This window comes from Actinoplanes auranticolor (genome assembly GCF_018332655.1).
GTDB lineage: Bacteria > Actinomycetota > Actinomycetes > Mycobacteriales > Micromonosporaceae > Actinoplanes > Actinoplanes auranticolor.
Map to the genome: position 1 here is coordinate 1 of NZ_BOQL01000009.1, position 55,409 is coordinate 55,409.

Annotated in this window: 47 protein-coding genes; 26 read left to right on the top strand and 21 right to left on the bottom strand. The window is 72.4% G+C overall.

The annotated features are described in order from the left end of the window. Positions 1 to 29: 29 nt before the first annotated feature. Positions 30 to 1,289, bottom strand: coding sequence for an ROK family transcriptional regulator (locus tag Aau02nite_RS04510; protein ID WP_212987037.1), 1,260 nt, complete (start codon positions 1,287 to 1,289; stop codon positions 30 to 32). A gap of 125 nt (positions 1,290 to 1,414) precedes the next feature. Here Aau02nite_RS04510 and Aau02nite_RS04515 point away from each other — a divergent pair, with 125 nt between their 5' ends. Next, complete coding sequence (locus Aau02nite_RS04515; protein ID WP_212987038.1) at positions 1,415 to 2,245, top strand: class I SAM-dependent methyltransferase; 831 nt, start codon at positions 1,415 to 1,417, stop codon at positions 2,243 to 2,245. Positions 2,246 to 2,300: 55 nt separating this feature from the next. After that, entirely contained in the window at positions 2,301 to 2,510 is a 210-nt protein-coding gene (locus tag Aau02nite_RS04520; RefSeq protein ID WP_212987039.1) for a hypothetical protein, read from the top strand. 74 nt (positions 2,511 to 2,584) lie between these two features. Here the strand turns inward: Aau02nite_RS04520 and Aau02nite_RS04525 are convergent, their stop codons facing one another. Further along, entirely contained in the window at positions 2,585 to 2,959 is a 375-nt protein-coding gene (locus tag Aau02nite_RS04525) for a cupin domain-containing protein (RefSeq protein WP_212987040.1), read from the bottom strand. A 72-nt stretch (positions 2,960 to 3,031) separates the two neighbouring features. On the opposite strand from Aau02nite_RS04525, the gene Aau02nite_RS04530 reads away from it, so the two are divergent. Both Aau02nite_RS04530 and Aau02nite_RS04535 read left to right on the top strand, forming a co-directional pair. Further along, the gene (locus Aau02nite_RS04530) at positions 3,032 to 3,475 is read left to right on the top strand and encodes a MarR family winged helix-turn-helix transcriptional regulator (RefSeq protein ID WP_246594896.1); all 444 of its coding nucleotides are present in this window, start codon (positions 3,032 to 3,034) and stop codon (positions 3,473 to 3,475) included. A 69-nt stretch (positions 3,476 to 3,544) separates the two neighbouring features. Beyond that, positions 3,545 to 4,180 carry a maleylpyruvate isomerase family mycothiol-dependent enzyme gene (locus Aau02nite_RS04535; RefSeq protein WP_212987041.1) on the top strand — a complete coding sequence of 212 codons (636 nt, stop codon included), beginning with the start codon at positions 3,545 to 3,547 and terminating at the stop codon, positions 4,178 to 4,180. On the opposite strand, the gene Aau02nite_RS04540 is transcribed toward Aau02nite_RS04535, so the two are convergent. Further along, positions 4,152 to 4,808: a hypothetical protein gene (locus tag Aau02nite_RS04540; protein WP_212987042.1), complete on the bottom strand. Its 657-nt coding sequence runs from the start codon at positions 4,806 to 4,808 to the stop codon at positions 4,152 to 4,154. The two genes, Aau02nite_RS04535 and Aau02nite_RS04540, sit on opposite strands and share 29 nt — an antisense overlap. Positions 4,809 to 4,947: 139 nt before the next feature. Here Aau02nite_RS04540 and Aau02nite_RS04545 point away from each other — a divergent pair, with 139 nt between their 5' ends. Together Aau02nite_RS04545 and Aau02nite_RS04550 are read left to right on the top strand one after the other, a co-directional pair. Further along, entirely contained in the window at positions 4,948 to 5,520 is a 573-nt protein-coding gene (locus Aau02nite_RS04545; protein WP_212987076.1) for an alpha/beta fold hydrolase, read from the top strand. 22 nt (positions 5,521 to 5,542) lie between these two features. After that, positions 5,543 to 6,826 (top strand): serpin family protein, encoded by a 1,284-nt coding sequence (locus Aau02nite_RS04550; protein WP_212987043.1) that lies wholly within the window; start codon positions 5,543 to 5,545, stop codon positions 6,824 to 6,826. Positions 6,827 to 6,828: 2 nt separating this feature from the next. Here Aau02nite_RS04550 and Aau02nite_RS04555 read toward each other — a convergent pair whose 3' ends face one another. Beyond that, a complete protein-coding gene (locus Aau02nite_RS04555) occupies positions 6,829 to 7,392 on the bottom strand; it encodes a hypothetical protein (RefSeq protein WP_212987044.1) in 564 nt (187 codons plus the stop codon). Positions 7,393 to 7,509: 117 nt separating this feature from the next. Then, the gene (locus tag Aau02nite_RS04560) at positions 7,510 to 8,082 is read right to left on the bottom strand and encodes an SRPBCC family protein (protein WP_212987045.1); all 573 of its coding nucleotides are present in this window, start codon (positions 8,080 to 8,082) and stop codon (positions 7,510 to 7,512) included. 124 nt (positions 8,083 to 8,206) lie between these two features. On the opposite strand from Aau02nite_RS04560, the gene Aau02nite_RS04565 reads away from it, so the two are divergent. The 4 genes from Aau02nite_RS04565 to Aau02nite_RS04580 are packed head-to-tail and all read left to right on the top strand — an operon-like array spanning position 8,207 to position 11,066. Beyond that, positions 8,207 to 8,548 carry a PadR family transcriptional regulator gene (locus Aau02nite_RS04565; RefSeq protein ID WP_246594897.1) on the top strand — a complete coding sequence of 114 codons (342 nt, stop codon included), beginning with the start codon at positions 8,207 to 8,209 and terminating at the stop codon, positions 8,546 to 8,548. Between the two features lie 53 nt (positions 8,549 to 8,601). After that, positions 8,602 to 9,654, top strand: a complete 1,053-nt coding sequence (locus Aau02nite_RS04570; RefSeq protein ID WP_212987046.1) for a hypothetical protein — start codon at positions 8,602 to 8,604, stop codon at positions 9,652 to 9,654. A 37-nt stretch (positions 9,655 to 9,691) separates the two neighbouring features. Beyond that, positions 9,692 to 10,528, top strand: coding sequence for a HEAT repeat domain-containing protein (locus Aau02nite_RS04575; RefSeq protein WP_212987047.1), 837 nt, complete (start codon positions 9,692 to 9,694; stop codon positions 10,526 to 10,528). Between the two features lies 1 nt (position 10,529). After that, the gene (locus tag Aau02nite_RS04580; RefSeq protein ID WP_212987048.1) at positions 10,530 to 11,066 is read left to right on the top strand and encodes an ATP-binding protein; all 537 of its coding nucleotides are present in this window, start codon (positions 10,530 to 10,532) and stop codon (positions 11,064 to 11,066) included. A gap of 61 nt (positions 11,067 to 11,127) precedes the next feature. Here the strand turns inward: Aau02nite_RS04580 and Aau02nite_RS04585 are convergent, their stop codons facing one another. The 5 genes from Aau02nite_RS04585 to Aau02nite_RS04605 form a co-directional block, all read right to left on the bottom strand. Next, a complete protein-coding gene (locus Aau02nite_RS04585) occupies positions 11,128 to 11,685 on the bottom strand; it encodes a dihydrofolate reductase family protein (RefSeq protein ID WP_212987049.1) in 558 nt (185 codons plus the stop codon). 414 nt (positions 11,686 to 12,099) lie between these two features. Further along, the gene (locus tag Aau02nite_RS04590) at positions 12,100 to 14,622 is read right to left on the bottom strand and encodes a DNA gyrase/topoisomerase IV subunit A (RefSeq protein ID WP_212987050.1); all 2,523 of its coding nucleotides are present in this window, start codon (positions 14,620 to 14,622) and stop codon (positions 12,100 to 12,102) included. 55 nt (positions 14,623 to 14,677) lie between these two features. Next, positions 14,678 to 16,732: a DNA gyrase/topoisomerase IV subunit B gene (locus Aau02nite_RS04595; RefSeq protein WP_212987051.1), complete on the bottom strand. Its 2,055-nt coding sequence runs from the start codon at positions 16,730 to 16,732 to the stop codon at positions 14,678 to 14,680. 107 nt (positions 16,733 to 16,839) lie between these two features. Beyond that, positions 16,840 to 22,113: a diguanylate cyclase gene (locus tag Aau02nite_RS04600; RefSeq protein WP_212987052.1), complete on the bottom strand. Its 5,274-nt coding sequence runs from the start codon at positions 22,111 to 22,113 to the stop codon at positions 16,840 to 16,842. A 69-nt stretch (positions 22,114 to 22,182) separates the two neighbouring features. Then, positions 22,183 to 22,809 (bottom strand): adenylate/guanylate cyclase domain-containing protein, encoded by a 627-nt coding sequence (locus tag Aau02nite_RS04605; RefSeq protein WP_212987053.1) that lies wholly within the window; start codon positions 22,807 to 22,809, stop codon positions 22,183 to 22,185. A 181-nt stretch (positions 22,810 to 22,990) separates the two neighbouring features. Between Aau02nite_RS04605 and Aau02nite_RS04610 the strand changes: the two genes are divergently transcribed. Together Aau02nite_RS04610 and Aau02nite_RS04615 are read left to right on the top strand one after the other, a co-directional pair. Beyond that, positions 22,991 to 25,843 carry a helix-turn-helix transcriptional regulator gene (locus tag Aau02nite_RS04610; protein ID WP_212987054.1) on the top strand — a complete coding sequence of 951 codons (2,853 nt, stop codon included), beginning with the start codon at positions 22,991 to 22,993 and terminating at the stop codon, positions 25,841 to 25,843. A gap of 174 nt (positions 25,844 to 26,017) precedes the next feature. Continuing rightward, on the top strand, positions 26,018 to 26,788 hold the full coding sequence (locus Aau02nite_RS04615) for a DUF5995 family protein (protein WP_212987078.1): 771 nt from the start codon (positions 26,018 to 26,020) through the stop codon (positions 26,786 to 26,788). A gap of 72 nt (positions 26,789 to 26,860) precedes the next feature. Here the strand turns inward: Aau02nite_RS04615 and Aau02nite_RS04620 are convergent, their stop codons facing one another. The 5 genes from Aau02nite_RS04620 to Aau02nite_RS04640 are packed head-to-tail and all read right to left on the bottom strand — an operon-like array spanning position 26,861 to position 31,085. Further along, a complete protein-coding gene (locus Aau02nite_RS04620; protein WP_212987055.1) occupies positions 26,861 to 27,370 on the bottom strand; it encodes a hypothetical protein in 510 nt (169 codons plus the stop codon). A gap of 41 nt (positions 27,371 to 27,411) precedes the next feature. Beyond that, a complete protein-coding gene (locus Aau02nite_RS04625; protein WP_212987056.1) occupies positions 27,412 to 28,776 on the bottom strand; it encodes a HAMP domain-containing sensor histidine kinase in 1,365 nt (454 codons plus the stop codon). Next, entirely contained in the window at positions 28,769 to 29,458 is a 690-nt protein-coding gene (locus Aau02nite_RS04630) for a response regulator transcription factor (protein WP_212987057.1), read from the bottom strand. Before Aau02nite_RS04630 ends, Aau02nite_RS04625 begins: the two co-directional genes overlap by 8 nt. Before the next feature lie 29 nt (positions 29,459 to 29,487). Beyond that, a complete protein-coding gene (locus Aau02nite_RS04635; RefSeq protein WP_212987058.1) occupies positions 29,488 to 30,729 on the bottom strand; it encodes an RNA polymerase sigma factor in 1,242 nt (413 codons plus the stop codon). After that, on the bottom strand, positions 30,726 to 31,085 hold the full coding sequence (locus Aau02nite_RS04640; protein ID WP_212987059.1) for a YciI family protein: 360 nt from the start codon (positions 31,083 to 31,085) through the stop codon (positions 30,726 to 30,728). The genes Aau02nite_RS04635 and Aau02nite_RS04640 overlap by 4 nt, the downstream gene beginning before the upstream one ends. 128 nt (positions 31,086 to 31,213) lie before the next feature. On the opposite strand from Aau02nite_RS04640, the gene Aau02nite_RS04645 reads away from it, so the two are divergent. From Aau02nite_RS04645 to Aau02nite_RS04660, 4 genes are all read left to right on the top strand, one after another. After that, a complete protein-coding gene (locus Aau02nite_RS04645) occupies positions 31,214 to 31,510 on the top strand; it encodes a hypothetical protein (protein WP_212987060.1) in 297 nt (98 codons plus the stop codon). A 195-nt stretch (positions 31,511 to 31,705) separates the two neighbouring features. Next, positions 31,706 to 35,152: a galactose-binding domain-containing protein gene (locus Aau02nite_RS04650; protein ID WP_438841098.1), complete on the top strand. Its 3,447-nt coding sequence runs from the start codon at positions 31,706 to 31,708 to the stop codon at positions 35,150 to 35,152. A gap of 52 nt (positions 35,153 to 35,204) precedes the next feature. Beyond that, positions 35,205 to 36,047, top strand: coding sequence for an ion transporter (locus tag Aau02nite_RS04655; RefSeq protein WP_212987061.1), 843 nt, complete (start codon positions 35,205 to 35,207; stop codon positions 36,045 to 36,047). A gap of 57 nt (positions 36,048 to 36,104) precedes the next feature. Next, positions 36,105 to 36,479, top strand: coding sequence for a VOC family protein (locus Aau02nite_RS04660; RefSeq protein ID WP_212987062.1), 375 nt, complete (start codon positions 36,105 to 36,107; stop codon positions 36,477 to 36,479). Between the two features lie 6 nt (positions 36,480 to 36,485). On the opposite strand, the gene Aau02nite_RS04665 is transcribed toward Aau02nite_RS04660, so the two are convergent. Then, positions 36,486 to 36,962, bottom strand: coding sequence for a hypothetical protein (locus Aau02nite_RS04665; RefSeq protein ID WP_246594898.1), 477 nt, complete (start codon positions 36,960 to 36,962; stop codon positions 36,486 to 36,488). A 45-nt stretch (positions 36,963 to 37,007) separates the two neighbouring features. On the opposite strand from Aau02nite_RS04665, the gene Aau02nite_RS04670 reads away from it, so the two are divergent. Both Aau02nite_RS04670 and Aau02nite_RS04675 read left to right on the top strand, forming a co-directional pair. Then, entirely contained in the window at positions 37,008 to 37,799 is a 792-nt protein-coding gene (locus Aau02nite_RS04670; protein ID WP_212987063.1) for an endonuclease/exonuclease/phosphatase family protein, read from the top strand. Positions 37,800 to 38,110: 311 nt separating this feature from the next. Next, a complete protein-coding gene (locus tag Aau02nite_RS04675) occupies positions 38,111 to 38,701 on the top strand; it encodes a DUF305 domain-containing protein (RefSeq protein WP_212987064.1) in 591 nt (196 codons plus the stop codon). 69 nt (positions 38,702 to 38,770) lie between these two features. Here Aau02nite_RS04675 and Aau02nite_RS04680 read toward each other — a convergent pair whose 3' ends face one another. Beyond that, positions 38,771 to 40,171: a DUF1996 domain-containing protein gene (locus tag Aau02nite_RS04680; protein ID WP_212987065.1), complete on the bottom strand. Its 1,401-nt coding sequence runs from the start codon at positions 40,169 to 40,171 to the stop codon at positions 38,771 to 38,773. A 229-nt stretch (positions 40,172 to 40,400) separates the two neighbouring features. Between Aau02nite_RS04680 and Aau02nite_RS04685 the strand changes: the two genes are divergently transcribed. Further along, the gene (locus Aau02nite_RS04685) at positions 40,401 to 41,459 is read left to right on the top strand and encodes a LacI family DNA-binding transcriptional regulator (protein ID WP_212987066.1); all 1,059 of its coding nucleotides are present in this window, start codon (positions 40,401 to 40,403) and stop codon (positions 41,457 to 41,459) included. A 128-nt stretch (positions 41,460 to 41,587) separates the two neighbouring features. On the opposite strand, the gene Aau02nite_RS04690 is transcribed toward Aau02nite_RS04685, so the two are convergent. Both Aau02nite_RS04690 and Aau02nite_RS04695 read right to left on the bottom strand, forming a co-directional pair. Continuing rightward, complete coding sequence (locus Aau02nite_RS04690) at positions 41,588 to 41,821, bottom strand: hypothetical protein (protein ID WP_212987067.1); 234 nt, start codon at positions 41,819 to 41,821, stop codon at positions 41,588 to 41,590. Between the two features lie 219 nt (positions 41,822 to 42,040). Then, positions 42,041 to 43,141, bottom strand: coding sequence for a calcium:cation antiporter (locus Aau02nite_RS04695; RefSeq protein ID WP_212987068.1), 1,101 nt, complete (start codon positions 43,139 to 43,141; stop codon positions 42,041 to 42,043). Positions 43,142 to 43,247: 106 nt separating this feature from the next. Here Aau02nite_RS04695 and Aau02nite_RS04700 point away from each other — a divergent pair, with 106 nt between their 5' ends. Then, a complete protein-coding gene (locus Aau02nite_RS04700) occupies positions 43,248 to 44,255 on the top strand; it encodes a glutathione S-transferase family protein (protein WP_212987069.1) in 1,008 nt (335 codons plus the stop codon). A gap of 31 nt (positions 44,256 to 44,286) precedes the next feature. After that, the gene (locus Aau02nite_RS04705) at positions 44,287 to 45,087 is read left to right on the top strand and encodes an SAM-dependent methyltransferase (RefSeq protein ID WP_246594899.1); all 801 of its coding nucleotides are present in this window, start codon (positions 44,287 to 44,289) and stop codon (positions 45,085 to 45,087) included. Here the strand turns inward: Aau02nite_RS04705 and Aau02nite_RS04710 are convergent. Then, positions 45,084 to 45,578: a MarR family winged helix-turn-helix transcriptional regulator gene (locus Aau02nite_RS04710; protein WP_246594900.1), complete on the bottom strand. Its 495-nt coding sequence runs from the start codon at positions 45,576 to 45,578 to the stop codon at positions 45,084 to 45,086. The genes Aau02nite_RS04705 and Aau02nite_RS04710 overlap by 4 nt on opposite strands. Before the next feature lie 92 nt (positions 45,579 to 45,670). Between Aau02nite_RS04710 and Aau02nite_RS04715 the strand changes: the two genes are divergently transcribed. Then, a complete protein-coding gene (locus Aau02nite_RS04715) occupies positions 45,671 to 46,813 on the top strand; it encodes an EamA family transporter (RefSeq protein WP_212987070.1) in 1,143 nt (380 codons plus the stop codon). A gap of 329 nt (positions 46,814 to 47,142) precedes the next feature. Here the strand turns inward: Aau02nite_RS04715 and Aau02nite_RS04720 are convergent, their stop codons facing one another. Next, on the bottom strand, positions 47,143 to 47,712 hold the full coding sequence (locus tag Aau02nite_RS04720; protein WP_212987071.1) for a TetR family transcriptional regulator: 570 nt from the start codon (positions 47,710 to 47,712) through the stop codon (positions 47,143 to 47,145). Positions 47,713 to 47,781: 69 nt separating this feature from the next. Here Aau02nite_RS04720 and Aau02nite_RS04725 point away from each other — a divergent pair, with 69 nt between their 5' ends. The 4 genes from Aau02nite_RS04725 (at position 47,782) to Aau02nite_RS04745 (ending at position 55,350) form a co-directional block, all read left to right on the top strand. Beyond that, a complete protein-coding gene (locus tag Aau02nite_RS04725) occupies positions 47,782 to 50,622 on the top strand; it encodes an SWIM zinc finger family protein (protein ID WP_212987072.1) in 2,841 nt (946 codons plus the stop codon). 81 nt (positions 50,623 to 50,703) lie between these two features. Further along, positions 50,704 to 51,765, top strand: coding sequence for an ATP-binding protein (locus Aau02nite_RS04730; protein WP_212987073.1), 1,062 nt, complete (start codon positions 50,704 to 50,706; stop codon positions 51,763 to 51,765). Beyond that, positions 51,758 to 54,178, top strand: a complete 2,421-nt coding sequence (locus Aau02nite_RS04740) for a DUF5682 family protein (protein ID WP_246594901.1) — start codon at positions 51,758 to 51,760, stop codon at positions 54,176 to 54,178. Before Aau02nite_RS04730 ends, Aau02nite_RS04740 begins: the two co-directional genes overlap by 8 nt. Further along, entirely contained in the window at positions 54,175 to 55,350 is a 1,176-nt protein-coding gene (locus Aau02nite_RS04745; protein ID WP_212987074.1) for a VWA domain-containing protein, read from the top strand. Before Aau02nite_RS04740 ends, Aau02nite_RS04745 begins: the two co-directional genes overlap by 4 nt. Positions 55,351 to 55,409 lie beyond the last annotated feature (59 nt).

Consider the following 55,409-nt stretch of genomic DNA (forward strand, 5'->3'; position numbering starts at 1 on the left):
CGGCGTCGTCAGCTCCGGCCGTGGCGTCGTCAGCTGCGGCCGCGGCTCAGGGCTCGGCGGTGGGCGGCGCGGGACATCGGCGCCGCGAGGCCGGGGGTCGCCGGGAGGCCGCCGTCGGCGAGCAGCCGGCCGATCGGCAGGGTGGCCGCACCCATCGCGACCGCGTCCGGGCCCAGCTGGCACAGGTCGATGCGGGTCCGGGAGTACGGATGCCGCAGAGCGTTTCGGGCGGCTGCGGCGCGAATGTCCGGAAGAAAGCGCTCTCCGAGCGCCAAGCCCGCCGGCCCGCCGAGCACTATGCGCTCCGGCGAGAACAGGTTGACCAGTCCGGCGATGCCGGCGCCCAGATAACCCACGGTCTGCGTGATGACCGCCTGGGCCGGCTCGTCCAGCGTGCCGTCGGCCGCCAGCATCCGGGTGAGCAGCTTGGGATCGGGCTGCTGACCGGTCGCCGCGGCCAGCCGGGCGATCACCGTCTCCGATCCGATGTACGCCTCCAGGCAGCCCCGCGCCCCGCAGCGGCAGACGTCGCCGTCGTACATCAGGGTGGTGTGGCCCCACTCCCCCGCGTTGCTGAACGCGCCGCGGTAGCCCCGCCCGTCCATCACGACGGCCGCGCCGACGCCGGTGCCGACCATGACGATGACCGCGTGCCGGGCGCCCCGGCCCGCACCGAACCACATCTCGGCCTGACCCAGGGTCTTCGCGCCGTTCTCGACGAACACCGGCACGTCGGTACCGGCTCGCAACATCTCGCCCAGCGGTACGGCGTCCCAGCCGGTGGTCTGCGAGTGCACGACCGCCGATCCACCGGCGTGGTCGACCACGCCCGGGACGCCCACGCCGAAGCCGAGCACCTCGGAGCGCTCGATGCCGGCCTCGGCGATGACCGCCGCCAGCCCTTCGAGCAGCTTCGCCGCGGTCACCTGCGGGTCCGGGCCGTCGTCGCCGAGGGAGAACTGGGCCACGCCGAGCCGGGACATCGCGAGGTCGTACAGCTCCACCAGCAGGCGGGTCTCGCCGACGTCGGCGCCGGCGACGTAGCCGTACCCCGGAGCCACCCGCAGCAGCGCGCGGGGCCGCCCGCCGTCCGAACCGACCAGGCCGGCCTCCTCGACCAGGCCCTCGTCGATCATCTCGCCGATCAGGTTGCTCACGCTGGCCTGGCTCAGCGCGGTCGTGTCACCGAGCTCCTGCCGGCTCTGCCGGCCGCCGTGGAACAGGTCCGTGAGCAGGCTGGCCCGGTTCGCGCGGCGGACGTCCCGCACCGTCGTACGCCTGGTCTCCAACCCCTACCGCCTTCGCATTCAGCCCCGTCGACCCGCCATCTAACGCTATGCCACTGACATCATGTGGCACGGGTGGCCGGGAAACCACCTCGTGACCTGCCCGGGGCTGGGATACGGTCGGCCCCGTGAACGAATATCAGGTCCTGAACCGCGCGAACTGGGACGAGCGCGCGGCGGCGCACGCGGCCTCCAAGGACTACCGCGTCGCCGCCTTCGCCGACGACCCGGCACACCTCAGCGACGTGGTCCGCTTCGACCTGCCTTTGCTGGGTGACGTCCGCGGCCTGCGCGGCGTGCATCTGCAATGCCACATCGGTACGGACACCGTGTCGCTCGCCCGCCTCGGCGCGACGATGACCGGGCTGGACTTCTCCCCGGCGTCGCTGACCGAGGCCCGGCGCATCGCGGAGCAGGCCGGGACCCCGGTCGAGTTCGTGGAGTCGGACGTCTACAGCGCCCCGGACAAGCTCGGACGCGGCGGCTTCGACCTCGTGTACACGGGCATCGGGGCGCTCTGCTGGCTCCCCGACATCCGCCGCTGGGCCCAGGTCGTGGCGCAGTTGCTGCGCCCGGGCGGCCGGCTGTTCATCCGCGAGGGCCACCCGGTGCTGTGGGCGCTGGCCGACCCCCGGCCGGACGGCCTGCTGACGCTGGAGCACCCGTACTTCGAGCAGCCGGAGCCGACGGTCTGGACCGAGGGCGGCACGTACGTCGAGACCGACGCCGAGTTCGGGCACAACACCACCCACGAGTGGAACCACGGCCTCGGCGAGGTCGCCACCGCGCTGATCGAGGCGGGGATGGCGGTGACCGGGCTGGCCGAACACCTCTCGGTGCCGTGGGAGGCGATGCCGGGCCAGATGCATCAGCTCGGCAACGGCGAATGGCAGCTCACCGACCGTCCGCAGCGGCTGCCACACAGCTATACCCTGCAGGCGGTCCGCGTCTCCGTTTAAAGATCGCAGCATTCGGGGTATTTCGCGGCCAGTCCCCACGACCTAGGAGCCCCCGATGCGCGCAGGATCAATCGGCGGAGTCATCGTCATCATCTGGCTCGTCCTCGGCGCCGTCGCCGCGTTCGAGCGCGGATACTTCAAGGACACCGGCGACGCCAGCTGTGCCGAAGCCGGCACGGTCATCGTCACGGTGGTCGCCGGACCGCTCAACTGGCTGGGTGTGAACCCGAAGATCACCTGCGACATCCCGGAGCCCTCGAAGTAGACCATTCCACCAGCGCCGAACGCCGCCACCGTCCCGCCCGGGACGCATGGCGGCGTTCTGCTGTCCGGCCGCGGTCAGCGCACCCAGGGCGGGCTGATCGACGAGCCGTCGGCCAGGAGCGCCTCGAGCCCCACGGTGGTCGTCACCCACGCGGTCGCCGCCGCGCCCGAGGTGTTGTCCAGCGCGAAGCTCGCCCCGGCCGGCACGAAGACCACGTCACCGGAGCGCACCACCGTGCCGACGCCGTCGACGGTCGCCGTCAGCTCACCGGTCAGGACCAGGAGCACCTCCTCGCGGTTCACCCGGTGCGGCACGCCGGTCGTGGCGGGCGCGACCTCCAGCCGCCAGGCGCAGAGCTCGCTGCTGCCCGACGAGGGCGCGACGAAGGAACTGAAGGTGGCGCCGTGCAACTGATGCGCGACGGCGTCCTGCTCACGGATGACGGACATGGTGCCTCCCCAAGTAGTCAAGCTGCTTGACTAAATAGTCAAGCAGCTTGACCGGTCTGTCAAACTCCTCCGGTGGACCGTGATCTCCTCGACCTGCCGGTGCTGCTGCTCAATGCGGCCGGCGCCCTGGTGGACGCCATCGACGCCGGCGTCCGGGCCCGGGGCTTCGCCGACCTGCGCCCGGCGCACGGCTTCGCCTTCGCCCGCCTGTCCCACGACGGCGCGACGGTGGGCCAGCTCGCCGAGCATCTGGGCATGACCAAACAGGCGGCCAGTCAGCTGGTCGAGGAGCTCGTGACCAAGGGATACGTGGAACGCCGCCCGCACCCGGCCGACGCCCGCGCCCGCCTGATCGTGCTGACCCGACAGGGCTGGGCTTGCACCCGGGCCGCGGACGAGGCCGCGATCGAAGTGCTGCGCCCGTGGGCCGACGCCCTCGGCCCGCAACGCCTGGCCGCTCTGCGCGCCGACCTGTCCCGCATCGCCACTCCGGGCCGCCTGCGCCGCACTTGGTGAGCCCGCACCCGATTACTTTGCCGCGCCCGATCCGTACTCCTGGAAAGCACTGCGAACAGGAGACACGAGATGCCGAACGTCCAGGCCGCGGTACAAGCAGAACGCACCGAACAGGCCGACCTGCTGGCCACCCTGACCCCGGAGCAATGGAACGCCCCGACCCTGTGCGCCGGCTGGCGGGTCCGCGAGGTCATCGCCCACACGACTCTTCCGTTCCGCATGTCCCTCGTCCGCGCGGCGCTGGAACTGGCCAGAGCCCGCGGCGACATCAACCGGATGGCGGACCGCCGGGCCCGGCGCGACACCGCCCGGCTGTCACCCGGGCAACTGCTCGCCTCGCTGCGTGACAACATCACCCACCCGTGGACCCCGCCCGGCGGCGGCCCCGTGGGCGCGTTGTCGCACGACGTCATCCACGGCCTGGACATCACGGTCGGCCTCGGCCTGGACCGTCGCCCACCGCCCGAGCGCGTCGCGCTCGTGCTGGGCGACCTGCGGACCGAGAACCTGGCGTTCTTCGGTACGGACCTGACCGGGGTACGCCTGGAGGCCACCGACCTGGACTGGACCTACGGCACGGGCACACCGGTACGGGGCCTCGCCCAGGACCTCCTGCTCACGGTCTGCGGCCGCTCCCTGCCCCCGGGACGTCTGGAGGGCGACGCCGCCCACCGCTTCACGGCAGCGGCGCAGCCACGGTCATGACCTCTCCGGCGACGGGCGCGCGCCGGACGTGGGGAACGTTCGTCCTGCGGCCCGCACCGACCGGGTCGACCACGGCCCGCATGACCTCGGCGACGCGCGCCTGTCCCAGATCCGGACCGGGCGCGGCGAGCAGCTCCCGGAACATCGGGAGAATCAACTGCCGCGAGTCCTCGAGGTACATCGTCCCGGACATGCCCAGGCAGGCGACGCCCGGCCGCAGATGCGGTGCCAGCTCGGCGAAGAAGTCGGCATGCCCGCCGTTGCAACAGTCCAGCAGGAGGCCCGTGGTCGCACCGATGCCGTGGTCCCCCACCTGATTCAGGTAGAACCATTCGTCCGGCGTGGAGGGCGCGACCTTCTCCCCGATCCACCAGGCGGAGAACTTCCCCCGGGCGGACGCATCGGGGGCACAGTGGCCGGAGATGACGGTGAGATCCGCCGGCCGGGCGAGGGCGGTCAGCACCTCGGCCCGGCCGGCGAACCCCTCGTCACGCTCATCGGTGGCGGACGGGTAGACGTAGACATCGGCGCCGCCGGGGCTGGCAATGATCGCTTGCCGGACCGCACGGAGGAATCTGCGGCCCGCGATGTATTTCCGGAAGCAGATCAAATTGACGACGACCCGCATGCCTGACCTCCACCGGAGTGCCGCTCTGACGGGCGCGGATCCCGCGGGAACGCGCCGGCTCCGACCGTAACCCGACCGAGCGGCGCGGGTGACCGCGTCCGAGAAACGGGCAGTGGACAACAGGAATTACGGTGGCGTGGTGATAACGGGGGTTCTGGTGCCGGGGGCCGCCTATCCGACGCAGGCGCCGCTTCTCGATCTGGCCGATGCGGTGCTGGCCGACCGGCAGTGCGCCGTGGAGCACATCACGTGGGCTGTTCCCTCCGGACTGCTGCAGATCGGTCCGGAACCGTTCGTCCGGGCCCATGTCACGGCCGGGCTGCATCGCGTCCAAGAGGCCGAGCCGCGGGGGTCCGTTGTGGTGATCGCAAAGTCGCTGGGCTCGTACGCCGCGGCCTTGGTGGCCGAGCGCGGGCTGCCTGCCGTATGGCTGACGCCGGTTCTGACGGACGAATCCATCGTGGAGTCCATCACCGCGAGCCCGGCGCCCGCGCTGCTGATCGGCGGGTCCGCGGACCAGCTGTGGGTTCGGGCGGCCGCCGAAGCCACCGGCAAGCAGACGCTCACGATCCCGGGCGCGGACCACAGCCTGCGAGTGCCCGGACCCGTGCGCCATTACGCCGAGGTGCTGGGAGCTGTGGGTACCGCCATGGAGCAGTTCTTCGACACACTGCTCGGCACATCCGCGCCCAGCCCCCCTAGACATTGGTGAACTTCGATTCTACCGTCGCTGCATGGTGTCGCGTCGATCTGTCCTGCGGACGGTGCCCCTTGCCGCCGCCGCTCTGGCCGCCGTTCCGGAGCTCCCCGGCCGGCTGACCGCAACCTCGGACCCGGAACGCGTACCGCCCGATCCGGCCTCGGCCGAGGCCGCCGCGATCGCCGTGCGCGGCTTCACCACCGACCTGTTCCGGTCACTGAGCTCGGCCGCCGCCGGCGCCAACGTGGTGTGTGCGCCGTACTCGGTCGCCCTCGCCCTGGCCATGACCAGAGCCGGCGCCGGCTCCACCACGGCGGACGAGATGGACGCCGTGCTGCACGCACCGCATCCGCGTCCCGTCGCGCTGGACAGCGGGCTCAACACCGTCGACCAGGCGCTGATGGGTCGCTACCGGGACGGCGACGGCATCAAGCAGCCCAAGATGGTCACGGCGAACGCCTTGTGGACGCGGCTCGGGCTCAACCTGGACCCGGCTTTCCGGGACACGCTGGCCGGCTACTACGGCGCCGCGCCGCACCCGGTCGACTTCCGTGGCGCGACGGACGCGACCCGTCAGGAGATCAACACCTGGGTGTCGGACCGGACCAACGCGAAGATCCCGGAGCTGTTGCAGTCCGGCTCGGTCAGCCCCCACACCACCCTGATCCTGACGAACACCACCTATCTGCGGGCGGCCTGGGCCTACCCGTTCAGTGCCCCGGCAACCGCGGCGGCGCCGTTCACCCGCGATGACGGCCGGGTCGTCGAGGTGCCGATGATGCGCGGGCCGTTCGACCCGATGGGTTACCTCGAGGGGGACGGCTGGCGGGCGGTCGACGTGCCGTTCGCGGGCGGCGGCCTGGCCATGGCCATCGTCCTGCCGGCCCGGGACGATCTCGCCGCGGTCGAGGCGCGCCTCGACGAGGCGTGGCTCGGGGCGCTGCTGCGCGGATTCCGGTTCGAGACAGTGCAGCTGCGACTGCCGAGGTGGACGTTCCGCCTGCCGGCCGGCCTCGGTGCCGTCCTGAGCGGACTCGGCATGCCGACCGCGTTCTCGTCGCGGGCCGACTTCACCGGCATGAGCGACGAGCCGTCCCTGCGCATCGACGACGTGGCGCACGAGACGTTCATCGCGGTGGACGAGAAAGGCACCGAGGCGGCGGCCGCGTCGGCGGTCATCGTCCGGCCGCCCTCGATCCCCCGGGGGCCGGACTTCTTCGCCGACCGCCCGTTCCTCTACATCATCCACGACCGGTCCAGCGGCGTACCGCTGTTCATCGGCCGGGTCCACGACCCGCTGGTCACCGCGCCGGCCTGAGCTCAGCCACCGGCGTTCCGGCGGCCGGCCTTCGCGCCCTGCCGGACGACGATCAGCCGGCTGGGCACCGTCAACGCCGCGTACAGCCCGGCCATCCGCAGGGCCAGGGCCCGGTGCGGGTGCGGGTGCCCGTGCCGGGTGAGCCGCGCCAGCCAGCGCCGCTCCAACTGCCGGCCCGCCAAGGCGACGCCGACCGAGGCAGCCACGGCGGTGGTCAGCACGCCCACACCGACAGCACCGGCCAGGACAGCTCGCCGACGCCGCGACGGGTCATCCTCGGACGGATCGTCGGCCGGCAGCTGGATGCCGACATCGACGTAGGGAAGCCCGGAGCCGGCCCCCGGGACGGCGGGCTCGTCGGCGCCCGCGGCGGAACGAACGGCACGAATCCCCGGAATCGCCACGGTGGCGGTGATCGCCGCCACCGCCCCACGAGCGAGACGGCGACGGGCCGGGGGCAGCTCGGCCGCGGCAATCCAGGCGCCGACAGATGCGACATCGAGTCCGGCGTCGGCGAGCGTGCGCAGATACGGGCGCCAGGCGGCGCCGGTCGGGATCTTGGTCATCCCTCGACGGTAGAAGCCGCGGTCCACCACCGGGCCCGGCGCGGACCGATGTCCGTTCCCGTTCGGGTGATGTCGGCGATGTGGGCCGGAAGACCGACCTCGCGGCGGCCGTCCATCTCATGACGGAGTCCAGGACATCCTGATCGGGGCTGCACGGGAGCTGACGGTACGCCTCCACAGGCCGGTCACACCGTGGTTGCTCGACCACGCCATCTGGAAGGCCGAACGGGGACCCGGCTTTCGTAAGTGAAGCTGTGCGGGATCAGTCAGGGCCACGGTGACGGCGCCGGCCCACTGACGCAGCATGTCGGGGTATCGGGCGGCGAAGTTACGCAGCTCCTCCGCGGCCGACTCGGTCAGCGCCGTCAGCTCGTAGGTGACCTTGACGTCGCTGGTGCCGGCGGTGCCACCGGCCAGCTCCACGGTGACAGTGCCGGCGTTGTCGCCGGACACTACGCGGGCGTAGCGGATCCGGCGGCCGGGCGTTCGGTCGGTCACCACCCAGGTGGTGCGGCGACCGTTCGCGTCGGTCTCGAAGACCGTTCCCGGTGCGGACTCGTCGGCCGGGCCGGCCGGGAAACGGGGCAGCCACCCCGCCACCCATCGCTGCTCGCCGCGCGGAGTGAACAGTTCGAACGCGCGCTCAGGCGGAAGGGGGACAGTCAGATGGCCGCTCACGGCGACGTTCACTTTCCCTCCTCGCTGTGGGCCTCGGCCGCGGTCAGGGTGAGGCCGTAGACCTCCCGGCGCTGCTCGATCTTGACGAGGGTCTCGGGTGATGCCCGATAGCCCGATCATCTGTATATTGGCCGCCATGGCAGGCATGCGGCGTCCGACCTTTCTGATCCTGTCGGCGCTCGCCCTGGGTCCGCTGCACGGGTACGCGGTGATCAAAGAAGTCGCGCGGTTGTCGGACGACAGCGTGCACCTCGCCGCCGGCACGCTGTATGCGGCGCTCGACCGGCTCAGCGACGAGGGCCTGGTCGAGGTGGACCGGGAGCAGACCGTCGACGGCCGGCTCCGTCGCTACTACCGGCTGACCGCTACGGGCACCGCCGCGCTGGCCGCCGAGGCCGAGCAGATGCAACGCGACGCCCGGATGGTGACTCAGCGGCTGCGCGGAGCCGGTCCCGCCGGCGCTCCCAGCCCGGCCTGAGCGACCTGATGGCATCACCCCGGCCCACACCCTGACCAGCGGAAGGAACCACCATGCCCGACGACATCCGGACCACCCGGCTGGCCCGCGGATACCGTCGGTGGCTGATGGCCTACCCCCGCGCCTACCGACGGGAACGCGGCCCGGAGATCATCGCGACGCTGCTCGACGCCGCGGATCCCCACCGGTCCCGTCCGGCCGCCCGCGAGGCTGCGTTCCTGCTCCGACACGGGCTAAGCCGACGGGTCGCCGAGGCCGGACGCCGGGCGTTCGTGGTCGCGGCGTTCGCCGCCGTCCTCGGTGGGCTCAGCGGTATCGCGCTCGGCTCGTGGCTGGCCTGGCGGGACGTGGACCCGATGGCGCCCGACAAGGCCACCGCGATCAGTCTCGCTCCTACGGTGCTGCCCTTTCCCTTCGAGGACAGGGCCGGCCAGTTCGGGCGGAGCACTTTCTGGAACCCGTACAGCAAGAACACCCTGCACGGCGGCACCGGCGTACGCGTCGGGAGGACGTCGGTGACCGGTTTCGTGCCCCCGGGTGCCACGGTGGAGCAGGTCGTCGCCGGTGTCCACCAGCGGATGCGGGCACAGGGCTGGCAGAACGTCCAGACCAAGGTCCACCGCACCGGGTCGAGCACGTCGCCCCTTGTGAAAGCCGAGGTGACCGGCACCCGGGCCGGTTACCTCGCCGCGGTGCAGATCGCCCCGGCCCTGACCTTCGACCTGATGTGGGCCGAGCCGCCCGGCCACCTGCGCGACACCATTCTCGGCGGCCTGGCCGGCATGCTGCTCGGCGCGCTCTTCGGGCTGTGCACCTCGATCCGGATGCGCCGCTACGGCCCGCGGATGCAGCGGGTGTACTCGGGACTCTGCGTCGCCACGCTGCTGATGCTCGCCCCGGCCTGCCTGGGCAACATCCCCACCGCGACCGGATCCCTGCTGGCCAACACCCATCGCAACGGCCCCGGGCCCTCGGTGTACTGGGGCGGCTTCGTGATGTACGGGGCCGAGCCGCTGGCCATCCTGTCCCTGGTGCCGATCCTGGCCATCATCGTGGGCTGCGTCTGGCCGCGCCCGGCACCCGCCCGCACGTCCACCACCGCCTGAGCGCGGACGAACCGGCGGTGGCGCGTATGGTCGGGCGGTGAATCCCGCTGACCTGCAGGGCCTTCGATCGGGAGACCTCGAGACCCGCGAAACACATGTGCACCGTCTGCTCGACCGGGCCAGAACGCAGGGTGACGAGTCAGCCATCGCGGCGCTGCACACGCTCGTCCGCGACTACCGGGATTTCCACCGGTCGTTGTATTCGCGGGCGATGAACCAGGCGGCTGTGTTCGCGGATGCCGGACTGCAGGAGCCGCTGCTCGCCGCGCTCGCCGACACCCGGTACAACTGCCAGGCCTGGGCGGCGATGGGTTGTGCGGCCATGGACGTCCGGGCCGCCGTACCCCAGCTGATCACGCTCCTCGACCACTCGCAGTGGATCGTCCGGGGCGAGACGGTGACCGCGCTCGGCCGCCTCGGCGACGCCTCGGTCGTCCCGGCGCTGCGGCCGTTGCTCGGCGATCAGGCCGACTGGCTGCGCCAGCGGACCGCCGACGCCCTGGCCCGCATCGGCGGCGACGCGGCGCTGGAAGCGCTGTGGCACGAGTTCGAGCACCGGCGCTTCCCCCGGATCGGCTACGTGGCCAGCACGCTGGCCCAGTTCGCGCCGGAGGTGGTGCCCCGCCTGCTGGCCGCGGCCGACAGCCCGGACCCGGACCAGCGGTACTGGGCTGCCGTCGCACTCGGCTCCACCGGCGACGACCGGGCAGTCCCCACCTTGGAACGCCTGATGGCCACCGACCGCGGCAGCACCGTTTTCGACGGCGAAGTCCGCGCAGCCGCCAAGAAGGCCCTGCGCACCCTGCGCCGCATCCAGACCGCCATCGCCGAACGCGAAACAGCCCTCCAGACCGCGCCACCGCAAGGCAGCTGAGATGGGCAGACCAACACTGTTCCTGACCGTGGGACTCCCCTGCACGGGAAAGACCACCGCCGCCCGCCGCATCGAAGTCGAGCAGCAAGCGCTCCGCCTCACCAAGGACGAATGGATCAAAGCCCTCTACGGCCACGAAAACCCACCCCTGGCCGGCGACGTGATCGAGGGACGACTCATCCAGATCGCTTTGCGAGCTCTCGAACTGGGCACCAACGTCGTGATCGACTACGGCCTCTGGAGCCGGAACGAACGCTCCGCGCTCCGCCAGGCAGCGAAAGACCTGGGCGCGAACGCAGAACTGCACTACTTCGAGCTGCCCCTGGCCGAACAGCGCAAACGAGCCGACCGCCGCCAGGCCGAAGCCCCCCACACCACGTGGCCGATGTCCGACGAGGAACTCGCCGAATGGGCCGCCGCCATCGAAATCCCCACCCCGGGCGAACTGAACGGCACGGAACCCATCGACGCCCCGCCCCCAGGCTTCGAAACCTGGGCCACCTGGCGCCACCACCGCTGGCCCCCCTCAGTCTCCTGAGCCGGGGCGAGCACGACGAGAACGTCGCCCTGGTGAGCCGGCGGCGATGGACTCCGGTGATTCAGCGCGCGCGGCGGTAGTGCACGGCGATCACGCCGTTGCGGAGCGGCTCCGCCGACACCAGCTCGAGCTGGCGCGTGGCGGGCAGCCCGCCCTGGTACAGGGTCGGGCCATGGCCGACGATCCTGGGCTGGACGAGCAACTTGTACTCGTCGATCAGGTCCAGCCGATCAAGCTCGGTCGCCAGCTTGCCGCTCGCGAGCAGAACCCCGTCCGGGTTCGCGTCCTTGAGCTCCTGCACGCCCTCGCGCAGATCACCACCGATGTGGTGGCTGTTGGTCCACGGGAAGTCCTTGCGCGTCGACGACACCACATACTTGGGCTTGGCCTCCAGCTTGGCCGCCCACTCGCGCATGGCAGGCGGCGCGTCCACGTCGCCGCGGGCGACGGCCGGCCAGTGCCCCTCCATCATCTCGTAGGTGACGCGCCCCCACAGCATCGCCCCGCACTCATCCATGCGACTGGTGAAGAAGGCATGCGTCTCATCGTCAGCGATCCCCTCCTGATGATCGACGCAACCGTCCAGGGTGACGTTGATGCTGAAGGTAAGAAGTCCCATGGCCGCCGAGTCTAGGACCCACGACAGCATCACAACGCCCCGACGAGCGGCGCGCCGACCCCTCAAGGAACCCGCACCCCGTCACCGCCCGGCAACGCGCCTCCAGCCAACCGCGTAACCGGCACCAGCCCGGCCAACCACCACCGCAACCGGCGAGGTACGTCCGCACGACCCACCACCCAGGCCCGCCTGCCCGACAAAATCCCCGGCAAAATCCACAGCGCGGCAGCCAGACCGCTACCGCACGGGGACCGCCCACAAAGCGAGCCGCCCAGCAGCGAAGAACCAAACGCTTGCCGCAACAGGCCACCATGCAAGGTGGAGGGCCGGGGGTGACCAAGAACGGCATAAAAACGCTCCACCAGCCGTCTTGGTCACCCCCGGCCCTCCACCGTCCCATCGCAAGAAAAAGAACTAACCCCGCTCGATCAGATGCCCAACAATCTGAGGCCCCATGAGAACGGCCTCACCAGACCCGTCCCGCCGAGAATCAACCGCAGGAAGCTCAACCGGATCACCGGTAGCACTGGCACCAACCGGACGCGGCCCAACCCAGGCAACAGTCAAAGCCGTCTCCCCCTTGAGGAACCGCTGCACCCGGACCCCGCCGGTAGCCCGCCCCTTGGCCGGATAGAGCCCGAACGGCGTCACCTTCACCTGAGTGCCGGTCGACGTCACCACCATCGGCTCCCCATGCTGCGGATCGGTGGTGCTCACCGCATTGAACGACACAGCCTCAGCCCCGGACGACAGATTCATGCCGGCCATCCCGCCGCCCTTCAACCCCTGCGGCCGGACCAGCTTGGCCGGGAACCGCAACAGGGAGGCGTCCGACGACACGAAGGCGAGCGACTCGCTGCCGTCGGTCAGCCAGGTCGCGCCCAGCACCTCGTCGCCGTCCTTGAGGGTGATGACCTCGAACTCGTCCGAGCGGACCGGCCATTCCGGGGTGCAGACCTTGACCACGCCCTGCCGGGTGCCCAGGGCCAGACCGGGTGAGCCGGTCGCGCCGAGCGGGGCCAGGCCGACGACCTTCTCCCCCGGCTCCAGCGGGATCAGCTCGGAGGCCGACATGCCACCGCGCACCGAGACGGTGCCGGACTGCTCCGGCAGGACCGGCAGGGGCAGCACGTCCACCTTGAACGCCCGCCCCGTGCTGGTCACCAGCAGCACGCGGCCGCGGGCGGTGGAGTGCACGACCGAGCGGACCGCGTCGTGCTTGACCCGGCCGCTGCGCCGGCGCCCCTCGGTCGCCTCCTCGCTCTCCGCCGCGGTGCGGGCGATCAGCCCGGTCGCGGAGAGGATGACCTGGCAGGGGTCGTCGGCCACCTCGAGCGGGCCGGCCGGCGCGGACGCCGCGAGGACCTCCTTGAGGTCGCCGTCGATCAGGGTGGTGCGCCGGGCGACGCCGAACTCCGAGGCCACCGCGGCCAGCTCGTCCGAGACGACCTGCTTGAGGACGTCGTCGTTGTCCAGAATCCGGCTGAGCTCCGCGATCTCGCCGCGCAGGCGCTCCTGCTCGGTCTCCAGCTCGATGCGGTCGAAGCGGGTGAGCCGGCGCAGCGGGGTGTCCAGGATGTACGTCGCCTGGATGTCGCTGAGCCCGAACTCGCTCATCAGGCCCGCCTTGGCGGCCGCGGCGTCGTCGCTGCCGCGGATGATCGCGACCACCCGGTCGATGTCGATCAGGGCGATGAGCAGGCCGTCGACCAGGTGCAGGCGGTCCTGGCGCTTGGTGCGCCGGTGCGTGGTCCGCCGGGTGACCACCTCGTAGCGGTGGGCCAGGAACACCTCGAGCAGCGCCTTGAGCCCCAGCGTCCGCGGCTGGCCGTCGACCAGGACCAGGTTGTTGATGCCGAACGACGACTCCAGCGGGGTCAGCCGGTAGAGGTCGGCCAGCAGGGCCTGCGGGTTGACGCCGACCTTGCACTCGATGACCAGCCGGATGCCGTGCTCGCGGTCGGTGAGGTCCTTGACGTCGGCGATGCCCTGCAGCCGGGCCGGCTGGCGCTGGCCCTTGCGCGGGCCGGAGGTGATCAGCTTGCCCTTCACCTCGTCGGTGATCGCCTCGATGATCTTCTCGGTGCCCACGCCGTACGGCAGCTGCACGACGGTGATCGCCTGGCGGCCACGGCCACCCTCCAGCGGGCCGGTCTGGGCGCGGGCCCGCATCCGCACCACGCCCCGGCCGGTCTCGTACGCCCGGCGCACCTCGTCCAGGCCGAGCAGCTGCCCGCCGGTGGGCAGGTCGGGGCCCGGCACGAACCGCATGAGCTCGTCGAGGTCGGCCTCCGGCTGGGTGATCAGGTGCCGGGCCGCCGTGACGACCTCGCCCAGGTTGTGCGGGATCATGTTGGTCGCCATGCCGACGGCGATCCCGGACGTGCCGTTGACCAGCAGGTTGGGGAAGGCCGCGGGCAGCACCTTGGGCTCGAGCTCGGAGCCGTCGTAGTTGGGCTTGAAGTCGACCGTGCCCTCGCCGAGCTCGCCGACCAGCAGCATCGCCTCGCGCGACATCCGGGCCTCGGTGTACCGCGAGGCGGCCGGGCCGTCGTCGGGCGAGCCGAAGTTGCCGTGGCCGTCGATCAGCGGCGCGTTGAGCGAGAAGTCCTGGGCCAGGCGCACCATCGCGTCGTAGATCGCCAGGTCACCGTGGGGGTGGTAGCGGCCCATCACGTCACCGACGACGCGGGCCGACTTGACGTAGGCCCGGTCGGGACGGTGGCCCTGCTCCTGCATCGACCACAGGATGCGGCGGTGCACCGGCTTGAGGCCGTCGCGGGCGTCCGGCAGGGCGCGCGAGTGGATGACCGAGTAGGCGTACTCCAGGTAGGAGTCCTCGACCTCGGTGGTGAGCGGGTTGTCGATGACCCGGGCGCCGGCCTGGTCGAAGGCCGACAGGTCCACCCGGGACTGCTCGTTCTTGCGGCGTGCCATGTCTGAAGAAAAGCCTCTCAGGACGAACTTGCATGGGTTTCCGCTGCGGGTCAGCTCAGGCGTCGATCGTTTCCTGGTCGATGCGGCCGGCCGCCTCGATCAGCCAGTTCTTGCGCGGCTCGACCCGCTCACCCATCAGCAGCTCCAGCGTCGCCTCGGCCCGTTCGGCGTCGTCGAGAGTGATCCGCCGGACCGTGCGGGTGGCCGGGTTCATCGTGGTGTCCCACAGCTCGTCGGCGTCCATCTCGCCGAGACCCTTGAACCGGCTCACCGGGGCGAGCGACTTACCGGCGCGCTCCAGCCGGGTGAGCGCGGCCTCCATCTCCTGCTGGGTGTAGGTGAAGATGGTCTCGGGGTTACGGCCCTTGGTGGTGATCTTGTGCAGCGGCGGCATCGCGGCGAAGAGCCGGCCCTGCTCGATCACCGGGCGCATGTACTTGGCGAAGAGGGTGATCAGCAGGGTGCGGATGTGCGAGCCGTCGACGTCCGCGTCCGCCATGATCATGACGCGGCCGTAGCGCATCGTGCTCATGTCGAAGGTGCGCCCGGAGCCGGCTCCCAGCACCTGCACGATGGCCGAGCACTCCACGTTGTCCAGGACCTGTTGCAGGCTGGCCTTCTGCACGTTGAGGATCTTGCCGCGGATCGGCAGCAGCGCCTGGTATTCGGAGCTGCGGGCCATCCGGGCGGTGCCGAGCGCGCTGTCACCCTCGACGATGTAGAGCTCGCTGCGGCCGATGCCGGTGGAGCGGCAGTCGACCAGCTTGGGCGGCATGGACGCGCCTTCGAGGGCGGTCTTGCGGCGGGCCGCGTCCTTCTGCTGCTTCTGGGTCAGGCGGACCCGGGCGGCGTCGACGACCTTCTGCAGGACCGTGCGGGCCTCGCTCTTGGTGCGCCGGTCGTCGATCCAGGCCTTGAGGTGCTGCTCGACCAGGGTCTGCAGCACCCGGGTGATGCCGGCGGTGGAGAGCTCGTCCTTGGTCTGCGAGGTGAACTGCGGCTCGGGCACCCGCACGTGGATCACCGCGGTCATGCCCTCCAGCAGGTCGTCCAGGACCGGCACGTCCTCCTTGGGCTTGAGCAGCCCGCGGGCGTTGCGGATGGCGTCGCCCAGCGCCCGGACCAGGGCCCGCTCGAAGCCCTTGCGGTGGGTGCCGCCGTGCACGTTGCGGATGGTGTTGGTGAAGGACTCCACCGTGCGGTCGTAGCCGGTGCCCCAGCGGAACGCGACCTCGACCTGGGCCTTGCGCTCGACATTGGACTGCATGACGCCGTTGGCGTCGGCGGCGTTCTCCTTGTAGGTGCCCTCACCGGCGACCATCAGGATCCCGGAGACGGGCTTGTCGCCGGCCGGGGTGAGGAACTCCACCATGTCGGTGAGTCCGTGCGGATAGTGGAACTTCTCCTCGGCCGGCTCCTCGCCGGTGTGGTCGCGCAGGACGTAGGCGACGCCCGGGACGAGGAACGCGGTGTTGCGCAGCTTGGCCCGCACCACGTCGACGTCCAGGCGGGCGCCGGTCTCGAAGTACCGCGCGTCGTACCAGTAGCGGATCGAGGTGCCGGTGCGCTCGCCGCGCTTCATCTTGCGCACCACGCGCAGGCCGCTCTGCGTCTGGAACGGCGCGTCCGGGCCGGGGCCGGCGAACACGCCGGGCACGCCCCGCTGGAAGGACAGCTCGTGCACCTTGCCGTCGCGCCGGACGGTCACGTCGAAGCGCAGGGACAGGGCGTTGACCGCGGAGGCGCCGACGCCGTGCAGGCCGCCGGAGGTCTTGTAGCCGGAGCCGCCGAACTTGCCGCCGGCGTGCAGCCGGGTGAGCACCAGCTCGACGCCGTTGAGGCCGGACTTGGCGTTGATGTCGGTCGGGATGCCGCGGCCGTCGTCGTCGACCTGCACCGAGCCGTCGGCGTGCAGAATCACCTCGACGTGCTCGGCGTGCCCGCCGACACCCTCGTCGGTGGCGTTGTCGAGGATCTCGTTGGCGAGGTGGTTGACGCCGCGGCTGTCGGTGGAACCGATGTACATACCCGGCCGCTTGCGGACCGCATCGAGTCCTTCGAGGTGCGTGAGGTCATCAGCCCCGTAGAGGATCTCTGGTTGCGCAGTCACGAGGTATTACTCCCGGCAGTGGCAGCTGTCAACGACGCGGCGAGCCTACCGGGCACCTCCGACGACTTTCGTGAGGCCGACCGTGAGCTGGTCTCCATAACACACGACTAAAGGGGCAAATGCTCCGGGTCGTGAGCCACGACACGATTCCGGCCGGCCTGTTTGGCGGCGTAGAGGCCGGCGTCGGCCCGGCCGAGCAGGGTGTCCGGGGTCGGGTCGCTGGGGCGCAGCCGGGCCAGGCCGACGCTGATCGTCACCGGGATCGGCCCGGAGCGGGTGTCGACCGGCGTGCCGGCCACCGCGGCCCGCAGCTCCTCGGCGAGCTGGGCCCCGGCCGAGTCGATGCCGGGCAGCAGCACCGCGAACTCCTCACCGCCGTACCGGGCGACCAGGCCGTCGGCCGGCAGGCCGCCGAGCAGGCGCTGGACCACGCCCTTGATCACGTCGTCGCCGACCTGGTGGCCGTGCGCGTCGTTGATCCGCTTGAAGTGGTCGATGTCGACCATGAGCGCGGTGACCGGGCCGTCCACCGCCCGGGCGGCGGCCAGCGAGCGCTCGGCCAGCTCGAAGAAGCGCCGGCGGTTGGCGACGCCGGTCAGGCTGTCGGTGGTGGCCAGCTCGTTCACGCGGCTGAAGAGCCGGGCGTTGTCGAAGGCCACCATGCCCTGGCCCACCAGCGCGGCCGCGAGACCCAGGTCGGCCGCCGCGTACGCGCCCGGCCGGTCCGAGGCCAGCACCAGCACACCCACGGCGCCGTTGCGGTCGTCGAGGGTGACCGTGAGCCAGCTCTGCCCGGTGGAGTCGTCGAAGGCGCCGGCCCAGGGCGGCGTACCGTTGATCATGTCGGCCTGCCGGTTGTCCAGCAGGGCCCGCAGGTCCGGGTGCTCGGCCAGGGCGAGCTGCACCGGGGCCGGCCCGCCGAGCACGGTGATCTCGGTCGAGTCGGAGGTGCCCAGCAGCAGCCAGCCGCGGTTGGCGCCGGGCGTCTGCCGGGCGGTGAGCAGCAGCCGGCGCAGCACCAGCTGCGGGTCCAGGGTGCCGGTGAGCCGGGCCATCGCGCGGCGCAGCGTCTCGGCCAGGTCGCGCTGGCGGTTGGCGGCGGCGACCGCGACCTCGAGCTGGGCGGCGCGGGCCGTCTCCAGGCCGACCGCGATGTGGTGGGTGATGGCGGTCAGCACGTCGGCGTCGTCGACGGTGAAGACGCCCTTGGCGACCCGGCTGTCCAGGTAGACCACGCCGAGCAGGCGGTCGTCGAGCTCCAGCGGGGCGACCAGGATGCTGCGCAGGCCGTACTGGACGACGCTCTGCGCGCCCATGGCCTCGCCCTGCTCGGTGCCGGTGACCACGAGCGGCTCACGGCTGTGCCGGACCCGGTCGACGACGGTGGCGCTGTAGCCGGTCAGCTCGGCCACGTCCCGGCCGCTCGAGTCCCGGCCGACGAACGGGGCCAGCACCTGGGTCTCGGCGTCCATGAGGAACAGGATGGCCCGCTCGGCGCCGAGCAGACGGGTGGTCTCGTCCAGCGCGACCCGGGTCAGCCGGTCCGGGTCGATGACCCGGGAGGCAGCCAGGCTCAGCTGCTCCAGGGCGGCCCAGCGCTGGCCGGCCCGGCCGCGGGTGGCCACCACGGGTACGCGGTTGCGGCGCCCGGCGTCGAGCCGGAACTCGGCGGCCACCCGGCGTGCCCGGTGCGGCCAGCCCCGGTCCTCGGCGATCCCGGCGGCCATCCGCGCCTGCCGCTCGGCTTCCCCGGTGCTGCCGGCGGCGGTGAGCGCGCGGGCGCGTACCAGGGCGGCCTCGAAGGCCGGCAGCGGCGCGTCGACCTTGCGCAGCAGCGGCTCGGCCTTGGTCAGCAGCTCCAGGGCGGCCGTGCTGCGGGCCGGGTCCAGGGCGATCAGCGCCGCGCGGGTGATCCGGTGGTGCGCGGCCACGATCGGCCGGCGGGTGACCCGGCCCAGCGCGGAGACGGCCGCCGCGGCGACGGCCACCGCGGCGTCGCGGTCGCCCGGGGCGGCCCGGCGGGCCTGCTCCAGCCGGCCGTACGCCAGATAGACGTAGTAGCAGTGCTGGGCGGGCAGCACGTCGAGCGGGCGCAGCCCGAGGCTCTCGAACTCGGTGACGGCCTCGTCGAAGGCGCCCTCGAGGTCGTCGCGCTCGATGGCGGACAGCATCCGGGCGATGATCGTGTCGACGACCTCGTGGATCTCCTTGGGTCCGTCCGCGGCGCGGGCCAGCGCGGCGACCGCCTCGCCGGCCCGTCCGCGCATGGCCAGCAGCCCGGCGTCGACGGCCACCACGGCACTGCGGTCGGCGTTGCCGCCGGCCTCGAGCCAGCGCTGCCGGGCCGGCCGGGCCGCCTCGGCCTCGGTGATCTCGCCGCGCAGCAGCCAGTCCCAGCCGAGAACGGCGTAGCAGTCCAGGATCAGGCCGACGTCGAGGAAGCGGTCGCGCTCCGCCAGCACCTGACGCACCCGCTCGCCGGAGTCCGCGCCGCTGCCGTGCACCGCGATCGCCGTCATCCAGTCGATCCGGGCGAGCAGCGTGGGGTCGCCGAACTCGTGGGCCTGGCGGACGGCCGCCGCGGTGATCCGGTCGGAGGTGCGCTGCAGTCCCAGCATCCGCAGGGCGAGGGTGAGGCCGACGAGGTCGCGGGCGCGTTCCGGGGTCCGGCCGAGCCGGCTCGTCGGGTGGATGAAGCGCAGGCCGTACAGCAGCGAGCGCAGCGGGCGCAGGGTTCGCACGCTGCCGGAGCCGCCGTAGTGGTACAGCGTCGTCTGCAGTTTCAGCCGCTCGCGGTACGCGCCCTTGGCGGTGCCGTAGCCGAGCCGGGTGACGCCGATCAGGCAGCCCACGAAGAACAGCCACATGCCGGTGAGCGCGGCCACGACCGGGTTGCGCGGCAGCGGGCGGCCCAGCTCGGCCAGGCCCTGCTCGACCGCGCGGACCTGCTCGGCGCCACCCCAGTTGCTCTCGTGCACGCGGGCCAGGTGCAGGTGCAGGTGCGCCCGGGCGATGCGGTCGGTGGTCCCGTCCAGGGCGGTGGTCAGGGCGGCGATCGCCTCGTCGAAGCGGCCGTTCTGGTGGTACGCGATCCCGAGCAGCTGGTGGAACTCGCTGTCCACGGTCAGCCCGCCGGTCGCGGCGGCCTCGGCGGCGTACTCGAGGAAGGTCAGCGCGGTGTCCGGGGCGTGCTCGGCCAGCGCCCGGGCCCCGGCGGCCTGTCCCGCGCGCAGCATCCGGGCCGGCTCGTACGAGGGGTCGCCGAGCGCGCAGTGCCGGGCGAGCGCGTACACGTCTGCGCCGTCACGGTCGAGCACGTCCGCGATGCGCTGGTGCAGCCGGCGCACCTCGTCGTCCGGCAGGCCGTCGATCAGCGCCAGGCGGATGCTGTCGTGCAGGAAGCGCACGGTGCCCTCGCGGTGCTCGACGAGACCGCGGCGGGCGGCGTCGGACAGCACGTCGAGGACCCGGCGGCGGCCGACGCCGGCCACCTCGGCGACCAGGCCGGGGGCGAAGGTGGCGCCGATGACGCCGGCCAGTTGCAGCAGCCGGCGGTTCTCCGGGGCCAGGGTGCCCATCCGGCGCAGCAGCAGCTGGGCGGAGTCGGCCGGCAGGGCCAGCTCCTGGACGCCGGCGGTGTCCACCCGCCAGACGCCCCAGTCGGGGGTCAGCAGGCCGGCGTCGATCACCGCTCGCGCGTAGCCGAGCGTCGCGAACGGGTTCCCGCCGGTCAGCACGGCGATCGCGGCGGCCCCGCGCTCGTCGATCCGGACGCCGCCGGACAACGCGCTGATCAGGTCGCCGACGCCCGCGGCGCTCAGCGGCGCCAGCGTGATGTCGGTGTCGGGGCCGGGCTCGAGGCGGTTGAGGACCATCGCGGCCGCCGGCGCGCCCTCCTCGTCGTTGCGGGCGGTGGCCAGCACGAGCAGCGGCACGCCGCTCAGCCCGGCGGCGAGCTGCTCCAGCACCCGTACGGTGCCGTCGTCGAACCACTGGACGTCGTCGAGGTGCAGCAGCACCGGGCCGGTCGTCCGGGCCACGCCGGTGAGCAGGTCGGCGACGGCGGCCGAGTGCCGTTCCAGGCCGATCTCGGCCGCCACGCCGGGCACGCCGAGCGCGTCGGCCAGGGCCGGGGACAGGCTGGTGACCAGGCCGGCGCCCTGCCCGGCGGCGGAACGCAGCAGCTTCGCGGCGGCGGTGGCACCGCCGGAGCGGCGCAGCAGGGCCCGGACGTACGCGTCGACGGCCGCCCGCAGCGGCGCCATCGGCCGCCGGTCGCTCGGTGAGGCGGTGCCCCGCAGCACGGTGCCGCCGGCCGCCTCCACCAGCTCGCCCAGCTCGGTCGCGAGCCGGGTCTTGCCGCTGCCGGTGCCGCCGTGCAGCACGGCGATGCCACCACGGCCCGCCGCGGCGGCACTCCAGCGCTCCCGTAGCGCGGTGAACTCGGTGTCCCGGCCGGTCAGCGGGACGGCGACCAGCGGGGGTGGACCGTCCTGCTCACCGAGCGGGAACAGCGTGGCCGGGTCGTCGCCGAGCCGTCGCAGGTCGGCCAGCAGGCCCGCGGCGCTCTGGTAACGGTCGTCGGGGTCCTTGGCGAGCAGCCGGACGAGGATCGCGGCGAAGGTCGCGCCCAGGCCGGGGGCCAGGGCCCGGGGGTCGGGTACGGGCGCGGTGGCGTGCAGGTGCAGCAGCTCACCGACGTCGGCCGCGGCGAACGGCGGTGCCCCGGTGACGCACTCGAAGAGCACCGCACCGAGGGCGTACAGGTCGGAGCGGCCGTCCACGGGCCGGTTGAGCATGCCGCTCTGCTCGGGCGGGCTGTAGACCAGCGTGCCGGCGACCGGCTCCTCGGTCAGCCCGTTGGGGCCGGCCGGGACGCGGGTGGCCAGCCCGAAGTCGACCAGTGCGGCGGCACCGTCCGGGCCGACGACGATGTTGTCCGGCTTGACGTCGCGGTGCACCAGGTCGTGGGCGTGCGCCGCCTGCAGGGCGCCGGCGAGATCGGTGGCGATCCGCACGGCGGCGGACTCACGGACCGGGCCGCGGGCCAGGCGGGCGGTCAGCGGCTCGCCCGCGATCAGATCCATGATCACGTACGGGCGGCCGCCGGCCGTACCGGCCTTGTGCACGCGGGGCAGGCCCGGGTTGTCGATGGCGGCCAGCAGAGCGCACTGGCGGCGGAACTCCCGCACGCCCTCGGCGCTTGCGGCGACGGTGTCGCGCAGGAGTCTGAGGGCGTACTCCTGGCCGCGCAGCCGTACCCGGTGCACGACCGCCTGGGTGCCCCGGCCCAGCTCGCCCAGCACTTCGAGCCCGGCGGCATCGCCGGGCTCGAGCTGCAGCAGAGCCGGCTCGGCCGGCGGAGAAGGCGTGGCACCCACGTTGCCTTTATCGGCCCAGGTCGCCCCCGCTGAAGGATTGGACCCGGGCCGATCTGCCGGCCGGGCCCGTCAGCCGCAGGTCTGCAGGGCCGAAGCGGCCGTCACCACCTGCGGGTACAGCGCTCGCGACAGCTCCACCGGCGCCGACTTGCCCGCCACCGAGACCGGCGGCATCTCCTGGTAGGCGACCGCCTCGTCGGTGACCGCGCGGGTGGCCGCGCAGACGACCACGGTGTCGTGCGGCGCGTACGCCTGCAGCCGCGCCGCCGTACTGACCACGCTGCCGCTGACCATCCCGTACCCGCCGTCGCGGGTCTGGTCCAGGTCGACGATGGCGTCGCCGGTGGCCAGCCCGACCCGGGTCCGGACCGGGAACCGGCCGGCCAGGAGACGCCCCCGCAGCGCCTCCTGGATCGCCAGCCCGGCCCGGACCGCCCCCGCGGCGGCGCGGCTCACGTCCTGCGGCGTGCCGGCGACCGGTGCGGTCGCGCCGAAGATCGCCATGACCGCGTCCCCGATGAACTTCTCCACCACTCCGCCCGCGGCCTGCACCTCGGCCGACACGGTGGCGAAGTAGTCCATCTGCAGATCCCGGACATCCGCGCAGTCCAGCTCGTCGACGATGCTGGTGAAGCCCACGATGTCGACGAACAGCACGGTCACTGTCTGTCGCCGGCACCGGAGGCCGGCTGTCATTCTGTTCACGTCCCCACGTCCCTTCGCCGCATTGGCGAGATGAACGGTGCCAGCCGGCGGGGGTCCAGCGGATCGGCAGAATGACGTATCTGTGACAGCGGGCCCCAGCGTCGAATTTGTGACGCAGAACAGTCCGAACCGACGAGAACGTGCTACCCGGATCGGCACTAGGCTGCCACGCATGGCCAGCGAGGGGGACGACGCGCCTATTGTCGGACGTACCGGCACTTTGACCGCGCTTCGCACGGACCTGCTGAACGCCGGTCCCAGCGGCACCGCGGCGGTGTTCGTCACCGGCGAGAGCGGTGTGGGCAAGACCCGCCTGCTCCACGAGACGGCCGAAGCCCTGCGTGAGGCCGGTGTCGCCGTGCTGTCCGGCACGTGCCTGGACATCGGTGACGCCTCTCCGCTGCACCCGGTCCTGCAGGCGTTGCGCCGCGCCGGCGTGCACGCCGACACCGGCCCGGTGGACGCCGCGGCCAACCAGGACGGCGCCGGGGTGCTGCTCGAACGGGTCTCCCAGCAGTTGCGCTCCCTGGCCCAGGGGCGGCGCCTGCTGCTCGTGCTCGACGACCTGCAGTGGGCCGACCGCAGCACCCGGCAGCTGCTGCTCTACCTGCTGGCCGGCCTCGGCGAGATCAATCTGTCGGTGCTGGCCGCGGTCCGCTCCGAGTCGCTGCACGGCTCGCATCCGCTGCGGCGGGTGCTGGCCGAGTTGCGCCGGTTACGTTCCGTACGCGTGCTGGACCTGGCCCCGCTCGACCGGGAGGCGACCGGTGAGCTGGTCGCCGCGATCGCCGGCGCGACCGTCGCCCCGGAGGACGCCGACCGGGTCTACAAGCGCAGCGGCGGTAACCCCTTCGTGGTCGAGGAGCTCTCCCGGGACCTGCGGGACGGCCGGGTCGAGCTCTCGGACACGCTGCGCGAGATCTTCCTGTCCCGGGTCGACGAGCTGCCCCCGCACGCCCACGACGTGGTGCACGCCGTCGCCGCCGGCGTCGAGCCGGTCGAACACGCCCTGCTGGCCCGCGTCCTGCCGCTGCCGGAGACCGAGCTGATCGAGGCGATCCGGGCGGCGGTCGCCCACCGCTTCGTGACCAGCGCGAACGACGGGTACCGGCTGCGGCACCAGGTCGTCGCCGAGGTCCTCGAGCACGAGGTGCTCCCGGCCGAGAGCGCCGCCCGGCACCGCCGCTACGCCGAGGCGCTCGAGGCTGTCCCCGGCACGGTCGACCATGCCCGGCTGGCTCACCACTGGCGGCAGGCGGGCGAGCCGGCCCGGGCGATGCCCTCGGTCGTCGCCGCGGCCCGGGCGGCCGAGCAGCTCTACGGCTTCGCCGAGGCGCACCGCTACTGGAGCATGGCGCTGGAGCTGGGCTGCGAGCAGGCGCCCGAGTACACCGAGCTGCTGGCCCACGCCGCCGAGTCGGCGCACCGCTGCGGCGAGCACCAGCGGGCCCTGACCCGGCTCGAGGAGCTGGCGGCCCGTCCGGACGGCCCCGGCGCCTGCGAGATCCACCTGCGCCGGGCCCGCTACCTGGCCGCGGCGGGCCGCTCGGCGACGGCGGAGATCGAGTACGAACGGGCGCTGGCGTTCGCGGAGTGCACCCAGTCGGAGAAGGCCAGCGCCGCCGCACACCTCGCTGAGCTGCTGGTTCACCTGGGCCGTTACGCCGACGCCGGGGTCCGCGCACGCGATGCGCTGGAGCTGGCCGAGAAGGCCGACGGCTCGACCGGCGACCTGGTCCGGGCCAGCGCGGCGCTCGGGTTCAGCCTGGCTTTCCGGGAGGATCCGGACGCGGGGCTGGCGGTGATCCGCCAGGCCGTGGAGATCGCCGAGCGCTCGGGGCACCCGGACGACATCGGCTGCGCCTATCTGCACCTCGCCGAGCTGCTCACCGGCCCGCTGAACAGCGTCGAGGAGGGCGTGCTGGTGGCCCGCCGGGGCGCGGAGAAGCTGGCCGCGATCGGGCTGGGCCGCACATACCAGACCCGGTTGCTGGCGATCGCCGCGAACGGGCTGTTCCGGATCGGCGACTGGGCCGAGATGGAGAAGGTGCTCGACACGGCGATGCGGCACCACCCGTCCGGCGCCGACGCTGTCGAGCTGCTGCTGTCGCGCTGCCGGCTGTGGGTCGGCGTCGGCGACGTGGAGCAGGCCGACCGGGACCTGGAGGCGGTGGCGACCATCCTGGCCGGCGGCGGCGCCCGGCACGTGCTGCCGATGCTCACGCTGCGGGCCGGGCTGGCCATGTGGCAGGGCCGGCACGCGGAGGCGCGGGCCGCCGTGCAGCGCGGCCTGACCGAGACCCGCTCCGACGACCTGGTGCTGCTCGGCGTACTGGCCTGGCACGGGCTGCGCGCGGAGGCGCAGGCGCAGGCCGGCGGCAAGGTGCCGGTGGATCCGGCGGCGGTGCGCCGGCTGCAGACCGTGGTCGAGCGGATGGCCCGCGGCGCCGGCAACGCGGCCCCGCCGGTGCGGGCCGTGGTCGACGGGTATCTGGACCTGTGCGCGGCCGAGCAGAGCCGCATCGACGACCGTAACGACCCGGAGCTGTGGGCCCGGGCCGCGGCGGCGTGGGACAGGCGCAAGCAGCCCTACCCGGCGGCGTATTCGCGGCTGCGGCAGGCCGAGGCCACCTTCGCCCGCCGGCCGGGACGGTCCAACCGTGGCCGGGCGGCCGCCACGATGGCGCTACGCGAGGCGTACGCGACCGCGCGGGCCATGGGCGCCAAGCCGTTCGCGGCCGAGATCACGGCGGTGGCGACCCGGGCCCGGGTGGCCCTGACCGGCGACGAGGACACGGTGGCCATCGCGGCGCCGGGCCACGGATCCGGCGACGAGCTCGACGTGCTGACCGAGCGCGAGCGGGAGGTCCTGGCCGCGGTGGCCGAGGGGCTGACCAACCGGGAGATCGGTCAGGCCCTGTTCATCAGCGAACGGACCGTCGGCGTGCACGTCGGGCACATCTTCGACAAGCTCCAGGTACGCACCCGGGTGCAGGCCAGCCGGGTGTTCCTCCGCGCGGCGTGACCTTTTCGTTATCTACGTACGCGGAATACGTCGTTCTACCGATCCCCGTGCCCGCCCCCGGTGAAAAGCTGATTCCCGTTCGGGGGAGCACCGCCCGGCCGGCCGCACCACCGGGCCGCCGGGCGGTGCTGGAGGGCCTCCGCGAGGGAGTTCCGTGTGTGGAGGACCGCGATGATCACCGAATCCGTCTGGGGACCTGTCCGTCAGGACATGGCCGACGTGCTGGCCGGGCACCCCGATGACGTGCCCGCGGTGGTCGACCAGCTCACGAAGCTCCAGGACGTGCTCGAGCGGGTGCCCCCGCTGCTGGTCAGCAACCCGCTCGCCGACTTCAACAAGCTCTACCTGACCATCACGACCAGCGTGCTCGAGCGCCTGTACGCGGGCCGGTTCGCCGATCCGGCGTTCCTGTCCCGCCTGGACGTGGAGTTCGCCGCCCGCTACTTCGACGCCCTGCGCCAGTGGTCGGACGCCAGCGCCGGCTGCCCGCGCGCCTGGTCCGTGCTGTTCCACCGGATCCCCGGCCCGGACGCGCGCCCGCTACCGTCGGCGGCCGCCGGGGTCAACGCGCACATCAACTTCGACCTGCCGTTCGCTCTGGTCACGACGTTCGACCACCTCGGCTCCGACCCGGTCGACCACAGCGACCAGCACCACGACTACCTGCAGATCAACGACATCTTCGCCGAGTCCATCCCCGGGCTGCGCCGCGGTTTCCTGGAGAAGTGGCAGCTGATCATCGACATGATGAACGGCGACCTGGACGACTGGTGGCAGGGCGAGCTGATCGAGTACACCCGCAACGTGGCCTGGCGCAACTCGCAGAAGCTCTGGTGCGTACGCCACGACCTGCAGGCCATCGGCCGGGAACGGGCGCGCCTGGACGGCACCGCCGAGGCTTTCGGCAAGCTCCTGATGTCGCCGATGGGCGCCATCCTGCAGTGACCAGGTCTTTCTTCCGGGGGGCGGGGTGCAGGGCCCGTGCTTGTCCAAGAGCACGGGCCCTGAACCTCCTGGCTACTTGATCACGACGAGCCGGGCGACGCTCTTGTCGCCGTCCTTGGCGCCGGCGAGGCCGATCTCCGCGCCGCTCTTGATCGCGCCCGCCTCGACCTTCTTCTTGTCCTGCACGACCCGCAGCTTGTCGCCGTAGGTCCAGGTCTGCGCGAAGCCGTCGGCCGACTTGACGCTCACCGTCGTGGCGTCCACCGCGGTGACCGTGCCGCGCTGCACGACCACGGTCTTGACGCCGTCCTTGCCCTGCACCGTCATTTCCCCGTGCAGCGTGTTCTTCCTGAGGTACTTACGGGCCCCGGGATGCTTGCCTGCCTTGTCCCCGGCGGAGGCCGACGGGGCCGGGTCCGCTTCCAGGCCGACGGCAGCGAGGGCGAAGGTCTCGTCCGCGACGTCAGCCGCGGGCACCGCCGGGGCACCGGCCGGAGCCGCGCCACCGCCGCAGCCGCTCAGCCCGAGCAGACCGGCGAGGCTCACAGTGGTCAGGGTCAGCGCGATACGGGTTCGTGTCATAGGGCCCAGACTGCGCCCGCCGTGCACGGGCCGGATCAGCGTCATGTTCGGGTTGGGTAAGGGCCGGTCGCGGCGGGCAGGGCGATGGTGAACATCGCGCCGCCCTCGGGGGCGTGCCCGGCCGCGATGGTGCCGCCGAGCCGCCCGACCAGCCGGGCGGCCAGAGCCAGGCCCAGACCGCTACCGGTACGCCGGACGCCCCGGTAACGCCGCTGCAGGGCACCGCGCTGGAACGCCACCGCCAGGTCCTCGTCGGAGAAACCCGGACCACCGTCGCGGATCTCGAGCACGCCGCCGTACGGGCCGGGCCGCACCGCCAGGATCAGCGGGGCACCCGGCGGCACGACGCGCAGCGCGTTCTCGCAGAGCCCGTCGATGACCTGGCGCAGGCGGCCGGGATCGGTGGCCACCGGCACCGGCTCCGCGGGCAGCTCGGTGCGCAGCTCCGGACCGTCCGGGCCGCAACGCCGGGCCCACGCCTCACCGGCCGAGCCGGCCAGGTCGACCAGGTCCACCGGGACGATGTCCACCGGCAGGTCCGCGGCCTCCAGGCGGGCGAGCACCAGCAGGTCCGAGATGAGCCGGTCGAGCCGGTCGGCCTCGGCGACCATGGTCTGCCCGGCCCGCGCCGCGCCGTCGGCGGCGACCACACCGTCGGCCAGGGCCTCGGCGTAACCCCGGATGGTCGACAGCGGGGTCCGCAGCTCGTGCGACACCGACAGCAGGAACTCGCGTTCGCGGCCCTCGCTGATCTGCAGCGCCGCGCCGAGCTGGTTGAGCGCCGACGCGAGCTCGGCGACCTCGGCCGGCGGTCGCACCGCGAGCCGGACCGACCGGTCGCCGGCCGACAACCGGCCCGCCGCCACGGCCGCCTGGCGCAGCGGCCGGGCGATGAAGCGGGCCAGCAACGCTCCGGCGAGGACACCGCCGAGCAGGCCCGCGAGCAGGGCGAGCCACACACCGCCGAGGACCCGGGCCGCCGTACCGGAAGCGGTGTCGCGGGTGAGCACGACGCCGCTGGTGTTGCCGCGCAGGGGCCGGCCGACGATCAGCACCGCACGCCCGCCGACCGTGCCGCGGGTGTTGACGGTCGCACCCCCGGCAACCTGGGTGACCACCCGGTCCGGCAGACCGGCCCGGTCGACGGTGCCCCGCCGGATCAGGTAGACGTCGACGCCGTCGGCCCGCAGCCGCGACACGATCCGCTCCCGGGCCACCTGGCGTTCCGTGGTGAGCAGCTCGACCGCGAGCGCGGACTTCTCCACCAGCTCGTCACGGGCGGCGTTGTTGGCCGACCGCACGGCGATGGGCAGCGCGACGAGCGCGGTGATGATGACGGCGACGACGGCGGTGGCCGCGGTGACCAGGACGGTCCGGCCGGACAGAGTGCCGAGGAAGCTACGCATCGGCGGTGTAGCCGACCCCGCGGACCGTGCGGATCAGGGTCGCGGCGGCCCCCAGCTTGGCGCGGACCTGGGCCACGTGCACATCAACGGTACGGGTGCCCGCCGGCGAGGCGTACCCCCAGACGCTGGCCAGCAGTTCCTCCCGGGTGAAGACCCGTCCCGGCCGGCCCAGCAGGTGCGCGAGCAGGTCGAACTCGGTCGGGGTGAGCGCCAGCGGCACACCGTCCACGGTGGCCAGATGCCGGCCGGAGTCCAGCTGCAGCGGGCCGAGCGTGCTTACCCGGCCGCCGTCGGGCGGACCGGCGGCCCGGCGCAGCAGGGCCCGCACCCGGGCGACCAACTCCCGCGGGCTGAACGGCTTGGTCAGATAGTCGTCGCCGCCGAGCTCGAGGCCGAGGATCCGGTCGACCTCGTCGTCGCGGGCGGTGAGGAAGACGACCGGGGTCCAGTCGCCGGCCTCGCGCAGCCGGCGGCAGATCTCCGTGCCCTCCATCCCGGGCAGCGCGATGTCCAGCACGCACGCCACCGGCCGCAACCGCCGGGCCGCCGCCAGCCCGGCCGCGCCGTCGTGCTCGACGTGCACCCCGAAGCCGTCCCGGCTCAGGTAGAGCCGGACCAGATCCGCGATCGGCCGCTCGTCCTCGACCAGCAGGATCAGGCCCTTGGCGGGAGGTTCGCTCACCGCACCATCATGCCCGGCCCGGGGCCGGGTCAATGTTCGGATGAGGTACGGGTTGCCAGCGCCGCCGCCCGCAGAGTCAGATACCGCTGCTCGGGCAGGCTGGCCGTCATCGCGGCCGCCCGCAGATAACAGCCGTGGGCCCCGGCGTGGTCCCCGGCCAGCTCCAGCAGGTGCGCGCGGACGGACTCGAGCCGGTGGTTGCCCGCCATCCGCTCGTCGCCGTCGAGCTCGGCCAGCACGGCGAGCCCGGCCAGCGGCCCGCGCGCCCGGGCCACGGCCACAGCGCGGTTCAGCGTGACCACCGGGCCCGGCGAGACGCGTTCCAGCACCTCGTAGAGGGCGAGGATCTGCGGCCAGTCGGTCTCCGCGGCGGTGCGGGCCTCGTCGTGCACCGCGGCGATCGCGGCCTGCAACTGGTACGGCCCCAGCGGCCCCCGGCCCAGCGTCCCGGAGACCAGCGCGACCCCCTCGGCGATGAACGCGGCGTTCCACCGGCTGCGGTCCTGCTCGTCGAGGGGCACCAGTGCGCCGTGCTCGTCGGTCCGCGCCGGGCGCCGGGCGTCGGTGAGCAGCATGAGCGCGAGCAGTCCGGCCGTCTCACCGTCGCCGGGCAACAGCCGGTGCAGCATCCGGGTCAGCCGGATCGCCTCAGCGGTCAGGTCGGCCCGTTGCAGGTCGGGCCCGGCACTCGTGGTGTAGCCCTCGTTGAAGACCAGGTAGAGCACCTGCCGGACGACCCGCAGCCGGTCGGCGCGCTCGGCCTCCGGCGGCGCCTCGAAGCCCGGGCCGCTGGTGCGGATCCGCTGCTTGGCCCGGCTGATCCGCTGCGCCATGGTGGCCTCGGGCACCAGGAACGCCCGGGCGATCTCGGCGGTGCTCAGGCCGCCGACCGCGCGCAGCGTCAGGGCGAGCTGCGAGGGCGGCGACAGTGACGGATGGCAGCAGAGGAAGAGCAGGGTGAGGGTGTCGTCCGCATCGACGGCGGCGGCCGGGTCGGCCGGCTCCAGCAGCGCGACCTGCTCCTCGCGGGCGCGGCGGGCGCTCTCGCTGCGCCACTCGTCGACCAGCCGGCGGCCGGCCACGGTGATCAGCCAGGACCGCGGGCTGTCCGGCACACCCTCGACCGGCCACTTGAGCGCGGCGGAGAGCAGGGCCTCCTGGACGGCGTCCTCGGCGGCGTCGAACTGGCCGTACCGGCGCACGAGGACCCCGAGGACCTGCGGCGCGAGCTCACGCAGCAGGCCCTCGACGCCGGGGCGGTCCGTGGTCACTGCTCGGGCGGCCCGTCGGGAACCTCGCGCAGCTCGACCCGCTCGGCCCAGACGACGACCTGACCGGCCCGCTCGATCGCCCGCTGCTCGTCCGGCACCTCGAGCACCCAGTAGCCGGCCAGTGATTCCTTGGCCTCGGCGAACGGCCCGTCGGTCACCACCACCTGACCGTCGACCAGGGTGACGGTCCTCGCGGAGGCGGGATCGGCCAGCCCGCGGGCCTCGACCAGCTCACCGGCCTTCTCCAGCTCGGCGTTGAACGACATCATGAACCCGATCATCTCGGAGACCCACTCCTGGCTCCGGCTCTGCATCATGGTGGCGCCGTCACCGAACATCATCAGCATGTACTTCATGGCTCAGTCTCCCAGCCCTCGGGTGCCCCCGGCGGGGCACTTCCACCGTTGAGTCGGAGACCCGGCGCCGTCCTCGACACCCGCACGGGAAGTTTCTCGGCTCGCGCAGGAGCACTATCCTCCCGGGCATGCCGACCGTCGATGTGGTGCTGCTCCTGGCCAAGGCTGTGCTGGGAGTGCTGGTGCTCGCGTCGGCCGTCTGGCTGCTGGTGCAGCACAACCGCCGGCCGGGGCGGGTCCGGCTGTTCCGGCGGCCGGTCCAGCGGCCGCGGCTGCTGGCCGGGGCGTACGCGGTCCTCGCTCTCTGGGCCGGCATCCAGGTGGTGCAGGACCTCACCGACAACAGCCTCGCGCTCAAGCTGATCTCGCTGGCCACTCTGGGCGCGTTCATGATTCTGATCGCCTGTGCCCGCCGCCCCGCCTGACAGGTCGAATTACCGTAGCTGCGGAGAGCGCTTTCCGTAGGAGTCGCTTCTTCGCTCCGAAAGACCGGTTTTGTCGGTTTTGAGGCACGGAATGCTTGACACATCGGAAAACCGGGGGCAACACTGCGGCGACATGGAGAGCGCTCTCCATTGATCAATCCCCCGTGACTCCGTCCCCGAACGTCAGGAGTTCCCGTGCATCCGGCTTCTCCCCCGGCGCTGTCCCCGCACGCGCCCCGACCTCGACGCTGGCGCCGGCTGATCCCCGTCACCGTGCTCGCCGTCGTCGCCGCCTACGTGGGTGTCGTGCAGGTCACCGCGCACGCCGCCGATTCCCTGCTGTCGCAGGGCAAGCCCGCCACCGCGTCGTCGCAGGAGGGCGCGGACGTCGCCGCGGCCCTCGCCGTGGACGGCAACGCCGGTACGCGCTGGTCGAGCCAGTTCAGCGATCCCCAGTGGCTGCGCGTGGACCTCGGCGCGACCGCCACGATCAGCCAGGTCGTCCTGCAGTGGGAAGGGGCGTACGCGAAGGCGTACAAGATCCAGACCAGCGCCGACGGCACCACCTGGACCGACATCCACAGCACCACCACCGGCGCCGGCGGCACCGAGACCCTCACCGTCAGCGGCACCGGCCGCTACGTCCGGATGTACGGCACCACCCGCGCCGGCGGCTACGGCTACTCCCTCTACGAGTTCAAGGTCTACGGCTCCACCGGCGCACCCTCGGCCTGTGGCACCACGAACGCCGCCCAGGGCAAGCCGGCCACCGCCTCGTCGCAGGAGGGTGCGGACGTCGCCGCGGGCAAGGCCGTCGACGGTGACGCGGGCACCCGCTGGTCGAGCCAGTTCGCCGATCCCCAGTGGCTGCGGGTGGACCTGGGCAGTTCCCAGGCGATCTGCCAGGTCGTCCTGCAGTGGGAGGGCGCGTACGCGAAGGCGTACAAGATCCAGACCAGCGCCGACGGCACCACCTGGACCGACATCCACAGCACCACCACCGGCGCCGGCGGCACCGAGACCCTCACCGTCAGCGGCACCGGCCGCTACGTCCGGATGTACGGCACCACCCGCGCCGGCGGCTACGGCTACTCCCTCTACGAGTTCAAGGTCTCCACCGGTGGCAGCACGACGCCGCCCACCGACCCGACCACGCCGCCGCCCGTGCCCGGCGACTTCACCACCGTCTGGACCGACGACTTCAGCGGCCCGGCCAACACCTCGCCCAGCGCGGCGAACTGGCTGCTGCGCACCGGCACCCAGTATCCCGGCGGCGCCGCGAACTGGGGCACCGGCGAGGTCGAGACCGCATCGGACTCCACCGCCAACGTCTACCTCGACGGCACCGGCAAGCTGAACATCAAGGCGATCCGCGACGGCGCCGGCAAGTGGACCTCGGGGCGGATCGAGACGCAGCGCACCGATTTCGAGCCGCTGGCCGGCCAGCTGACGAAGTTCACCGCCGTCCTGAAGCAGCCCGACGTGACCAACGGCGCCGGCTACTGGCCCGGCTTCCGCGCCACCGGCGCGGCCTACCGCGGCAACTACAACAACTGGCCCGGCGTCGGCGAGACCGACATCATGACCGACGTCAACGGGCGCAGCCAGCTCTCCCAGACGCTGCACTGCGGCACCGCACCCGACGGGCCGTGCGCGGAGTACAACGGACGGCAGAGCGGGCTCGCCGGCTGCACCGGCTGCCAGACCGGCTTCCACGAGTACACCCAGGTCATCGACCGGACCCGGACCGACGAGGAGATCCGCTTCTACCTCGACGGCCGGCAGACGTGGGTGGTCCGCGAGTCGCAGGTCGGCGTGACCGCCTGGCGGGCGGCCGTGCACCACGGCTTCTTCCTGCGGTTCGACCTGGCCATCGGCGGCTCGCTGCCGAACGCGGTCGCGGGCTTCACCACACCCACCCCGGAGACCACCTCGGGCGGCGTGCTCAGCATCGACTCGGTGACCGTGGCCCGGGCGGCCGGCACCACCCCGGCGGCGATGACCGACCCGGCCACCCCGGCCGGCCCGTCCACCGTCCGGGTCACCGGTACGCAGGGCAACTGGCAGCTGACCGTCAACGGCGCGCCGTACGAGGTCAAAGGCATCACTTACGGCCCGCCGCAGGCCGCCGCGGACGGCTACCTGCGGGACCTGCGGAACATGGGCGTCAACACGATCCGCATCTGGGGACCGGACGACAACACCCCGGCGCTGCTCGACCGGGCGGCCCAGCAGAACATCAAGGTCGTCGTCGGCCTCTGGCTCAACCACGGCGCCGACTACGTCAACGACACCGCGTACAAGACCGCGGTGAAGGCCGAGATCGTGGCCCGGGTCAACGCGCTCAAGGGCCGGCAGGGCGTGCTGATGTGGGACGTCGGCAACGAGGTCATCCTGGAGATGCAGAACTACGGGCTGGCCGCCGACGTGGTCGAGGCGCGCCGGATCGCTTACGCCAAGTTCGTCAACGAGGTCGCCGAGGCGATCCACGCGGCCGACCCGAACCACCCGGTCACGTCGACCGACGCGTACACCCACGCCTGGACCTACTACAAGCCGCACGCCCCGGCCCTGGACCTGCTCGCCGTCAACTCCTACGGCGCGATCGACACGGTCAAGCGGGACTGGATCGCCGGTGGCTACACCAAGCCGTACATCCTGACCGAGGGCGGCCCGGCCGGCGAGTGGGAGGTCCCCGACGACGTCAACGGGGTCCCGGACGAGCCGACCGACCTGGAGAAACGGGCCGGATACACGTACAGCTGGAACGCGATCAAGGGCCACCCGGGTGTGGCGCTGGGCGCGACCGAGTTCCACTACGGGCTGGAGAACGACTTCGGCGGCGTCTGGCTGAACACCTTCACCGGTGGCTGGCGGCGGCTCGGCTACCACGCGCTGAGGCAGGCGTACACCGGGCAGGCGTCGGCGAACACCCCGCCGGAGATCACCGCCATGACGGTGAGCCCGCAGACGGCGGTGCCGGCCGGCGGCACGTTCACCGTGAACGTCGCCGCGACCGATCCGCAGGGCGACCTCATCCGGTACAACCTGATGGCGAGCGACAAGCACATCACCGGCAACCGCGGCCTGCGCCACCTGACCTTCACCCAGAACGGCAACCAGTTCACGGTGCGCGCGCCGGAGCAGCTCGGCGTCTGGAAGGTCTACGTGTACGCCTTCGACGGCCACGGCAACGTGGGCATCGAGCAGCGCTCGTTCAAGGTGGTGCCGCCGACGATCCCCGGCACGAACCTGGCCCGGGGCAGGACCGCCACCGCGTCGACGTACCAGCCGACCGGCACGAACGGGCCGCAGCTGCCGGCGTACGCCGTCGACGGTGACTACGGCACCCGCTGGGCCAGCGAATGGGTCGACACCGCGTGGCTTCAGGTCGACCTGGGCTCGGTGCAGTCGTTCGACCGGGTGCTGCTGGGCTGGGAGGCGGCGTACGCCCGGGGCTACACGGTGCAGGTGTCGGACAACGGCAGCACCTGGCAGACGATCCACACCACCACCAGCGGCAACGGCGGCTTCGACGACCTGGCGATCAGCGGCACGGGCCGCTACGTCCGGGTCTCCGGCACCGTCCGTGCCACCGAGTACGGCTACTCGCTCTGGGAGTTCGGCGTCTACCGCAGCTGATCCGCCATGGCGCCCCCGCTCCGGCGGGGGCGCCACTTTGTACTGTCAGCGGATGTCCCAGGTGACCCGCTGGTGCGCCCGGATCACCGGTTCGCGCCTGTTCGAAGTCCTGATCATCATCGTCATCGGCGCCAACGCGATCGTGCTGGGCCTGGAGACGTACCCTGATCTGGGCCATGCCGGTCCTCTGCTGCACGGGCTGGAATGGTCCTTCCGCCTGCTCTTCGTGGCCGAGATAACGGTCCGGATCCTGGCCTACGGCAGCCGGCCGCAGGACTTCTTCCGCAACGGCTGGAACGTCTTCGACTTCGTCGTGACGCTGGCCGTCTTCATCCCCGTGCTGCACGGCGACACGACCGCCCTGCGGATCATCCGGATCGCGCGGGTGCTGCGGCTGGTGCGGTTCTCCCCCGGCCTGCGGACCATCGTCTCGGCGCTGGTGCGCAGCCTGCCGGGCGTGGGCGCTTTTCTCGCGCTGGCGCTGGTCACCCTCTACGTGTACGGCATGGCGGGCTGGCTGATCTTCAAGGATCACTACCCCGAGGAGTACGGCACGATCGGCCGCGCGGTGCTGACCCTGTTCGTGCTGCTGTCCCAGGAGAACCTGCCGCAGCTCATCGAGCAGGGCCTGGCCGTCTCGGCCTGGACCCTCGTCTACTACGTCAGCTACATCCTGATCACGGTGAACCTGCTGGTGAACATCCTTATCGCGGTCATCGTGAACTCGATGGAGGAGGTCCGCCGGCTGGAGATGACCGAGGGCCTGGCGCCGGACTTCGACGCCGACGGCGACGGCGAGCCGGACGAGCTGGACCGGCTGGCGATCAGCCAGCGCCTGGACGATCTCCGGGCGGTGATCGCGGAGCTCGAACGGGATCTGCGCGTCCGCGACTGAACCCGTGATTTCTGCCGGTAGCCGGGTCTATCGTCGTCAGCGAGCTGAGGAGGAGTCATGGACAAAGTCGTCCACTTCGAGGTGCCGTTCGACGACGCCGACCGGGCCCACACCTTCTACCGCGAGGCCTTCGGCTGGCAGCTGGCGAGCATGCCGGGCATGGGCTACACGATGGTGACCACGACCGCGACGGACGAGTCCGGACGGCCGGGTGAGCCCGGCGGCATCAACGGCGGCATGCTCGCCCGGCAGGGCCCGATCACCGGCCCGGTCATCACGATCGGCGTCGACGACCTGGACGACGCCCTGGCCCGGATCGAGGAGCTCGGTGGCACGGTGGCGATCGGCCGCCAGCCCGTCGGGGACATGGGCTTCTCGGCCTACGTCCACGACTCCGAGGGCAACCTGATCGGCCTCTGGCAGAACGCCTGAGACCGCTCAGCCCGCCAGGCCGGCCGCCCACCGCAGGACCCGGTCCACGTCCGCACGGGTCCAGCCGACCGCCGAGTCGACCGGCACCAGCAGCGTGGGTGCCGACCGCCCGGCGGCCCAGCGGCGGCCCGCCTCGGTGTGGTTGTCGTCGATCCAGGCGGCCGGGCGGTCACCCACCGCCTCGGCCACCGCCGGCACTTTCGCCTCCGGCGGGAACGGCAGCGGCGGGAACGGCACCACCGGCAGCGCGGCGACGCCCAGCTTGGCGCCGAAGAGAAGGTTGGCGTCCTCGCCCCAGGCACTCGCCCAGCGCAGATCACCGGCGGCGGCCAGCTCGGTGATCCACGCGGCGTGGTCCGGGCAGTAACGCTCGGGGCCCTCACCGGGATAGAACTCGTGCTCGAGATATCCGTCGGGGCAGGAGGACGCGGCGAAGGGGTTCAGCACCCCGTCGAGATCCAGCAGCAGAACGGGTCGGCTCACCGTGCCATCTAAACCCGGCGGGCTTACCGTCTCACCATGCGGGTCATGACCTGGAACGTATGGTGGCGCTTCGGCGGCAACTGGCGGGAGCGGGCCGCCGGGATCAGGATCACTCTCGAGACGTACCAGCCGGACGTGGTCGGGCTGGTGGAGACCTGGTCGGCCGACGGCACGACGCAGCCCGACGTGCTGGCCGGACACCTCGGCATGCACGCGGCCTTCGCGCCGACCTCACTGCCACCGGCGCCGGACCCGGTCGAGGAGCCCGGTCAGCTCGGTGCCACTGTCGGGCTGGGTCTGCTGAGCCGCTGGCCGATCCTGCGCACCGAGGTCCGCGAGCTGCCGCACACCGAGCGCCCCGGACCGCCCCCGACGGCTCTGATCGGCACGCTGGACCATCCCCGGGGCAACCTGCACGTCATCGTCACGTGCCGGGAGTGGGAGCCGCAGTACGCCGCCGACCGGGCCGCGCAGACGATGGCGCTGGCCGAGCTGGTGACGGATCCGGCGTTCGACGGGCCCCTGCCGGTGCTGCTGATCGGAGATCTCAACGCGCCACCGGACGAGCCGGAACTGGCGCCGTTGCGGGCGGTCACTGTGGACACGTGGGAGGCCGGCGGGGGCGATCCGGGGGCGACCACTCTGGACTCGCTGCTGCCGTACGCGCCACTGGAGGCGACCACGCTGATCGACCGCCGGATCGACCACGTGCTGGTGCGCCCGGGACGCCCGGACGCCACCGTGACTGTGCGGGGCGCTTTCATTGCGGGTGACCGCCCGATCCACGGCCTCTACCCGTCCGACCACTACGCCATCGGCGCCGACCTGGACCCGTGACGCGAAGCCGAGCCGGGCTGAGCCGAGCCGTGGCCGAGGGCCGGTTGCCGGTTGCCGGCCGGATGGCTGTTTGCCGGCGGGAGGTGGAGGCCCCTGCGCGCCACAGGCTCGGTGGCACCGTGGCGCGCAGGGGAATTCTGCGGGCCGAGAGAGCGATTTCCCGGCCGCCTTGATTGTTGCCGTGGTGTTGCGGCCCGTCAATATGCTGATGGTTCCGGAACCGTCACGGATGGGAATTCGACAGGGCGATATTGACATGGCCCGACCGCGCCGCAGAGACTGGGTTGCCTCTTTTCGGAATGGAGTTCTTTGTGAGCATCGCGCTGCGGGCTGTAGCGGGCGGCTGCCTGATGGCCCTGCTGCTCGGCGCCGGCGCTTGCGACTCCGGGGCGTCTCCGGCGGCTCCCCCGGCCGTCTCCAGTTCGAAGGCTCCCGGCAGTTCCGGCTTCTTCGGGGGCACCGATCTGGCCTGGGTCGAGATCACCATCGCGATGAACGAGGAGCTTCTGCCGCTGCTCGCCCTCGCTCCCACGCACGCCTCGGATCCCGGCCTGCGGGCCCTCGCGGCCGAGGTCAGGGCCACTCATGAGCAGGAGCTCGGCACCCTGCGGAGCCTGCACGACGAGGCCGGGCTGCCCGCGGAGAATCCCCACAAGGGCATGCCGATGCCCGGCATGGTGACCCCGGAGCAGGTCGCCGAGGCCGCGGCCGCCCGGGGTGCCGCCTTCGACAAGCTGCTCGCCCAGCACCTCAGGGCGCATCTCGAGCAGGGCGTCAAGCTCGCCGAGAGCGAGGAGAAAGCCGGCCTCGAGCCGCGGACCAAGGATCTCGCCGCCCGGGTGGTCACCGGCCGCCGCCAATTTCTCGCCGAGCTGCCCGCGCCGAAATCCAGCGGGAAATAACTGTTATTCCGGTGCCGCGAAATGGTCCGGGCGCCCGACCGGCGGCACCCGGACCATTTCGCGTTACTGTTACGGCAGGACGTAGTTTGCGTTCAGCGCCGCGCCCCGCTCGGGCTTGTACTGGTCGAAGCCGCGCGGGTCGCACTGCAGCCCGCCGTTGATGCAGTGGGTCACCAGCGCGTTCAGCGTGCGTACGTCCCAGGCGTTGTAGAAGTCGTAGTGGAACGAGTACGCCCGCCCGCTCGACAGCCGCACGTTCGCCAGGTTCCCGCTCACCGGGAACGCCATCTTGAACTCGACCATCGGGACCGCCACCGGGTGGCTGGCCGGGCACACGCCGACCGTCGGGTACGCCATGTGGCTCTTGTGGTCCGGCGTGTCCAGGTGGATGCCGTCCCAGCAGCTCGGCGCCTGGTACCGGATGTTCAGCTGGGTGCCCGCCGGGCAGGTCCCCGGGAAGTCCCAGTTGCGGACGCTGTCGCCGCACTCCCAGCCCTCGACCGCGCCGGGCGAGTTCCTGAACTCGTCGAGGGTCGCCGACGGGCTGCCGACCACGTACCGCAAGCCCGGGGGTGACGGGCGCACGCTGCGGTAGTCGAGCACGCCGCTCTTGTAGTAGATGACCTGGCGGCCCACCGGCTGGACGGCCGTGTCGCCGTTGAGCAGCGTCGGCATCCAGTACGCGGTCTTGTCGCCCGGCGTGATGCAGGACGTGCCACCGGCGTTGAGGCTGGCCAGAGTCGTCGCCGCGTTCGTGGTGGTGTTGCCCATGAACGTGTGCGAGTGCGAGGCGCCCGGCATGCCGGGGAAGACGATCGGGTCGTCCGGCAGGTTGGAGCGGCTCACCGAGCAGTTCGCCTGGAACTCGTGGTGGGTCGTGGGCGGGTTGGTCGCCGGTGGCGTCGCCGTCGACGGGGTCACGCCGGTGACCGGCGGATCGGCCAGGACGTAGCCGCCGCCGGCCGGGGGCGTGCTGCCGCTGGTGCCGTACACCTTGAACTCGAGCAGCGAGTAGCCGTAGCCGGTGCCGCGCTGGGTGCCGTACATGCGCACGTACCGGCCGCTGCCGTTGACCGTCAGGGTCTGGCTGCCGCCGGCAGCCGTCGTGGTGCCGTAGACGGTGGTCCAGGCGTTGCCGTCCGGCGAGGTCTGGATCTGGTACGCCTTCGCGTACGCGGCCTCCCACTCCAGCACGACCCGGGTGATCGTGGCGGTGCTGCCGAGGTCGACGCGCAACCACTGCGGATCGGCCCACTGGCTGCCCCACCGGGTGTCCGTACGACCGTCGACCGCGGCCGCCGCCGGCGACTCTCCATTCTCGAGCGACGAGGCGAGCGCCGGTCTGCCCTGCGACAGCAGGGTGTCGGCGGCATGCGCCGACTGCACTCCGGCCACCAGCAGCGATCCGGCGACGGTGGCGACGGCCAGCGGCGCGATGAGCCGGCTGAGCCGGCTTCTTGCTGATCTCATGAGTTCTCCACGGGGTGAGGACGGATGGCACCACAGCCGGACGTGCGGGGATCGGCCGGGATGACTTGGAGAGCGCTTTCCGAAGTGTTACGCCGAGGTTGCGTGTACGTCAATATGCCCCGGTGGTTCCGGAACCCGGCGGCCCTCGCACGGGTCTGGAAGGGCAGGTCGGAGAGCGCTCTCCAGGATGTGCTATAAAAACGGGTATGCGGACCCGGAGCAGCACCTCATGACCGCCGGCACCCGGCGGTTGCCCGTCGGCGAGCGGTTGCCGACGCTGGAGGACGTGGCCCGGGTCGCCGGCGTCTCCCGGGCCACGGTCTCCCGGGTGATCAACGGCATCCGCAACGTCGACCCGCAGCTGCACGAGATGGTGTGGAACGCGGTCGGCCAGACCGGCTACGTGCCCAACCGGCTGGCCCGGTCCCTGGTCACCCGCCGCACCGGCACGGTGGCCCTGGTCGTCTCCGACTCCGAGTCGCACGACGACGACCCGTTCATGGGCCGGTTCTTCGCCGACCCGTACTTCGGCCGGGTCGTCGGCGGGCTGATGAGCGTGCTGCGCGCGGCCGGCATCCAGCTCGCGCTGCAGATCGTCGGCACCGAGGAGCAGCGCACCCGGCTGGTCGGCGACCTGCGCCACGGCCAGGCCGACGGCGTCATCGTGCTGTCGCTGCCCGGCCACGACCCGCTGCCCCGCATGCTCACCGACGCCGGCGTGCCCGCCGTGATGATCGGCCGCCCGGCCGACCCGGTGCCGATCAACTACGTGGACCTGGCCAACGACACCGGCGCATCGCTGGCCGCCGACCACCTCGTCGGCCGCGGCTGCCAGCTGGTGGCGATGATCTCCGGCCCGGTCGACGTGCCGGCCAGCAACGACCGGATCACCGGCTTCCGCCGCTCGATGGCCCGGCACGGGCACGCCTGGGTGCCGCTGGTCTCGGGCAACTTCACCCAGGACAGCGGCGAGCAGGCGATGCGCGCCCTGCTGGCCGAGCACCCGGCGGTGGACGGCGTCTTCGTGGCCAACGACCTGATGGCCCTGGGTGCCCTGCTGGCTCTGCGCGACGCCGGCCGCCACGTCCCGGACGACGTGGCGATGGTCGGCTTCGACGACAGCAGCGCGGCGGTGGCGGCCAGCCCGGCGCTGACCACGGTGCGGCACCCGCTGGAGGACATGGCCGCGGAGAGCGCCCGTCTGCTGATGGCCCGCATCGAGGACCCCACCATGCGCATCTCGTCGGTGATCTACGAACCGACCCTGGTGCTGCGCCAGTCAGCCTGACCAGGTGCGGCGGGACGCGCCCACCGCCACAGATTCAGGGGTACGGCGGCCAGGGCTGGCCGGAGGTGACGGCAGATCGTCATCGTCCGGAACTCACGTCGCGGCGTCCTGCGGGAAGGGCCTGACAGTCAAGTGTCAAGAAGGATCTGGCGGATCCGCTCCCGGCTGTACCCGGTGGCCGCCACGATGTCCACCTGGCGCATCCCCGCCCGGTCAGCGGCGCGGATCTCCTCGGCCAGGTCGGCGCGCGCCTGGTCCACCTTCTCCCGAGCCTCCCGGATGATCTGGGCCGCCCGCTCCTGGGCACGAGGTATCCCGGCCTCCGCCGTACGGAGCTTTCGGACCGCCGCCTCAAGAGTCACGAGTGCATCGTCCCTGGTCGGCATGTAGGCCAACCGGTATATCCATCGAGTAGGCCAAACACATTCCTTGCCGTTTGGCCTACTGCGGGGTTTAATAGTTGGCATGCGGCAGACAGGTGAGCGGTCCGCCGGCCGAGCTGGTCAGCCGTACGGCACAGAGTGGCCCCGCACGAATCAACGTGCGGGGCCTCGTCGTTCCTCAACCGATGCCAGGCCCGGCTACGGGCTGGCGGCCAGGAAGAGGAAGGCCGCCAGCAGTCCCAGGTGGATGCCGCCCTGCAGGACGTTGGCCCGGCCCGGGACCACCGTCAGCGTGCCGACCACCACCGTCAGCGCCAGCAGCACCATCTGGGTGCCGCCGAGGCCGAGCAGCAACGGGCCCTCCAGCCAGATCATCGCGATGGCGATCGCCGGGATGGTCAGGCCGATGCTGGCCATCGCCGATCCCAGGGCGAGGTTCAGGCTGGTCTGCATGCGGTCACGTGCTGCCGCCCGTACCGCCGCGATCGTCTCCGGCAGCAGGACCAGCAGCGCGATCACCACGCCGACCACCGCCTGGGGCATCCCGGCCCCGGCCACCGCCGACTCGATCGACGGGGAGACGCCCTTGGCCAGGCCGACGACCGCGATCAGGGCGACCAGCAGCAGGCCCACGCTGGTCAGCGCGGCCCGGGTGGTCGGCGGCTCGAGGTGGTCCTCCCCCTTGATGACCTCGCCGGCCGTGGTGATCGGCAGGAAGTAGTCGCGGTGCCGGTGCGTCTGGACCAGGACGAACAGCAGGTAGAGCGTCAGTGAGGCGACCGCGGCGAAGGCGAGCTGGGCGGGGGAGAACTGCGGGCCCGGGCGGCTCGTGGTGAAGCTGGGCAGGACCAGGCTCAGGGTGGCGATCGTCGCCACCGCGGCCAGGGCCCCGCCCGTGCCCTCGGAGTGGAAGACCGCGACCCGGCGGCGGATCGCGCCGACCAGCAGGGACAGGCCCAGGATGCCGTTGCAGGTGATCATCACGGCCGCGAAGACCGTGTCGCGGGCCAGGGCCTGCGCCTTGTCGCCGCCACTGATCATCAGCGTGACGATCAGGGCGACCTCGATGATGGTCACGGCCACGGCCAGCACCAGGGAGCCGAACGGCTCGCCGACCTTGTGGGCGACCACCTCCGCGTGGTGCACCGCGGCGAGCACGGCCCCGGCCAGTAGCAGACCGCTGATGATCACGATGGGGGGCGGCAGGTCGCGGCCCCAGGTCAGGATGAGAGCGGCGACGGCGAGGACCGGGACCCAGGCCGTCCAGCGGGCGAGGTAGCTGGTGATCTTCGCGTTCATCGGTCAACCCTGCCAGAGAACCGGCTCCCGTGCCCTGCGACCAGCGTCTCCCCGGAATTTGACGCATTGACGTTGCCGCACCCCACTGCCGGGGCACCATAGCGACATGGCCTACGTCAACCCGTCCGGTGAGTTCTCCCGCGACCAGCGTTACATCGCCACCCGGCTCACGGCCGACGGCCGCGACGGCTATCCCGTCGAGCCGGGCCGCTACCGGCTCGTGGTCAGCCGCGCCTGCCCGTGGGCCAACCGAGCGATCATCGTACGGCGGCTGCTCGGCCTCGAGGACGTGCTCTCCATGGGCATCGCCGGGCCGACGCACGACGAGCGCAGCTGGACCTTCGACCTCGATCCCGGCGGCCGCGACCCGGTGCTCGGCATCGAACGGCTGCAGGAGGCCTTCCTGGCCCGGTTCCCCGACTACGACAAGGGCATCACCGTGCCCGCGATCGTGGACGTGCCGACCGGGCAGGTGGTCACCAACGACTTCGCGCAGATCACCGTGGACCTGAGCCTGGAGTGGAAGAAGTACCACCGCGAGGGCGCACCCGAGCTGTATCCGGAGCACCTGCGCGAAGAGATCGACAGGGTGAACAAGTCCGTGTTCGCCGACGTCAACAACGGCGTCTACCGGGCGGGTTTCGCCGGCACCCAGGAGGCGTACGAGAAGGCGTACCACCGGCTCTTCGACCGGCTCGACAAGCTCTCCGAGCTGCTGTCCGGCCGGCGCTACCTGGCCGGGGACACGATCACCGAGGCCGACGTGCGGCTGTTCACCACGCTGGTGCGCTTCGATCCGGTCTACCACGGCCACTTCAAGTGCAACCGGCAGAAGCTCATCGAGATGCCGGTGCTGTGGGCGTACGCGCGGGATCTCTTCCAGACGCCGGGCTTCGGGGACACGATCGACTTCGTGCACATCAAGCAGCACTACTACGAGGTGCACCGCGACATCAATCCGACGGGGATCGTGCCCTCGGGCCCCGAGCTGGGCAACTGGCTCACCGAGCACGGGCGCGAGGCGCTCGGCGGCCGGCCGTTCGGCGACGGCACCCCGCCCCCGCCGCCGAAGGAGACGGAGGTCGTCCCCACCGGGCACGGTGCCGCCGCATAGGATCTCCTCCGGTGTCCACCCTGGAGGTCCCGTGAGCGACCAGATCGACAGCTCGACCGCGCAGCCCGCCCGCCGGTACAACTACTGGCTCGGCGGCAAGGACAACTTCGCGGTCGACCGCGCCTCCGGCGACGAGATCCTCAAGACCTTCCCCACGGCCCGGCTGGCCGCGCTGGAGAACCGCCGGTTCCTGCAGCGGGCCACCCGATACCTGGCCGCGGAGGCGGGCATCCGGCAGTTCCTGGACATCGGCACCGGCCTGCCCACGGCGGACAACACCCACGAGGTCGCGCAGCGCATCGCGCCGGAGTCCCGGGTCGTCTACGTCGACAACGACCCGATGGTGATGGTGCACGCGCGGGCGCTGCTGACCAGCACGCCCGAGGGCCGCACCACCTACATCGAGGCCGACCTGCGCTCGCCCGAGCAGATCCTGGCCGACCCCGACCTGCGGGCGACCCTCGACCTGGGCGAGCCGGTCGCGCTGATGCTGGTCGCGGTGCTGCACTTCGTCCAGGGGTACGGCGCCGGCGCGCCGATCGTGCGCACGTTGCTGGACGGGCTGCCCAGCGGCAGTTTCCTGGTGGTGACCAACGCGACGAAGGACCCGCTGCCGGCGAAGATGGCGGCCGACTACGACGCGGCGCTGGCGGCCGGTGTCACCAACATCTGGCCCCGGGACCGCGCCGAGTTCACCGACCTGTTCACCGGGCTGGAGCTCATCGAGCCGGGCGTCACCCCGGTCAGCGAGTGGCGCGCGGAGTCCGAACCGGAGCCCCGCCCGAACCCCGCGCACATCGCCATGTACGGCGCGGTGGGCCGCAAGCCCTAACCGTCGTGCGGCTCCAGCGCGTCACGGAGCAGGTCGGCCAGCCGGCGCTGGTCGGCCGGGGACAGGTGGCTCAGCAGGCCCTGCTGCCGGGCCAGCCCGGCGGCCACGGCCCGGTCGACCACGTCGATGCCCTCCGGCGTCAGCCGGACCAGCACGCCGCGCCGGTCCGAGGGTGACGGGCGGCGTTCGGCCAGCCCGGCCTTCTCCAGCCGGTCCAGCCGCGCGGTGGTGCCGCCGGTGCTGAGCATCATCGAGGCGGCCAGGGCCCCCGGCGACAGCTCGTACGGCTCCCCCGACCGGCGCAGGGTCGCCAGCACGTCGAACTCCGCGCGGCCGATGCCGAAGTCCGCGTACGCCCGCTCGCCCTCGTCGCCGGCGATCCGGGCCAGCCGGTAGATCCGGCCGAACACCGCCATCGCGGTCGTGTCCAGGTCGGGACGCTCGCGCTGCCATTGCTGGGTGATCCGGTCGACGCCGTCGGTGTGTGCCACGACCCCATTCTCTCGATGTCGAGCTTCTTGACAAGAAGGGATTCCCCGAGAAGTCTCTTGATATCGAGATACTTTACGTCGAGGGAGTTCCGATGCGCCCGCCGGTTCTGCTGGTCACCGCCCTGACCCCGGTCGTCTGGGGCACCACATACGCCGTCACCACCGAGTTCCTGCCGCCCGGGCGGCCTCTGCTCGCCGCCGCGCTGCGCGCCCTGCCCGCTGGACTGCTGCTGGTCGCCCTGACCCGCCGGCTGCCCCATGGCGACTGGTGGTGGCGGTCGGCCGTGCTGGGCACGCTCAACATCGGCGTGTTCTTCGCCCTGCTGTTCGTCAGCGCGTACCGGCTGCCCGGCGGGATGGCGGCAGTGCTCGGCGCGGCCCAGCCGCTGCTGGTCGCGGGGCTGACCGCGCTGTTGCTGACCGAGCGGGTCGCGCTGCGGACGGTCCTGGCGGCGGTCGCCGGCGCGGGCGGGGTCGCCCTCGCCGTGCTGACCGCCGAGGCGGGGCTCGACCCGATCGGGCTGCTGGCCGGGCTGGCCGGGACGGCGTCGATGGCCCTCGGGCTGGTGCTGACCAAGCGCTGGGGACGCCCGGACGCCTCGCTGCTCACCACCACGGGCTGGCAGCTCACCGCCGGCGGACTCCTGCTGGCTCCGCTGGCCCTCGGCGTGGAGGGACTGCCGGCGACGCTGACGGGCGTGAACGTCGCCGGGTACGCGTACCTGTCCTTGATCGGCACGGCCCTGGCGTACACGATCTGGTTCCGCGGCCTGGACCGGCTCCCCGCGGCCCGGGTCTCGCTGCTCGCACTGCTCTCGCCCGTGGTGGCGACCGCCGTCGGCTGGGCCGCCCTGGGTCAGGGGCTCACCCCGGTGCAGGTGCTGGGCATGCTGATCGCCTTCGGCGCGGTGCTGGCCGGGACGTCAGCGCAGGTCCGCGTTCTCCACGATGCGGGTGGCGAAACCGGTGCGCGCGGCCCGCAGCATGGCTCGGCCAAGCCGGTCGGTGCTGGTCACGTACTTCGGCGCGATCTTGAACAGCAACGGGATCAGCGGCGCGGTGAGCGCGTAGGTCACCCGGTAGAGGCCGGTCTTCGAGGTGGCGCCGTGGGTCGGCTGGATGAACCCGGGGCGGAAGCCGTACCCGTTCGGGAAGGTCTTGATGACCTCGATCTCGGTCCGGGCCTTGACTCGCGCCCACATCGACCGGCCGTCGGGCTTCGTTCCGGCGCCTGACACGTAGACGAAGGTCAGGGCCGGGTTCAGCCCGGCGAGCAGGTGCGCGGCCGCGACCGGATAGTCGTACGAGATCCTGGTGTACGCAGCCTCGTCGAGCCCGACCGAGGAGACGCCGAGGCAGTAGAAGCAGGCGTCGTAGCCGCGCAGCTCGTCCTCGATCGGGGTGAGGTCGGCGAAATCGTCGAGCGTGACCTCCCGCAGCTTCGGGTGCCGCACTCCGGTGGGCCGGCGCCCCACGCTCAGCACCTGCTCCACGTCGGCGGCCAGCAGGCTCTCGCGCAGCGCGCCCTGACCGACCATGCCGGTCGCGCCGAAGATGATGACCTTCATGTCCCGTCCTTCGCGGTGAGGATCCGGACGCTCTCGACGACCGTCCGGCGGCGTGCGGCGAGGCCGTCGGGCCCCGCGGTGTGGGTGAGCGCCAGATCCGGCGAGCCGAGCACGGACAGGCCCGTGACCAGGGCCAGGAGCTCCCCGGGCGGGAACCTGTCGCTGATCCGGCCGGCCCGCTGCGCGGCCGCGATGGCGTCGGCCTTCTGCCGGTTCGCCGCGACGACGGCGGCCGGCAGGGACGCGCTGCCGCGCTCGAGGGAGTGCCAGAGGGCCAGGCGCAACGCGTACGGCTGCTGCTGGACGCGGTCGAACAGCCGGGCCGCGTAGCCGGGCAGATCGTCCGGGTCGATCGGCACGTCCTCGACGGTGTCCACCACCAGCGCGTGGAACACGGCGTCGAACAGGTCCTCCTTGTTGCCGAAGTAGGAGTAGATCAGCGCCTTGTTGGCCGAGGCGGCGGCGGCGATCCGGTCCACCCGGGCCCCGGCGATGCCCCGCTCGGCGAACTCGGTCGCCGCGGCTTCGAGCAACCGCCTTCTGGTGTCCTCAGCATCCCGCGCCACACGGCCAGCCTAGCTGACTAACCGGTTAGTTGGGAGCATTCTGTCGTACCCGGCCCCTAGAGTGCGACAGTGCCCGTTGAACGCTGGACCGCCGCCCGAGTCACCGCGCTGGCCCCCGACGCGAGCTCGCTGAAAGGTGCGCGCGGGGTGAGCAGCGCCGCGAAATGGCAGGAGACCGGCCTGGTCGGCGAGGCGCTGTGGGGGCTGTGCCGGGGCAGCGGCCGGCAGCCGTACCAGGTCGGCGTCGACCTGGCCGGTCCGGCCTACAAGTGCTCCTGCCCGAGCCGGAAGTTCCCGTGCAAGCACGCGCTGGGGCTGCTCCTCCTCTGGGCCGAGGGCGCCGAGATCCGCCCGGCCACCACAGCGCCGGCCTTCGTGACGGAATGGCTGGCCGGACGCGCGGCGCGGGCCACTCCCCGGGCGAGCGGACCGGTGGACCCCGAGGCGGCTCGCAAGCGCGGGCAGCAGCGCGCCGAGCGGGTCGCGGCGGGCCTGGCGGAGCTGCGGCGGTGGCTGGACGACCAGGTGCAGCAGGGGCTGGCCGGGGCGCAACAGGCCGGGCGTCAGCCGTACGAGACGATGGCTGCCCGCCTCGTGGACGCGCAGGCCCCCGCGGTGGCCTCGGCGGTCCGGCGCCTCGGGGGTGTCGCGGGCATCGGACCGCACTGGGCCGACCGGCTGCTGGGCGGCCTGGCGATGATCCGCCTGCTGGTCTCCGGTCACGAACGCCTCGACACCCTGCCGCCCGCGCTGGCCGCGACGGTTCGGTCCCGGATCGGCTTCCCGGTCGCCCAGGAGGACGTGCTCGCCACCACCGCCGTCCGTGACCATTGGCAGATCCTGGGCCAGGTCGACAGCGACGAGGGAGCGATCACCACCCGGCGCACCTGGCTGCTGGGCGCCACGACCGGACGGTTCGCGCTGGTCCTGTCGTTCGCCGCGCCCGGCCAGTCGCTGGTGGCCGACCTCCTGCCCGGCACTGTCATCGACGCGGCGCTCTGCTTCTATCCCGGGGCGGTGCCGCTGCGGGCGCTCGTGCAGGAGCAGTTCGGCGTGCCGCGGCCGTTGACGGCGCCGGCCGGCGCGGTGGGGCTGCGGGCCGCCCTGGCGGGGTGGTCCGCCACGATCGCGGCCGAGCCCTGGCGGGCGGACGTGCCGATGCTGATCACCGGGGTCGCGCCCAGCGCCGACGGGTTCCTCACCGACCCGGCGGGCGAGTCGCTGCCGCTGGCCCCCGGCCATCGTGAGCCGTGGTGGTTGCTGGCAGCGGCCGGTGGCGCGCCGGCCACCGTCGCGGGCGAGTGGTCGCCCGCGGGGCTGCGACCGCTCGCGGCCTGGATCGACGGCCGGCATGTGCCGGCCGCACCGCCGGTGCCCGACACCACGGCGGCACGCCGGCCCGAGCTGCCGGCCGATCTGCTGGCGGCCGCCCTGGTCGGGACGGCTCGCCGGCCGTGGGCCGCGGACACCGTCCACATGGGAGAGCGCGAGCTGCACACGGGACAGGGATCGCTGCTGGAGGCGGCGGCGACCGCACTGACGTACCACCGGGCCGGCATCACCCCGGTGTCCGGGCACGCGCCGGTCGAGGCGGCGCCCGCGGAGATCGATCAACCCCTGCCGGAGGCCGCGGCGGCCCGGCTGTTGCGCCTGCTCACCGACGGCGCCGCGCCCGGGGGCGCTCAGCAGGTGCAGGAGCTGCTGGCCCAGTGGCTGGTGGCGGCCGCCGCGCACGGCGGGCACGTGCCGCCCGAGACGCTGCCGGCACTGCTGGATGCCGGCCGCCGGAACGGCGCGATCCGGCCCGCTCTCGGCAAGGTGGCGGGCAACCGCGGCGCGTGGCTGGCGGCGATGCGGCCCGACTGGCGGTGGCTGCGCGACGAAGCCCCGGCCGCGGGGGTGCCCAGCGATCCGGAGGTGTGGGAGACCGGGACGGCGGGTGAACGGCTCGCGTACCTGTCGCGGCTGCGCGCCACCGATCCGGCTGCCGCCCTCGCGCTGCTGCGCAGCACCTGGCCGACGGAGGCGCCCGACGACCGCGCCCGCTTCGTGGCCGCTCTCGACACCGGCCTCTCCCTGGCCGACGATGCCTTCCTGGAGCAGGCCCTGGACGACCGGCGCAAGGAGGTCCGAGAAACTGCTCTCGACCTGCTACAACAGCTGCCCGGATCAGCGCTGGCCCAGCGGATGACCGCGCGCGCCCACGAAGCGGTGCACTGGGACGGCCGGCTCGTCGTCACACCGCCCGGGGAGCTGACGCCGGAGCTACGGCGCGACGGCGTGGCGGCGCAGCCCGCGCGCGGCACGGGAGTCCAGGCGTGGCTGCTGGAGGAGGTCCTCGCCGGCACCCCGCTGAGCAGTTGGACCGCCGCCTTGGACCGCAGTCCCGCCGCGGTCGTCCAGCTGGCGCGTGGCCACGACTGGGAGACGCCACTGCTGCACGGGTGGGCCAAGGCCGCCATCGTCCAGGGTGACTCCGAGTGGGCCACGGCGCTCGTCTCCAACGACACCGGAGAGGGCGCGGCCAAGCTGCGCGAGGCGGTGCGCTGGGATCTGCACCTGCTGCTGCCCCCGGCCGACCTGGCCCGGATCGCGGCCGACTTCCTGCGGCGCGAGGATCACCTGGCCCACCGGCTGCTCGCGGTGCACCCGGGCGAATGGCCGGAGGAGCTGGCGGTCGCGGTGGTGGAGACGATCGCGCACCGGGCGCGGACGGACAAGCACAGCTGGCAGCTCGCGGAGCTGTGCCGGGCGGCAGCGCTGGCCATGCCACCCCGGTACGCGGTGCCGGTGGCGCGGCTGGCCGAGCAGCTCGACCAGCAGCAGGGCGATCTGTCGCGGGTCCGGCCGGTGGCCGACCTGGCCCGCACCCTCGACTTCCGCTACGAGATGCTGCAGGAGCTGCGCTGACCGGCCCATTTTGTCGGGGGGCCCGAGTAACGTTCCCGGCATCGGAATCGCCTTCCCCGCAGGGACAGACAGGGAGTTCGAGTGACCGCACTGCGACCGCACGCCGAGGACCAGGATGCCGAGGAGCTGGCCCTGCTGGCCACGACGGACGAGCGGCCACGCCCGTCCGGCTGGCGGCTGTCGCCGCAGGCGGTGGTGACCTACCTGCTGGGTGACGGTGCCAAGATCACCCCGAAGTACGTGGGGCCCCGCCGGCTCATCGAGGTCGCGGTGTCCACGCTGGTCACCGACCGGGCGCTGCTGCTGCTCGGGGTGCCCGGCACGGCCAAGACCTGGGTGTCCGAGCACCTGGCGGCCGCCATCTCCGGCGATTCGACCCTGCTGGTGCAGGGCACGGCCGGCACGGCCGAGGAGGCGATCCGGTACGGCTGGAACTACGCCCGCCTGATCGCCGAGGGCCCGTCCGAGGCGGCCCTGGTGCCCAGCCCGATCATGCGGGCCATGCAGACCGGCACCATCGCCCGGATGGAGGAGCTGACCAGGGTTCCGTCCGACGTGCAGGACGCCCTGATCACCGTGCTCTCGGAGAAGACCCTGCCCGTCCCGGAGCTCAACACGGAGGTCCAGGCCCAGCGCGGCTTCAACCTGATCGCCACGGCGAACGACCGCGACCGCGGCGTCAACGAGCTGTCCAGCGCGCTGCGCCGCCGGTTCAACACGGTGGTCCTGCCCGTGCCGGCGTCCGCCGACGAAGAGGTGGAGATCGTCGCCCGCCGGGTGGGTCAGCTCGGCAAATCGCTGGACCTGCCCGAGGTCCCCACCGCCCTGGAGGAGATCCGCCGGGTCGTGACGATCTTCCGCGAGCTGCGCACCGGCCTCACGGAGGACGGCCGCACCAAGCTGAAGTCCCCCACCGGCACGCTGTCCCCGGCCGAGGCGATCTCGGTGATCACCAGCGGCATGGCCCTGGCCGCCCACTTCGGCGACGGCCACCTGCACCCCAGCGACGTGGCCGCCGGCATCGTGGGCGCGGTCATCAAGGACCCGGTCTCCGACAGCGTGGTCTGGCGCGAATACCTGGAGACGGTCGTCCGCGAACGCACCGACTGGCGCGACTTCTACCGAGCCGCCCGCGATGCCTGAACGGCTCTACGGCATCCGGCACCACGGCCCGGGCTCGGCCCGCGCGGTGGTGCAGGAGCTCGACCGCCAGCGCCCGGAGATCATCCTGATCGAAGGGCCCCCGGAGGCGGACGACCTGGTCCGCTGGGTGGCGGACACCGGCCTCGAACCCCCGGTGGCCCTGCTGGGCTACGCCGCGGACAACCCGGGCCGCGCGGCGTTCTGGCCGTTCGCGGTCTTCTCCCCGGAATGGCAGACGATGCGCTGGGCGGCGGAGCACGGGGTGCCGGTCCGCTTCTTCGACCTGCCGTACGCCTACCGCCTGACCGACAACCGCACCCCGGACACCCCACCGGCCGCGGGCCCACCGCCCGCCCGGACACCGACCGCCGGCCCACCCGCCGCCCTCCCCGCTGAGGCTGCTGCGCCGCCGGGCACCAGCGCAGCAGCGGCGCCGAGTCGCCCGGATCCCTCCACCGCAGAGGTCACCGGCCCGCCGACGGGCGAACCCGACCACAACCCCGCGGATGCCCATCCCGACCCTCGGTCCCTTGTGGACGACGATCGTGAAGGAGCCGCCGAGGACGGGCCTGTGGTGCGGTTGCGGCCCGTCGATCCCATCGGGGAGCTGGCCGCCGCCGCCGGCTACGACGATCCCGAGCGGTGGTGGGAGGACGTCGTCGAGCATCGGGGGATGCCCGCGTTCGACGCCATCGCCGAGGCCATGACGGCCATCCGGGAGAACGCCCCCGAGGATGCCGAGGATCTGCTGCGCGAGGCCTACATGCGCACGGTGCTGCGGGAGGTGCGGCGTACCCACGAGAACATCGCCGTCGTCTGCGGGGCCTGGCATGTGCCCGCGCTCGCCCGCAAGGTCATCGCGCGGGAGGATGCCGCGCTGCTCAAGGGGCGGAAGAAGACCAAGGTGGTGTTCACCTGGGTGCCGTGGACGTACGGGCGGCTCGCCTCCTGGTCCGGTTACGGGGCCGGGGTCCGGTCGCCGGGCTGGTACCACCACCTGTTCACCACCGGTGCCGACGTCGTCCCGCGGTGGCTCGTCGACGCCGCCCAGGTGCTCCGGGCCGAGGGTGTGCCCACCTCCTCCGCACACGTCATCGAGGCCACCCGGCTCGCCGAGGCGCTGGCCGGCGTGCGCGGGCGCCCGCTGGCCGGGCTGGCCGAGGTGACCGAGGCCGCCGAGGCCGTCATGTGCGACGGCGAGCGGTTGCGGGTCGAGCTGATCGATCGGCGTCTGGTGGTCGGCGAGCGGCTCGGTGCGGTGCCCGATGCCATGCCCGCCGTACCACTCGCCCGGGATCTGGCCGCCCAGCAACGTTCCGTGCGGCTCAAGCCCGAGGCGCTGGAACGCGTTCTCGATCTGGACCTGCGCCGCGACATCGACCTGGCCCGCAGCCGGTTGCTGCACCGGCTCCGCGCGATCGGGGTGCCGTGGGGTGAGGCCGACACCACGCAGCGCGGCACCGGCACGTTCCGGGAGCAGTGGCGGTTGCGGTGGCAGCCCGACTTCGCCGTCCAGCTCGTCGAGGGCAGCATGTACGGCACCACCGTCGTCGCCGCGGCCACCACCAAGGTGACCGACGCGGCCCGCAAGGCGACGGCCCTCGGCGACGTGACCGCGCTCGTCGAGGTGTGCCTGCTCGCCGATCTCGCGGATGCGTACCCGCCGGTGCTGGCCGCGCTCGACACCCGGGCCGCGCTCGACGCCGACATCAACCACCTGATGGCCGCGATCCCCGCCCTCGCCCGCACCTTGCGCTACGGCGACGTCCGGCGCACCGACGTCGCCGGACTGGCCACCGTCACGGCCAGCCTGCTCACCCGGGTCTGCGCCGGGCTGCCGTCGGCCGTCGGTTCGCTGTCCGACGACGCCGCGAAGGAGTTGCGCGGCCACATCGACGGCGTGCACTCGGCGGTGAGCCTGCTCGACGACGACGAGTTGCGCGACCGCTGGCTGACCACTTTGGAGTCGCTCTCACAGCGCGCGGATCTGCACGGTTTGCTCGCCGGCCGGTTCACCCGGTTGCTGCTGGACGCGGGCCGGCTCGGGACCGCCGAGGTGCAGCGGCGGCTGCGGCTGCCCCTGACCGTCGGCACGCCGCCCGCGCACGGCGCCGCCTGGGTGGAGGGGTTCCTCGCCGGTGGTGGCCTGCTGCTCGTGCACGACGACGCGCTGCTGGAGTTGCTGGACGGCTGGCTCGCCGACATCGCACCGGACGCCTTCGACGACGTGTTGCCGTTGCTGCGCCGTACCTTCGGGGCTTTCGCCGCGGGTGAGCGGCGCGCGATCGGCGAACGCGTCGCGGACCCGGGCGGCGCCGGTGGCGCCGCGGCCGAGCCGCTGGTGCTGGACCACGACCGGGCGGCTCTGGTGCTGCCGACCTTGAGTGCGCTGCTGGGCCGGGAGGTCTCATGACGGACATCGAAGACCCCGCGCGTCGCGAGCGGCTGCGGCGCTGGCGGCTGGTGCTCGGCGGTCCGGCCGACGAGTCGCTCGGCGCGGCGCAGGGGCGCGACGGTGCGATGGACGCGGCCCTGTCCGCGCTGTACGACGCCGGTGGTGACGGCGAGGCCGGCCGGACGGCCCGCTCGGCCGGGCTGGGCAGTTCGGCGCCGAAGGTGGCCCGGTGGCTCGGTGACATCCGCGAGTACTTCCCGAGCACCGTCGTGCAGGTGATGCAGGCCGACGCGATCGAGCGGCTGGACCTGACCCGGCTGCTGCTGGAGCCCGAGATGCTGGCCGCGGTCGAGCCGGACGTGCACCTGGTCGGCACGCTGCTCTCGCTGAACAGGGTGATGCCGGAACGCACCAAGGACGCGGCGCGGCAGGTGGTACGCAAAGTCGTCACCGAGCTGGAGAAGCGCGTCGCCCAGCAGACCCGGGCGGCGGTCAGCGGCGCCCTCAACAGGGCCGCGCGGATCAACCGGCCGCGGCACGCCGACATCGACTGGGACCGGACGATCCGGGCCAACCTCAAGCACTACCAGCCCGGGCTCCGCACGGTCGTCCCGGAACGGCTGATCGGCTACGGCCGCCGCGCCACCGCCATCCAGCGGGACGTGGTGCTCTGCGTCGACCAGTCCGGCTCGATGGCCGCCTCGGTGGTGTTCTCCGGGGTGTTCGCGGCGGTGCTGGCCTCCATGCGGTCGTTGCGGACGTCGCTGGTCGTCTTCGACACGGCGGTGGTCGACCTGACCGACCAGCTGAGTGATCCGGTGGAGGTGCTGTTCGGCACGCAGTTGGGCGGCGGCACGGACATCAACCGGGCGATCGGCTACAGCCAGCAGCTCATCACCCGGCCCCGGGACAGCGTCTTCGTGCTGATCAGCGACCTGTACGAGGGCGGGATCCGGGAGCAGATGCTGCGCCGGGTGGCGGAGATGAAGACCGCGGGCGTGCAGGTGGTGGTGCTGCTGGCGCTGTCGGACGAGGGCGCGCCGGCCTACGACCACGAGAACGCGGCGGCGCTGGCCGCGCTGGGCGTGCCGGCCTTCGCGTGCACACCGGACGCGTTCCCGGACCTGATGGCGGCGGCGATCGAACGCCGGGACCTGATGGCCTTCGCCCAACGCTTCGCCGACCGCTGAGCAGCTCCGGCAGACCGGCAGACCGGCAGGGCGGCAGACCGGCAGACCGGCAGGGCGGC

Bases quoted from the DNA above. Each gene is read 5' to 3' on its own strand.
- Aau02nite_RS04520 (WP_212987039.1), top strand. From the start codon at position 2,301: ATGCGCGCAGGATCAATCGGCGGAGTCATCGTCATCATCTGGCTCGTC.
- Aau02nite_RS04525 (WP_212987040.1), bottom strand. From the start codon at position 2,959: ATGTCCGTCATCCGTGAGCAGGACGCCGTCGCGCATCAGTTGCACGGC.
- Aau02nite_RS04535 (WP_212987041.1), top strand. From the start codon at position 3,545: ATGCCGAACGTCCAGGCCGCGGTACAAGCAGAACGCACCGAACAGGCC.
- Aau02nite_RS04540 (WP_212987042.1), bottom strand. From the start codon at position 4,808: ATGCGGGTCGTCGTCAATTTGATCTGCTTCCGGAAATACATCGCGGGC.
- Aau02nite_RS04550 (WP_212987043.1), top strand. From the start codon at position 5,543: ATGGTGTCGCGTCGATCTGTCCTGCGGACGGTGCCCCTTGCCGCCGCC.
- Aau02nite_RS04555 (WP_212987044.1), bottom strand. From the start codon at position 7,392: ATGACCAAGATCCCGACCGGCGCCGCCTGGCGCCCGTATCTGCGCACG.
- Aau02nite_RS04565 (WP_246594897.1), top strand. From the start codon at position 8,207: ATGGCAGGCATGCGGCGTCCGACCTTTCTGATCCTGTCGGCGCTCGCC.
- Aau02nite_RS04570 (WP_212987046.1), top strand. From the start codon at position 8,602: ATGCCCGACGACATCCGGACCACCCGGCTGGCCCGCGGATACCGTCGG.
- Aau02nite_RS04580 (WP_212987048.1), top strand. From the start codon at position 10,530: ATGGGCAGACCAACACTGTTCCTGACCGTGGGACTCCCCTGCACGGGA.
- Aau02nite_RS04585 (WP_212987049.1), bottom strand. From the start codon at position 11,685: ATGGGACTTCTTACCTTCAGCATCAACGTCACCCTGGACGGTTGCGTC.
- Aau02nite_RS04590 (WP_212987050.1), bottom strand. From the start codon at position 14,622: ATGGCACGCCGCAAGAACGAGCAGTCCCGGGTGGACCTGTCGGCCTTC.
- Aau02nite_RS04605 (WP_212987053.1), bottom strand. From the start codon at position 22,809: ATGACAGCCGGCCTCCGGTGCCGGCGACAGACAGTGACCGTGCTGTTC.
- Aau02nite_RS04610 (WP_212987054.1), top strand. From the start codon at position 22,991: ATGGCCAGCGAGGGGGACGACGCGCCTATTGTCGGACGTACCGGCACT.
- Aau02nite_RS04620 (WP_212987055.1), bottom strand. From the start codon at position 27,370: ATGACACGAACCCGTATCGCGCTGACCCTGACCACTGTGAGCCTCGCC.
- Aau02nite_RS04625 (WP_212987056.1), bottom strand. From the start codon at position 28,776: ATGCGTAGCTTCCTCGGCACTCTGTCCGGCCGGACCGTCCTGGTCACC.
- Aau02nite_RS04640 (WP_212987059.1), bottom strand. From the start codon at position 31,085: ATGAAGTACATGCTGATGATGTTCGGTGACGGCGCCACCATGATGCAG.
- Aau02nite_RS04645 (WP_212987060.1), top strand. From the start codon at position 31,214: ATGCCGACCGTCGATGTGGTGCTGCTCCTGGCCAAGGCTGTGCTGGGA.
- Aau02nite_RS04655 (WP_212987061.1), top strand. From the start codon at position 35,205: ATGTCCCAGGTGACCCGCTGGTGCGCCCGGATCACCGGTTCGCGCCTG.
- Aau02nite_RS04660 (WP_212987062.1), top strand. From the start codon at position 36,105: ATGGACAAAGTCGTCCACTTCGAGGTGCCGTTCGACGACGCCGACCGG.
- Aau02nite_RS04670 (WP_212987063.1), top strand. From the start codon at position 37,008: ATGACCTGGAACGTATGGTGGCGCTTCGGCGGCAACTGGCGGGAGCGG.
- Aau02nite_RS04680 (WP_212987065.1), bottom strand. From the start codon at position 40,171: ATGAGATCAGCAAGAAGCCGGCTCAGCCGGCTCATCGCGCCGCTGGCC.
- Aau02nite_RS04685 (WP_212987066.1), top strand. From the start codon at position 40,401: ATGACCGCCGGCACCCGGCGGTTGCCCGTCGGCGAGCGGTTGCCGACG.
- Aau02nite_RS04695 (WP_212987068.1), bottom strand. From the start codon at position 43,141: ATGAACGCGAAGATCACCAGCTACCTCGCCCGCTGGACGGCCTGGGTC.
- Aau02nite_RS04700 (WP_212987069.1), top strand. From the start codon at position 43,248: ATGGCCTACGTCAACCCGTCCGGTGAGTTCTCCCGCGACCAGCGTTAC.
- Aau02nite_RS04715 (WP_212987070.1), top strand. From the start codon at position 45,671: ATGCGCCCGCCGGTTCTGCTGGTCACCGCCCTGACCCCGGTCGTCTGG.
- Aau02nite_RS04740 (WP_246594901.1), top strand. From the start codon at position 51,758: ATGCCTGAACGGCTCTACGGCATCCGGCACCACGGCCCGGGCTCGGCC.
- Aau02nite_RS04745 (WP_212987074.1), top strand. From the start codon at position 54,175: ATGACGGACATCGAAGACCCCGCGCGTCGCGAGCGGCTGCGGCGCTGG.